At 33.1% G+C, this 57671-nt stretch carries 57 protein-coding genes, 1 tRNA gene, 3 pseudogenes and 2 other annotated features (2 of these 63 cut by a window edge); of the genes and pseudogenes, 53 read left to right on the forward strand and 8 right to left on the reverse strand.

Annotated features, from left to right (window positions below; genetic code table 11):
- The 22 genes from glgB to STRUR_RS04445 all read left to right on the forward strand — a co-directional run.
- A protein-coding gene (glgB, locus tag STRUR_RS04345) for a 1,4-alpha-glucan branching protein GlgB (RefSeq protein WP_006739814.1) crosses the window boundary here: on the forward strand, positions 1–764 show its 3' end. 1129 nt of this gene lie to the left of the window's left edge; 764 of the gene's 1893 nt are visible here — the last part of the coding sequence; the start codon falls outside the window, past its left edge; it ends in the stop codon at positions 762–764.
- 49 nt (positions 765–813) lie between these two features.
- Positions 814–1953 (forward strand): glucose-1-phosphate adenylyltransferase, encoded by a 1140-nt coding sequence (locus tag STRUR_RS04350; RefSeq protein ID WP_006739014.1) that lies wholly within the window; start codon positions 814–816, stop codon positions 1951–1953.
- Positions 1943–3076, forward strand: coding sequence for a glucose-1-phosphate adenylyltransferase subunit GlgD (gene glgD, locus STRUR_RS04355; protein ID WP_006738555.1), 1134 nt, complete (start codon positions 1943–1945; stop codon positions 3074–3076). The genes STRUR_RS04350 and glgD overlap by 11 nt, the downstream gene beginning before the upstream one ends.
- Positions 3073–4500: a glycogen synthase GlgA gene (gene glgA / locus STRUR_RS04360; RefSeq protein WP_006739986.1), complete on the forward strand. Its 1428-nt coding sequence runs from the start codon at positions 3073–3075 to the stop codon at positions 4498–4500. Before glgD ends, glgA begins: the two co-directional genes overlap by 4 nt.
- Positions 4501–4712: 212 nt before the next feature.
- Positions 4713–4916: a F0F1 ATP synthase subunit C gene (locus STRUR_RS04365; RefSeq protein ID WP_196792569.1), complete on the forward strand. Its 204-nt coding sequence runs from the start codon at positions 4713–4715 to the stop codon at positions 4914–4916.
- Positions 4917–4949: 33 nt separating this feature from the next.
- Entirely contained in the window at positions 4950–5663 is a 714-nt protein-coding gene (gene atpB, locus STRUR_RS04370) for a F0F1 ATP synthase subunit A (RefSeq protein WP_006738774.1), read from the forward strand.
- Positions 5664–5681: 18 nt separating this feature from the next.
- Positions 5682–6179 (forward strand): F0F1 ATP synthase subunit B, encoded by a 498-nt coding sequence (gene atpF, locus STRUR_RS04375; protein WP_006740431.1) that lies wholly within the window; start codon positions 5682–5684, stop codon positions 6177–6179.
- Positions 6179–6715 carry a F0F1 ATP synthase subunit delta gene (locus STRUR_RS04380; RefSeq protein WP_006739810.1) on the forward strand — a complete coding sequence of 179 codons (537 nt, stop codon included), beginning with the start codon at positions 6179–6181 and terminating at the stop codon, positions 6713–6715. The genes atpF and STRUR_RS04380 overlap by 1 nt, the downstream gene beginning before the upstream one ends.
- 15 nt (positions 6716–6730) lie before the next feature.
- Positions 6731–8236 (forward strand): F0F1 ATP synthase subunit alpha, encoded by a 1506-nt coding sequence (gene atpA, locus STRUR_RS04385; protein WP_006740256.1) that lies wholly within the window; start codon positions 6731–6733, stop codon positions 8234–8236.
- A gap of 17 nt (positions 8237–8253) precedes the next feature.
- Positions 8254–9129, forward strand: a complete 876-nt coding sequence (locus tag STRUR_RS04390; RefSeq protein WP_006738825.1) for a F0F1 ATP synthase subunit gamma — start codon at positions 8254–8256, stop codon at positions 9127–9129.
- 44 nt (positions 9130–9173) lie between these two features.
- Complete coding sequence (atpD, locus tag STRUR_RS04395) at positions 9174–10580, forward strand: F0F1 ATP synthase subunit beta (RefSeq protein WP_006739325.1); 1407 nt, start codon at positions 9174–9176, stop codon at positions 10578–10580.
- A 12-nt stretch (positions 10581–10592) separates the two neighbouring features.
- Positions 10593–11009: a F0F1 ATP synthase subunit epsilon gene (locus STRUR_RS04400; RefSeq protein WP_006739343.1), complete on the forward strand. Its 417-nt coding sequence runs from the start codon at positions 10593–10595 to the stop codon at positions 11007–11009.
- Positions 11010–11076: 67 nt separating this feature from the next.
- The gene (locus tag STRUR_RS11260) at positions 11077–11301 is read left to right on the forward strand and encodes a DUF1146 family protein (RefSeq protein WP_006739940.1); all 225 of its coding nucleotides are present in this window, start codon (positions 11077–11079) and stop codon (positions 11299–11301) included.
- Positions 11302–11372: 71 nt separating this feature from the next.
- Positions 11373–12644 (forward strand): UDP-N-acetylglucosamine 1-carboxyvinyltransferase, encoded by a 1272-nt coding sequence (gene murA / locus STRUR_RS04405; protein ID WP_006738429.1) that lies wholly within the window; start codon positions 11373–11375, stop codon positions 12642–12644.
- Between the two features lies 1 nt (position 12645).
- Positions 12646–12834 (forward strand): DNA-directed RNA polymerase subunit beta, encoded by a 189-nt coding sequence (locus tag STRUR_RS04410; RefSeq protein ID WP_006739007.1) that lies wholly within the window; start codon positions 12646–12648, stop codon positions 12832–12834.
- Between the two features lie 38 nt (positions 12835–12872).
- Complete coding sequence (locus STRUR_RS04415; RefSeq protein ID WP_006739187.1) at positions 12873–13745, forward strand: DNA/RNA non-specific endonuclease; 873 nt, start codon at positions 12873–12875, stop codon at positions 13743–13745.
- Positions 13746–14077: 332 nt separating this feature from the next.
- Complete coding sequence (gene pheS / locus STRUR_RS04420; protein WP_006739473.1) at positions 14078–15124, forward strand: phenylalanine--tRNA ligase subunit alpha; 1047 nt, start codon at positions 14078–14080, stop codon at positions 15122–15124.
- Between the two features lie 87 nt (positions 15125–15211).
- On the forward strand, positions 15212–15736 hold the full coding sequence (locus tag STRUR_RS04425) for a GNAT family N-acetyltransferase (protein WP_006738735.1): 525 nt from the start codon (positions 15212–15214) through the stop codon (positions 15734–15736).
- Between the two features lie 14 nt (positions 15737–15750).
- Positions 15751–18156: a phenylalanine--tRNA ligase subunit beta gene (pheT, locus tag STRUR_RS04430; protein WP_006739045.1), complete on the forward strand. Its 2406-nt coding sequence runs from the start codon at positions 15751–15753 to the stop codon at positions 18154–18156.
- A gap of 57 nt (positions 18157–18213) precedes the next feature.
- Positions 18214–18576, forward strand: a complete 363-nt coding sequence (locus tag STRUR_RS04435) for an OsmC family protein (RefSeq protein ID WP_006739685.1) — start codon at positions 18214–18216, stop codon at positions 18574–18576.
- Positions 18577–18659: 83 nt separating this feature from the next.
- Positions 18660–19736, forward strand: coding sequence for an ABC transporter permease (locus tag STRUR_RS04440; protein ID WP_006739524.1), 1077 nt, complete (start codon positions 18660–18662; stop codon positions 19734–19736).
- Positions 19737–19745: 9 nt separating this feature from the next.
- Positions 19746–20432, forward strand: coding sequence for an ABC transporter ATP-binding protein (locus STRUR_RS04445; RefSeq protein WP_006740115.1), 687 nt, complete (start codon positions 19746–19748; stop codon positions 20430–20432).
- 15 nt (positions 20433–20447) lie between these two features.
- On the opposite strand, the gene ypfJ is transcribed toward STRUR_RS04445, so the two are convergent.
- Positions 20448–21362, reverse strand: a complete 915-nt coding sequence (ypfJ, locus tag STRUR_RS04450; RefSeq protein WP_006739344.1) for a KPN_02809 family neutral zinc metallopeptidase — start codon at positions 21360–21362, stop codon at positions 20448–20450.
- Between the two features lie 155 nt (positions 21363–21517).
- On the opposite strand from ypfJ, the gene rexB reads away from it, so the two are divergent.
- Complete coding sequence (gene rexB / locus STRUR_RS04455; RefSeq protein ID WP_006739990.1) at positions 21518–24757, forward strand: ATP-dependent nuclease subunit B; 3240 nt, start codon at positions 21518–21520, stop codon at positions 24755–24757.
- Positions 24747–28388 carry a helicase-exonuclease AddAB subunit AddA gene (addA, locus tag STRUR_RS04460; RefSeq protein ID WP_006739369.1) on the forward strand — a complete coding sequence of 1214 codons (3642 nt, stop codon included), beginning with the start codon at positions 24747–24749 and terminating at the stop codon, positions 28386–28388. The genes rexB and addA overlap by 11 nt, the downstream gene beginning before the upstream one ends.
- A 26-nt stretch (positions 28389–28414) precedes the next feature.
- On the opposite strand, the pseudogene STRUR_RS11865 reads toward addA, so the two are convergent.
- Together STRUR_RS11865 and STRUR_RS11870 are read right to left on the reverse strand one after the other, a co-directional pair.
- Positions 28415–29563, reverse strand: a pseudogene (locus STRUR_RS11865) (cobalamin-independent methionine synthase II family protein).
- A 127-nt stretch (positions 29564–29690) separates the two neighbouring features.
- Positions 29691–29993, reverse strand: a pseudogene (locus tag STRUR_RS11870) (hypothetical protein).
- A 162-nt stretch (positions 29994–30155) separates the two neighbouring features.
- Here STRUR_RS11870 and trhO point away from each other — a divergent pair.
- The gene (gene trhO / locus STRUR_RS04475) at positions 30156–31142 is read left to right on the forward strand and encodes an oxygen-dependent tRNA uridine(34) hydroxylase TrhO (RefSeq protein WP_006739059.1); all 987 of its coding nucleotides are present in this window, start codon (positions 30156–30158) and stop codon (positions 31140–31142) included.
- A gap of 44 nt (positions 31143–31186) precedes the next feature.
- On the opposite strand, the gene STRUR_RS11265 is transcribed toward trhO, so the two are convergent.
- On the reverse strand, positions 31187–31363 hold the full coding sequence (locus STRUR_RS11265) for a DUF3042 family protein (RefSeq protein WP_006739672.1): 177 nt from the start codon (positions 31361–31363) through the stop codon (positions 31187–31189).
- A 165-nt stretch (positions 31364–31528) separates the two neighbouring features.
- Between STRUR_RS11265 and miaA the strand changes: the two genes are divergently transcribed.
- The 3 genes from miaA (at position 31529) to STRUR_RS04490 (ending at position 34212) form a co-directional block, all read left to right on the forward strand.
- Positions 31529–32410: a tRNA (adenosine(37)-N6)-dimethylallyltransferase MiaA gene (miaA, locus tag STRUR_RS04480; RefSeq protein ID WP_006739781.1), complete on the forward strand. Its 882-nt coding sequence runs from the start codon at positions 31529–31531 to the stop codon at positions 32408–32410.
- A gap of 73 nt (positions 32411–32483) precedes the next feature.
- The gene (gene pepT / locus STRUR_RS04485) at positions 32484–33710 is read left to right on the forward strand and encodes a peptidase T (RefSeq protein WP_006740345.1); all 1227 of its coding nucleotides are present in this window, start codon (positions 32484–32486) and stop codon (positions 33708–33710) included.
- A 25-nt stretch (positions 33711–33735) separates the two neighbouring features.
- On the forward strand, positions 33736–34212 hold the full coding sequence (locus STRUR_RS04490) for an EbsA family protein (RefSeq protein ID WP_006739351.1): 477 nt from the start codon (positions 33736–33738) through the stop codon (positions 34210–34212).
- Here the strand turns inward: STRUR_RS04490 and STRUR_RS04495 are convergent.
- On the reverse strand, positions 34209–34406 hold the full coding sequence (locus tag STRUR_RS04495) for a ferredoxin (protein WP_006738699.1): 198 nt from the start codon (positions 34404–34406) through the stop codon (positions 34209–34211). The genes STRUR_RS04490 and STRUR_RS04495 overlap by 4 nt on opposite strands.
- A gap of 47 nt (positions 34407–34453) precedes the next feature.
- Here STRUR_RS04495 and STRUR_RS04500 point away from each other — a divergent pair, with 47 nt between their 5' ends.
- The 5 genes from STRUR_RS04500 to rplT all read left to right on the forward strand — a co-directional run bounded on the left by STRUR_RS04500 (position 34454) and on the right by rplT (position 37013).
- Entirely contained in the window at positions 34454–34969 is a 516-nt protein-coding gene (locus STRUR_RS04500; RefSeq protein ID WP_006738858.1) for an SAG1386/EF1546 family surface-associated protein, read from the forward strand.
- 15 nt (positions 34970–34984) lie between these two features.
- Entirely contained in the window at positions 34985–35671 is a 687-nt protein-coding gene (gene cmk / locus STRUR_RS04505; RefSeq protein ID WP_006739346.1) for a (d)CMP kinase, read from the forward strand.
- Positions 35672–35688: 17 nt separating this feature from the next.
- Positions 35689–35815 (forward strand) — a sequence feature (ribosomal protein L20 leader region).
- A gap of 12 nt (positions 35816–35827) precedes the next feature.
- Positions 35828–36358, forward strand: coding sequence for a translation initiation factor IF-3 (gene infC, locus STRUR_RS04510; RefSeq protein ID WP_006739563.1), 531 nt, complete (start codon positions 35828–35830; stop codon positions 36356–36358).
- A gap of 39 nt (positions 36359–36397) precedes the next feature.
- Complete coding sequence (rpmI, locus tag STRUR_RS04515) at positions 36398–36598, forward strand: 50S ribosomal protein L35 (RefSeq protein ID WP_006739008.1); 201 nt, start codon at positions 36398–36400, stop codon at positions 36596–36598.
- 55 nt (positions 36599–36653) lie between these two features.
- The gene (gene rplT / locus STRUR_RS04520; protein WP_006739973.1) at positions 36654–37013 is read left to right on the forward strand and encodes a 50S ribosomal protein L20; all 360 of its coding nucleotides are present in this window, start codon (positions 36654–36656) and stop codon (positions 37011–37013) included.
- A gap of 69 nt (positions 37014–37082) precedes the next feature.
- Here rplT and STRUR_RS04525 read toward each other — a convergent pair whose 3' ends face one another.
- Positions 37083–39245, reverse strand: coding sequence for an LTA synthase family protein (locus tag STRUR_RS04525; protein ID WP_006740309.1), 2163 nt, complete (start codon positions 39243–39245; stop codon positions 37083–37085).
- 135 nt (positions 39246–39380) lie between these two features.
- Here STRUR_RS04525 and STRUR_RS04530 point away from each other — a divergent pair, with 135 nt between their 5' ends.
- The 6 genes from STRUR_RS04530 (at position 39381) to gorA (ending at position 45239) form a co-directional block, all read left to right on the forward strand.
- Positions 39381–40544 carry a class I SAM-dependent rRNA methyltransferase gene (locus STRUR_RS04530; protein ID WP_006738437.1) on the forward strand — a complete coding sequence of 388 codons (1164 nt, stop codon included), beginning with the start codon at positions 39381–39383 and terminating at the stop codon, positions 40542–40544.
- Positions 40541–41218 carry a type I 3-dehydroquinate dehydratase gene (aroD, locus tag STRUR_RS04535; RefSeq protein WP_006738998.1) on the forward strand — a complete coding sequence of 226 codons (678 nt, stop codon included), beginning with the start codon at positions 40541–40543 and terminating at the stop codon, positions 41216–41218. Before STRUR_RS04530 ends, aroD begins: the two co-directional genes overlap by 4 nt.
- A gap of 71 nt (positions 41219–41289) precedes the next feature.
- A complete protein-coding gene (aroC, locus tag STRUR_RS04540) occupies positions 41290–42456 on the forward strand; it encodes a chorismate synthase (protein WP_006739893.1) in 1167 nt (388 codons plus the stop codon).
- Between the two features lie 30 nt (positions 42457–42486).
- Positions 42487–42825, forward strand: a complete 339-nt coding sequence (locus STRUR_RS04545; RefSeq protein ID WP_006740466.1) for a YlbF/YmcA family competence regulator — start codon at positions 42487–42489, stop codon at positions 42823–42825.
- 42 nt (positions 42826–42867) lie between these two features.
- On the forward strand, positions 42868–43782 hold the full coding sequence (locus STRUR_RS04550; RefSeq protein WP_006740479.1) for an L-lactate dehydrogenase: 915 nt from the start codon (positions 42868–42870) through the stop codon (positions 43780–43782).
- A 107-nt stretch (positions 43783–43889) separates the two neighbouring features.
- A complete protein-coding gene (gene gorA / locus STRUR_RS04555) occupies positions 43890–45239 on the forward strand; it encodes a glutathione-disulfide reductase (protein ID WP_006739022.1) in 1350 nt (449 codons plus the stop codon).
- 30 nt (positions 45240–45269) lie between these two features.
- Here gorA and STRUR_RS04560 read toward each other — a convergent pair whose 3' ends face one another.
- Both STRUR_RS04560 and STRUR_RS04565 read right to left on the reverse strand, forming a co-directional pair.
- Positions 45270–46112, reverse strand: coding sequence for an aldo/keto reductase (locus STRUR_RS04560; RefSeq protein WP_006739505.1), 843 nt, complete (start codon positions 46110–46112; stop codon positions 45270–45272).
- A 99-nt stretch (positions 46113–46211) separates the two neighbouring features.
- Positions 46212–46640 carry a DUF6556 family protein gene (locus STRUR_RS04565; RefSeq protein ID WP_006740390.1) on the reverse strand — a complete coding sequence of 143 codons (429 nt, stop codon included), beginning with the start codon at positions 46638–46640 and terminating at the stop codon, positions 46212–46214.
- Between the two features lie 150 nt (positions 46641–46790).
- Here STRUR_RS04565 and STRUR_RS04570 point away from each other — a divergent pair, with 150 nt between their 5' ends.
- The 14 genes and pseudogenes from STRUR_RS04570 to STRUR_RS04635 form a co-directional block, all read left to right on the forward strand.
- A complete protein-coding gene (locus STRUR_RS04570) occupies positions 46791–47933 on the forward strand; it encodes a cysteine desulfurase family protein (protein WP_006739944.1) in 1143 nt (380 codons plus the stop codon).
- A 2-nt stretch (positions 47934–47935) separates the two neighbouring features.
- Positions 47936–49150, forward strand: coding sequence for a tRNA uracil 4-sulfurtransferase ThiI (thiI, locus tag STRUR_RS04575; protein ID WP_006739216.1), 1215 nt, complete (start codon positions 47936–47938; stop codon positions 49148–49150).
- Positions 49151–49231: 81 nt separating this feature from the next.
- Complete coding sequence (locus STRUR_RS04580) at positions 49232–50422, forward strand: CapA family protein (RefSeq protein WP_006739267.1); 1191 nt, start codon at positions 49232–49234, stop codon at positions 50420–50422.
- Positions 50423–50494: 72 nt separating this feature from the next.
- Positions 50495–50569, forward strand: a sequence feature (ribosomal protein L21 leader region).
- Between the two features lie 35 nt (positions 50570–50604).
- On the forward strand, positions 50605–50919 hold the full coding sequence (gene rplU, locus STRUR_RS04585; RefSeq protein WP_006738671.1) for a 50S ribosomal protein L21: 315 nt from the start codon (positions 50605–50607) through the stop codon (positions 50917–50919).
- A gap of 8 nt (positions 50920–50927) precedes the next feature.
- A complete protein-coding gene (locus tag STRUR_RS04590; protein WP_006740473.1) occupies positions 50928–51254 on the forward strand; it encodes a ribosomal-processing cysteine protease Prp in 327 nt (108 codons plus the stop codon).
- Between the two features lie 26 nt (positions 51255–51280).
- Positions 51281–51574, forward strand: a complete 294-nt coding sequence (gene rpmA / locus STRUR_RS04595) for a 50S ribosomal protein L27 (RefSeq protein WP_006740101.1) — start codon at positions 51281–51283, stop codon at positions 51572–51574.
- 97 nt (positions 51575–51671) lie between these two features.
- Positions 51672–51745, forward strand: a tRNA-Arg gene (locus STRUR_RS04600).
- Between the two features lie 110 nt (positions 51746–51855).
- The gene (locus STRUR_RS04605) at positions 51856–52773 is read left to right on the forward strand and encodes a LysR family transcriptional regulator (RefSeq protein ID WP_006739178.1); all 918 of its coding nucleotides are present in this window, start codon (positions 51856–51858) and stop codon (positions 52771–52773) included.
- Positions 52770–53231 (forward strand): signal peptidase II, encoded by a 462-nt coding sequence (gene lspA / locus STRUR_RS04610; protein WP_006738494.1) that lies wholly within the window; start codon positions 52770–52772, stop codon positions 53229–53231. The genes STRUR_RS04605 and lspA overlap by 4 nt, the downstream gene beginning before the upstream one ends.
- On the forward strand, positions 53215–54117 hold the full coding sequence (locus STRUR_RS04615; protein WP_006740373.1) for an RluA family pseudouridine synthase: 903 nt from the start codon (positions 53215–53217) through the stop codon (positions 54115–54117). The genes lspA and STRUR_RS04615 overlap by 17 nt, the downstream gene beginning before the upstream one ends.
- Positions 54118–54336: 219 nt before the next feature.
- Positions 54337–54858, forward strand: coding sequence for a bifunctional pyr operon transcriptional regulator/uracil phosphoribosyltransferase PyrR (gene pyrR / locus STRUR_RS04620; protein WP_006739813.1), 522 nt, complete (start codon positions 54337–54339; stop codon positions 54856–54858).
- 16 nt (positions 54859–54874) lie between these two features.
- The gene (locus tag STRUR_RS04625; RefSeq protein WP_006739475.1) at positions 54875–56134 is read left to right on the forward strand and encodes a uracil-xanthine permease family protein; all 1260 of its coding nucleotides are present in this window, start codon (positions 54875–54877) and stop codon (positions 56132–56134) included.
- Between the two features lie 28 nt (positions 56135–56162).
- Positions 56163–57089 carry an aspartate carbamoyltransferase catalytic subunit gene (locus STRUR_RS04630; RefSeq protein ID WP_006740210.1) on the forward strand — a complete coding sequence of 309 codons (927 nt, stop codon included), beginning with the start codon at positions 56163–56165 and terminating at the stop codon, positions 57087–57089.
- A gap of 111 nt (positions 57090–57200) precedes the next feature.
- Positions 57201–57671, forward strand: a pseudogene (locus STRUR_RS04635) (carbamoyl-phosphate synthase large subunit); its annotated part runs 60 nt beyond the window's last position; the annotation flags it as partial.

Raw genomic sequence — 57671 nt, forward strand, 5'->3', positions numbered from 1 at the left:
TGGGCTGGATGAATGATATTTTGAGATTTTATCAATATGACCCTTATTATAAGCAATTTGATTATTATTTGTTAACCTTTAGTTTTATGTATTGTTTCAATGAAAATTATATTTTACCTTTTTCTCATGATGAAGTGGTTCATGGGAAAAAAAGTATGATGCATAAAATGTGGGGAGATCGTTATAATCAATTTTCTGGACTTCGTAATTTATATGCTTATCAGATATGTCACCCTGGTAAAAAATTATTATTTATGGGTTCTGAGTATGGTCAATTTCTGGAATGGAAAAGTGAAGAACAGTTAGAATGGTCTAATTTAGAAGATGACTTAAATGCCAAGATGCAGTATTTTACCTCTTATATAAATCAATTTTATAAAGATAATAAGCCATTATGGCAAATTGATGATTCTTATGATGGTATTGAAATCATTGATGCTGATAATAAAGAAGAGAGTGTTCTATCTTTTACACGTAAAGATAAAAATGGAAACTTTTTATTATGTATCTTTAATATGACCCCAGTGGAACGAAACCATTTTACAATTGGTGTCCCTGAAGCTGGTATTTATGAAGAACTGATTAATACAGAAATGAAAGAATTTGGAGGTGTTTGGACACAACATAATCCAAAAACAAAAACAAGAGAACAATCATGGCGTAACTATGATCAGACCCTTAGTTTTACACTTCCAGCTATGGGAGCAAGTATTTGGAAATTAAAAAGGCGACTAAAAAAGAAAACAATAAAGTCAACAAAATAAACAAAATAAACTTTTAGTTTGTCTAGGGTTATTTGGAAAGGAATTCTAAATGAAAAATGAAATGTTAGCGCTAATCCTTGCAGGTGGACAAGGAACACGTCTTGGAAAATTGACTCAATCTATCGCAAAACCTGCTGTCCAATTTGGTGGACGTTATCGGATTATTGATTTTGCACTCTCTAATTGTACCAATTCAGGTATACACAATGTTGGCGTGATTACACAATATGAACCTCTTGCCCTAAATAGTCATATTGGAAATGGCTCATCTTGGGGTTTTGATGGTATTGATGCTGGAGCAACAGTATTGCAACCTTACTCAGCTACAGGTGGAAATAAGTGGTTTCAAGGAACAAGTCATGCTATTTATCAAAATATAGATTATATTGATTCAATTAATCCAGAATACGTGTTAATTCTTTCAGGTGATCATATATACAAAATGGATTACGATGAAATGCTTCAGACTCATAAAGATAATTTAGCCAGTTTAACAGTAGCAGTTTTAGATGTTCCACTAAAAGATGCTAGCCGTTTTGGGATTATGAATACTGACTCTAACGACCGTATTGTTGAATTTGAAGAAAAGCCAGAACATCCAAAATCAACAAAAGCTTCTATGGGAATTTATATCTTTAACTGGAGTCGCTTAAGAAGTATGTTACTTGATGCAGAAAAAAATAACATTGATATGTCTGATTTTGGTAAAAATGTGATACCAGCATATTTAGAATCAGGTGAAAGGGTTTATACTTATAATTTTGACGGCTATTGGAAAGATGTTGGTACGATTGAATCACTTTGGGAAGCCAATATGGAATATATAGGGGAGAACAATGCTCTAGATAGTCGAGATCTATCTTGGAAAATTTATTCCAAAAATCATATTGCACCACCAAACTTTATTGCAGAAAATGCGGTCGTCAAAGATTCATTGGTTGTTGATGGTTGTTTTGTTTCAGGAAATGTAGATCACTCTATATTATCAACAGATGTTCAAGTAAAAAAAGATGCTCATATTAAGGATTCCTTTATTATGAGTGGTGTAACAATTGGTGAAGGAGCAAAAATCACGCGTGCTATCATTGGCGAAGGTGCGGTCATTGGTGATAATGTTGTCATCGATGGAACAGATGAAGTACAAGTTGTTGGCTACAATGAAGTAGTGGGGGTGCCAAATGAAGATTGATAAATATACAGCAATTTTAGGAAGTTCAATTGGTTCTTCAGAAATTGAAGGTTTAACGAAAAACCGTCCATTAGCTAGCTTACCTTTTGATGGGAAATACCGCTTAATAGACTTTAATCTGTCAAACTTAGCAAATGCTGGTGTAAGAAGCATATACGGTATCTTTAGAGGTCAAAATATTCGTTCTGTTTTTGACCATATGCGTAGTGGTCGTGAATGGGGATTGAGTACAATATTGAGTCACTATTTCTTAGGCTTTTATAACACAAGTGATGACACAACAGAAGCAGATCAAGATTACTATGAACAAATTCTTACTTATCTACGTCGTTCTAATTCAGATCAAACCATTTACATGAGTTGTGATATTTTATGTAATATTGATTTAGAGCAAGTTATCCATTTACATAATGCAAATAACCGACGGATGACAGTTGTTTATAAAAAGATGTTGCCACACTCTGTTTCAAAATCAAATGATATTTTAGATTTAGATGAGTCAGATACTGTTGTTGGACGTAGACAAGCAAAACCTGAAGATGGCATTGAAAAAATGTCAGCAGGTATTTATATAGTCAACACTCCTTGGTTGATCAAAGAAATGGAAAAAGAAGCACAGATGGAAAAGCCACGTAAGCTTCGTTATCTATTAAGAGACTTATGTGTTGAAGAAGGTGCACTTGGCTTTGAATACACTGGTTATCTAGCCAACATCCATTCTGTAAAAACCTATTTTGATGCAAATATGGACATGTTGGACCACCAAAAATTCTATTCTTTATTGTATTCTAATCAAAAAATATATACAAAAGTCAAAAATGAAGAAGCCACTTATTTTTCTAATGATTCCACTGTAACAAATTCACAATTTGCGTCTGGTAGTATCATAAAAGGTCAAGTAGATTATTCTATTATTTCTCGGAATTCAATAATTAATCAAGGTGCAAAAGTCAATCATAGTATTTTGTTTCCAAAATCAAAAATTGGTGAAAATGCCACTGTTGAATATGCAATTATTGATAAAAGTGTAGAAATTGCTCCAGGTGTCACAGTAAAAGGAACCAAAGAAAATCCAATAGTCATTCAAAAAGGCTCAAAAATTACAGAGGATGTGATTAAATGAAAATACTCTTTGTCGCTGCAGAAGGAGCACCATTTGCAAAAACTGGAGGTTTAGGCGATGTCATTGGTGCACTTCCAAAAAATTTAGTAAAACATGGTCATGATGTTTCAGTTATACTACCTTATTATGATATGATTGAAGCCAAATTTGGTTCACAAGTAGAGGATCTTTTCTATTTTTATACTAATGTGGGTTGGCGTCATCAATATGTCGGTATAAAAAAAATAAAAAAAGATGGTGTCAATTTCTATTTTATTGATAATCAATATTACTTTTTTAGAGGTCATTTATATGGTGATTTTGATGACGGTGAAAGATTTGCCTTCTTTCAATTAGCAGCACTAGAAGCCATGGAAAAAATTGACTTTATTCCCGATGTACTACATGTACATGATTATCATACTGCAATGATTCCATTCTTGTTAAAGGAAAAATACCATTGGGTTCAAGCTTATCAAAATATAAAAACTGTTTTTACAATTCATAATATCGAATTTCAAGGTCAATTTGACCCTTCGATGTTGGGGGACTTGTTTGGTGTCGGTTTTGAGAGGTATGCCGATGGAACCTTAAGATGGCATGACTGCTTAAATTGGATGAAGTCAGCAGTATTGTATGCTGATAGAGTAACAACCGTCTCTCCTAGCTATGCTGAAGAAATAAAAACGGCTGCATTTGGTAAGGGTTTAGACCAGATCATGCGAATGGAATCTGGAAAACTATCCGGTATTGTTAACGGTATTGATACTGACCTGTTTAACCCAAAAACTGATGAACAGCTTGATTATCACTTTGCCTTTAATGATATGGAAGGCAAAGTACCTAATAAAAAAGCTCTTCAAGAAAAATTAGGATTACCAGTCTCTGAAACAGTACCCATGATTGGTATTGTCTCACGATTGACAGATCAAAAAGGCTTTGATTTAGTCGTAGATGAATTAGACTATTTACTACAAAAAGATATACAGATTGTCTTATTAGGAACAGGATACCAAGACTATGAAGCTACATTTTCTTGGTTTGCTAGTCAATATCCGCATAAATTATCTGCCAATATTACATTTGATCTTAAATTAGCTCAAGAGATTTATGCATCTTCTGATTTGTTTTTAATGCCAAGTGCATTTGAACCATGTGGGTTATCTCAAATGATGGCTATGCGTTATGGTTCTTTACCTATTGTTCATGAAGTTGGTGGTTTAAAAGATACTGTCATTGCTTATAATGAGTTTGATGGATCTGGTACTGGATTTAGTTTTAATACTTTCTCTGGATTTTGGATGACAAAAACAATTGAAAAAGCTCTTGAATGTTATCAAAACAAATCCATTTGGCAATCGTTACAATTACAAGCTATGACTAAAGATTTTTCTTGGGAAACAGCAAGTAGAGCTTATGTAGCTCTATATCAAACATTAAAGTGACATCAATAGTTTATATATGAATATTTTCTTGAAATTCACAGAAAAAAGGCTCACAACTTGTGAGTCTTTTAAAATGTCAAAGCTAATTAACATGATTGGTTAGTAAAGGTTAAAAAAGGTAAAATGAAAACGTCAACAAAATTTAAAATTCGTTGACTTTCAAATAAAATAGGACTACTATAGTAAAGTAAATTTTAATAAAGGAGAATTCAATCATGAATTTAGCTATTTTAGCACTTGGTATCGCCGTTCTTGGTGTAAGTATCGGTGAAGGCATTTTAGTTGCAAATATTGCAAAATCTGCAGCACGTCAACCAGAAATGTATAGTAAATTACAAACTCTCATGATCATGGGTGTTGCGTTTATGGAAGGTACTTTCTTCGTCCTACTTGCTTCAACATTCTTTGTAAAATAATTAGCAATTGCATTGAAGTAAGGAGGGATTCAGTTGGAAACTACACAAAATCCAACGGTACAACTCTTTGGAATTCACTTTGACTTGACAATTTTAACCATGTCGTTACTGACTGTTTTAATTGTTTTTGCTTTTATTTTTTGGGCTACTCGTCAAATGACTATCAAACCTAAAGGAAAACAAAATGTTATTGAGTGGTTTTTTGAGTTTGTACAAGGTATTATAAAACCTAATTTAGGTAAATATACAAGTAACTATAGTCTTCTTGCTTTTACCCTTTTCTTTTTCGTATTAGTTGCTAATAATGTTGGTTTAATGACAAAACTTGAAGCTAATGAATATAATTTTTGGACATCACCGACTGCCAATGCTGCTGTTGACTTTGGTCTTGCATTAATGGTAGCCATCATATCACATGTTGAGGGTGTTCGGAAATCAGGCTGGAAAGAATACTTTAAAGAGTATGTTTCTCCAACACCTGCAATGTTACCAATGAATATTTTGGAAGAAATAACAAATGTTGTTTCATTGTCACTACGGTTGTTTGGTAATATTTTTGCCGGTGAAATTGTGTTGAACCTCTTGGTTCAATTTTCTCATCTTAATATTTTTGTAGCTCCTGTTGCATTTATACTTAATATGATTTGGACAGCATTTTCAATCTTTATTTCATCAATCCAAGCTTATGTTTTTGTAATGTTAACATCAACATATATAGGGAAAAAAGTTAATCATGAAGAAGAATAAGAAAGGAGTGAAGAACTAATGTCGTTACTTATTAACAGTTCAAGCTTAGGTAATATCATTATCGTAACTGGCTCTTTTATTCTTTTACTTGTTCTCATTAAAGTATTTGCATGGGAACAAATGACAGGAATTTTTGCAGCACGTGAAACAAAAATTGCGTCTGATATTGATAATGCTGAGAAAGCTAGAAAATCTGCAGAAGACTTAGAAGCTAAACGTCAAGTTGAATTATCATCTGCTAAAGATGAAGCAAATCAAATTATTGATAATGCTAAGCAAATTGGTCAAGCAAAAGGTGATCAAATGATTACTGATGCTAAAGATGAGATAGGACGTTTAAAAGCTAAGGCAAATCAAGATATTGAACAAAGTAAAACTGAAGCTCTTTCAAGTGTAAAAGGGGAAGTTGCTGATTTAACAGTTTTATTAGCTGAAAAAATTATGTCAACTAATCTTGATAAAGAAGCACAATCTAACTTAATTGACAATTACATTGATAAGTTAGGAGAAGCTTAATGGATAAAAAAACACAAGCTCTTGTTGAGCAATATGCAAAGAGTCTTGTTGAAGTTGCAGTTGAACATAACTGTGTATCCGAGCTTAAGTCAGAAGTAACTGAGTTAATTTCTGTTTTTGAGACAACTGAACTTGATCAACAATTATCAAGTTTAGCAATTTCACATGACAATAAAGAAAAATTAGTTAGATTACTTCAAGAGTCTTGTTCTAGATTTATGAACAATTTTCTTGAGGTTATTTTACAAAATGAGCGTGAAGCATATCTCTATCAAATTCTGAAGTTAAGTTTGACTTTATTTGCAGAAGTAACCAAATCTTTTGATGTTAAAGTGACTACAGCTGTTCCCCTTAATGAGGATCAGAAATCTCGATTATTAAAAGTTGTGGCTCAAAAGTTCAACTTTAAATCGAATTATTTGATTGAAGAAATTGATCCTTCAATAATTGGTGGATTTGTGTTGTCAGCAAATAATCAAATTATTGATACAAGCATTCGCACTCAATTACAACAATTAAAAACAAATTTAAAATAGAAAGTGGTGTGACTTTTGGCAATTAATGCACAAGAAATTAGCGCTTTAATCAAAAAGCAAATTGAAAATTTTCAGCCAAATTTTGATGTCACTGAAACTGGTGTTGTCACCTACATTGGTGATGGTATCGCGCGTGCCCGTGGTTTAGATAATGCCATGAGTGGTGAGTTACTTGAATTTTCAAATGGTGCCTTTGGTATGGCACAAAACTTAGAATCTAATGATGTGGGTATCATTATTCTTGGAGATTTTTCTACAATTCGTGAAGGTGATGTTGTTAAACGTACTGGCAAAATTATGGAAGTGCCAGTAGGAGAAGCGCTCATTGGACGTGTAGTTAATCCATTAGGACAACCAGTTGATGGACTTGGAGAAATAAAAACAACAGGATTTCGTCCAGTTGAAACACCAGCACCTGGTGTTATGGAACGTAAATCTGTTTCTGAACCATTACAAACTGGTCTTAAAGCAATTGATGCACTTGTACCAATTGGACGCGGACAACGTGAGTTAATCATTGGTGACCGCCAAACCGGTAAAACATCTGTTGCCATTGATGCTATTTTGAATCAAAAGGGACAAGATATGATTTGTATATATGTCGCTATTGGTCAAAAAGAATCAACTGTTAGAACACAAGTCGAAACCTTACGTAAATTTGGTGCACTAGATTACACTATTGTTGTGACTGCATCTGCATCACAACCTTCACCATTACTTTTCATTGCACCTTATGCTGGTGTTGCAATGGCTGAAGAATTTATGTATAACGGAAAACATGTCCTAATTGTTTATGATGATTTATCAAAACAAGCGGTGGCTTATCGTGAACTTTCATTACTATTACGTCGTCCACCGGGTCGTGAAGCATATCCAGGTGATGTTTTCTATCTACATAGTCGTTTACTAGAACGTTCTGCTAAAGTTTCCGATGCCTTAGGTGGTGGTTCAATTACAGCCTTGCCGTTTATTGAAACACAAGCTGGTGATATTTCTGCATATATTGCAACAAATGTTATCTCAATCACTGATGGTCAAATTTTCTTACAAGAAAATCTCTTTAATTCAGGTATTCGTCCAGCTATTGATGCAGGGTCTTCTGTATCACGTGTTGGTGGATCAGCTCAGATTAAAGCTATGAAAAAAGTTGCTGGAACATTGCGTCTTGACTTAGCGTCTTATAGAGAACTTGAAGCATTTACACAGTTTGGTTCTGATTTGGATGCGGCAACTCAGGCTAAATTGAACCGTGGTCGTCGTACTGTTGAAGTACTTAAACAACCACTTCATAAACCACTTCCAGTTGAAAAACAAGTTGTGATCTTATATGCATTGACACATGGATTCTTAGATGATGTTCCTGTAAATGATATTCTTGCATTTGAAGATGCTTTATACACTTATTTTGATGCTCATTACGAAAACCTTTTTGAAACGATTCGTACAAGCAAAGATCTTCCTGATGAAGCAGAATTAGATGCCGCTATTAAAGCATTTAAAGATCAATCAAACTTTAAATAACAAAGGAGGATACTAATATGGTAGGCTCCCTAAGTGAAATTAAAGGAAAAATCCTTTCAACAGAAAAAACAAGTAAAATAACAAGTGCTATGCGTATGGTTTCATCAGCAAAACTAGTGAAATCTGAGCAATCAGCACGTGACTTTCAAACTTATGCTTCTAAAATTCGTCAAATTACTACAGACTTGTTAGAATCTGAATTAACACAAGGCTCTGATAATCCAATGTTGGCTTCAAGACCAGTGAAGAAAACTGGTTATATTGTCATCACTTCTGATAAAGGATTAGTAGGAGGCTATAATTCAAAGATTTTGAAGGCTGTCATGGATATGATTGATGAATATCATAGTAGTGAGGACTACGCTATCATTTCAATAGGTGGGGTTGGTTCTGACTTTTTCAAAGCACGTCATATTAATGTTGCTTATGAATTACGTGGATTAGAAGATCAACCTAGTTTTGAGCAAGTTGGTCAAATTATTTTACAATCTGTTGAAATGTATAAAAATGAATTATTTGATGAGCTATATGTCTGTTATAACCATCATGTAAATAGCATTACAAGTCAAGTTCGTGTTCAACAAATGCTTCCAATTACTGAATTAGATGCTAATGAAGCTTCTGATGAAGGCGTGACAGGATTTGAATTAGAGCCAAATCGTGATCAAATCCTTGAACAACTTTTACCTCAGTATACAGAAAGCTTAATCTATGGAGCTATTATTGATGCAAAAACTGCTGAACACGCTGCGGGTATGACAGCAATGCAAACAGCTACTGACAATGCCAAAAATGTTATCAATGATTTAACAATCCAGTATAACCGTGCGCGTCAAGCTGCCATTACGCAAGAAATTACCGAAATTGTTGCTGGTGCCAATGCGCTAGAATAATAAAGTAACTTGATAAAAAATAAAATAACAAAGAGGAGAAACACATGAGCTCAGGCAAAATTGCTCAGGTTATTGGTCCAGTTGTAGACGTTATGTTTGCAAATGGTGAAAAATTACCTGAGATTAATAATGCATTGATTGTCTATAAAGACGGTGAGAAAAAACAAAAAGTTGTTCTTGAAGTCGCTCTTGAACTTGGTGATGGTCTTGTTCGTACAATCGCCATGGAATCAACTGATGGGCTTACTCGTGGATTAGAAGTTCTTGATACTGGTCGTGCTATTAGTGTACCAGTTGGGAAAGAAACACTAGGACGTGTCTTTAACGTTCTTGGTGATACGATTGACCTTGAAGAAGCATTTGCTGAAGATGCTGAACGTCAACCAATCCATAAAAAAGCACCTGCTTTTGATGAACTATCAACATCATCAGAAATTCTAGAAACAGGGATTAAAGTAATTGATTTACTAGCACCTTATTTAAAAGGTGGTAAAGTAGGTTTGTTTGGTGGTGCCGGAGTTGGTAAAACCGTTTTAATTCAAGAACTTATTCACAATATCGCACAAGAACATGGTGGTATTTCAGTATTTACTGGTGTAGGTGAACGTACTCGTGAAGGTAATGACTTATATTGGGAAATGAAAGAATCTGGTGTTATTGAAAAAACAGCCATGGTTTTTGGTCAAATGAATGAACCACCAGGAGCACGTATGCGTGTTGCCCTTACTGGTTTAACCATTGCTGAATATTTCCGTGATGTTGAAGGTCAAGACGTGCTATTATTTATTGATAATATTTTCCGTTTCACACAAGCTGGTTCAGAAGTGTCTGCACTTCTTGGTCGTATGCCTTCTGCTGTTGGTTATCAACCAACACTTGCTACTGAAATGGGTCAATTACAAGAACGTATTACTTCAACTAAAAAAGGTTCTGTTACTTCAATTCAAGCTATCTATGTCCCAGCTGATGACTATACTGACCCAGCGCCAGCAACTGCATTTGCTCACTTAGATTCAACAACTAACCTTGAACGTAAGTTAACACAGATGGGTATTTATCCAGCGGTTGATCCACTAGCTTCAAGTTCACGCGCATTAGCACCAGAAGTTGTTGGTCAAGAACACTATGAAGTAGCAACAGAAGTTCAACGTGTTCTTCAACGTTATCGTGAATTACAAGATATTATTGCCATCCTTGGTATGGATGAATTGTCTGACGAAGAAAAGACACTTGTAGGTCGTGCTCGTCGTATCCAATTCTTCTTATCTCAAAACTTTAACGTTGCTGAACAATTTACTGGACTTCCTGGTTCTTATGTACCAGTTGCTGAAACAGTTCGTGGCTTTAAAGAGATTCTTGAAGGGAAATATGATGAAATCCCCGAAGATGCATTCCGTTCAGTTGGACCTATTGAAGATGTCATTGAAAAAGCTAAAAAGATGGGATATTAATGAGGTGATATCATGACCTATATGACTGTTCAGGTGGTAACTCCTGATGGTATCAGATATGACCACCATGCTAATTTTATTTCAATACGGACACCAGATGGCGAAATGGGAATTTTACCAGATCATATCAATACGATAGCACCTCTTGATGTTCACGAAATGAAGATTCGACGTGTTGATGATGATAATCATGTGGATTGGGTTGCTATAAATGGTGGAATTCTTGAAGTTAAAGATAATTTGGTTACCATTGTAGCTGATTCTGCTGAAAGGGAACGTGATATTGACGTTTCTAGAGCAGAGCGCGCTAAACAACGAGCTGAAAGAGCTATTCAAGAAGCTGAAACGAAACACAATATTGATGAAGTAAAACGAGCAAAAGTTGCTTTACAAAGAGCTATTAATCGTATTAGTGTTGGAACAAAATAGATGATAAAAAAAGAGGGGAACCTCTTTTTTTATTTTATGACAAAATAGAATTTGTTATAATGGCATTATGAAAGATTTTACACCATTAGTTACCCTTCTAAGTCATTTAGGATTTATTTGGATTAGTCATAATTTATTAATTTCTCTTGTCAATTGGAATAGGATTATCAAAGAAACTCCTGATAACGCGAAGCAAATTAGACTCTTAATTGTTTTTATTAGTATTGCCATTGGTTATTCAGTTAGTCATTTCTTCCTTGAATGTTTCCAATTAACTCAGATTTTTTATTAGGATATCTGATAAGGTAATATCCTTAAAACTGTGATATAATCATAGTATTACTTAAGATATTGGAGAAAATTGTGGATAAATTTATTATTGAAGGTGGCCAAACGCGTCTTGAGGGGGACGTTGTTATTGAAGGTGCCAAAAATGCTGTTTTACCGTTATTAGCAGCAACGATTTTACCTAAAAATGGTAAAAGTGTCTTAAAAAATGTTCCAATTTTATTAGATGTTTTTACCATGAACAATGTGGTTAGAGGCTTAGATATTGAAGTTGATTTTGATCAAGATAATAATCAAGTAACAGTAGATGCTTCTAAACCAATAAAAGATATTGCACCTTATGAATATGTCAGCCAGATGAGAGCTTCGATTGTCGTGTTAGGGCCTATCTTAGCCCGTAATGGACATGCCAAAGTTTCTATGCCAGGTGGATGTACAATTGGAAGTAGACCCATTGATCTTCATCTAAAAGGGTTAGAAGCAATGGGAGCTAAAATCAGTCAAAGTGGTGGGGACATTACTGCAACTGCTGAACACTTAAAAGGTGCTAAGATTTATATGGATTTTCCATCAGTTGGAGCAACTCAAAATCTTATGATGGCTGCAACACTTGCTGATGGTATGACAACTATTGAGAACGCAGCTAGAGAACCTGAAATTGTTGATTTAGCTCAGTTTCTAAATAAGATGGGAGCTGATGTCAGAGGTGCTGGTACTGAAACATTAACTATTTATGGCGTTAGTGAACTTAAAGGTGCAGAACATGATGTCGTACAAGATAGAATTGAAGCTGGTACCTTTATGGTTGCTGCTGCAATGACATCTGGTAATGTATTAATTAAAGATGCTGTTTGGGAACATAATAGACCATTAATTTCTAAGTTACTAGAAATGGGTGTTTCAGTAACAGAAGAAGACAAGGGTATTCGTGTTCAATCTGATGTTAGTCAGTTAAAACCTGTCTTAGTTAAGACTTTACCACATCCTGGTTTTCCAACTGATATGCAAGCTCAATTTACAGCATTGATGGCAGTCGTAAATGGTGAATCAACGATGATTGAAACGGTCTTCGAAAATCGTTTCCAACATTTAGAAGAGATGAGAAGAATGGGTCTTCAAACTGAAATCTTACGTGAAACAGCTATTATCCATGGTGGTAAAGAACTTCAGGGTGCCCCAGTTATGTCTACAGATTTACGTGCAAGTGCCGCTTTAATTTTGACAGGAATGGTTGCCAATGGTGAAACTGTCGTTGGTAAATTAAGTCATCTGGATCGTGGTTATTATCATTTTCATCATAAATTAGCATCATTAGGTGCTTCGATCAAACGCTTTAGTGAGGATTAAGATGTCAAGTGGTTGGAAATATGTCACAAAACAACTATTACTTATTTTATTTATTGTGGTAATGTGTTTAATCTTTTTAGCAGTAGGTTTAGTTCTAGGTTATAGTGTAATGGGAGACGGATCGCATCCACTAGCAATCTTATCACCTGATAAGTGGCATTCTATCATTAGTAAATTTAGTGGAAAGTAGGGTAAACCTACTTTTTATTTCAACAAAAAGTGAGTAAAATGGCTTTTAATAAAAAACAACAAAAATCTATCATATCATTAATTGTTGTTATCGTTTCAGTAATTTTTATTGTCTTATCAAATGGTAACACCAATTCTAATAACTCAACTTTAACACAAATCTTATCATCTTATTTAGGTTTTAATCAGAGTCATTACAAACAAAATAATTCTTCAAGTCAAGAAGATACTCCAAGTCAAGCATTAGCTGAATCTGTCTTAACTAGCTCTGTTAAGCAATCACTTGGTAAAAACATTAAATGGAATGGCTATGGAGCATTTATTATTAATAATAATCAAACAGACTTGAATGCAAGTGTTTCAAGTCAACCTTATGCAGAAAACAAAACAAAAGTTGTTAATCATCAGATTGTCCCAACTGTTGCCAATGCATTACTTTCAAGAGCGACAAGACAATACAGAAATCGTTATGAAACAGAATCAAGACGAAGTAACTGGAAACCTGCAGGTTGGCATCAGGTTTATAACTTAAAAGGAGAATATGATCATGCTGTAGATAGAGGTCATCTCATAGGTTATGCACTTGTTGGAAATCTAAAAGGATTTGATGCTTCTATGACAAATGTTAATAATATTGCAACACAACTAGCTTGGGCAAACCAATCAAATAATCGCTATTCAACTGGTCAAAATTATTACGAAAGTATGGTTAGACGAGCACTTGATAGCAACAAACGAGTTCGTTACAGAGTGACTTTAATTTATGATGGCGATAATATATTGTCAAGTGGCTCTCATATAGAAGCTAAATCAGATGATGGTTCTTTGGAATTTAATGTGTTTGTTCCAAATGTTCAACCCGGTCTATCGGTTGATTACGCAACTGGTTACATTAAAGCTAATCATTCTTAATTGTCAGAATCGTTAGGATATTGTCAAATAGCTTTATTTTTGATAAAATAAATATAATTGAATAGACTTTTATAGAGACTAGTAACATTGTAGAAACTAGACAGGGAATGAGGATTATAACTGGAAGTCCTCTTAGCGAAAACATTGTGAATTCACTCAACTAATTAAAAGAAAGTAAATTAAGATCTGAAATATCAGATAAAAAACGGATGGTACCGCGTGTCAACGCTCCGATATTGGAGTTTTGACACGCGTTTTCTTTTTTAGTGATGAATTGCTCAAACGTTTTATAAAAGTTATCATCTTGATAGATGTTTTAAGAGAGGAAAAAAATGGATTTACAAGCAAAATTAGAAGAGTTAAAAAAAACAACTCAGCTAAAGTTAAAAGAAATGACAGGCCCACAAGCTAAAGAACTTCAAGATTTAAAAGTTTCTGTCTTAGGGAAAAAAGGATCATTGACCGAATTGTTAAAAGGCCTTAAAGACCTTTCAGCAGATATGCGTCCAGTTGTGGGGAAACAAGTAAATGAAGTAAGAGATGTTTTGACAAATGCTTTTGAAGAACAAGCAAAGATTGTAGAAGCAGCTAAAATCAAAGCACAATTAGATTCTGAAACACTAGATGTAACATTACCAGGACGTCAACAACATCTTGGTAATCGACATGTTTTAACTCAAATCAATGAAGAAATTGAAGATATCTTTTTGGGAATGGGCTTCCAAATTGTTGACGGTTACGAAGTAGAAAGAGATTACTATAACTTTGAGCGGATGAATTTACCAAAAGATCATCCAGCGCGTGATATGCAAGATACTTTTTACATTACTGAAGAAATTTTGCTGAGAACACACACTAGTCCAGTTCAGGCTAGAACTTTAGATAAGCATGACTTTTCAAAAGGTTCCTTAAAAATGATTTCACCTGGTCGTGTTTTTCGTCGTGACACAGATGATGCAACACACTCTCATCAATTCCATCAAATAGAAGGTCTAGTTGTTGGTGAAAATATTTCAATGGGTGATCTAAAAGGAACACTTGAAATGATTATCAAAAAAATGTTTGGTGAAGACCGTAAAATTCGATTAAGACCTTCTTATTTTCCATTTACAGAACCATCAGTAGAAGTCGATGTTTCTTGCTTCAAATGTGGTGGAAAAGGATGTAATGTATGTAAAGGAACTGGCTGGATAGAAATCCTTGGAGCAGGTATGGTTCACCCAAGTGTTCTCGAAATGTCTGGTGTAGATTCAGAAAAATACTCTGGTTTTGCATTTGGATTAGGTCAAGAACGTATTGCTATGCTTCGTTATGGAATCAATGACATCCGTGGTTTCTATCAAGGTGATGTCCGTTTTTCACAACAATTTAATAACTAAAACTTAAGAGTTAATAGTTAGTCAAAAAACGAATTTGTCATCAACTAAGTAAATAGGCAACTAATAGGTCTCAAAAGGAGATAAGATATGACACAAACTATTGAAATTGTACCTGTAAAGTTGGAAGAACTACCTCAATTAAGTGAACTAGCTAAAGTAACTTATACTGAAACATTTGGCGATCACATGACAAAAAAACAACTAGATGATTTTTTTGAAGAATCTTATTCATTATCTGTTTTAGAAAAAGTATTAAATGATTCTGAATCGATTGTGCGTTTTTTAAAAGTCAATGGTGACATTGCTGGGTATTTAAAACTTAATTGGGGAAAATCACAGACAGAACACGAACTAGAAGATGCATTTGAAATTCAACGAATTTACATTTTACGCCAATACCAAGGACATGGATTAGGGAATAAACTTTTTCAATATGCTATGGAAAAAGCCTATGAATCCAAAAAATCTTGGGCTTGGCTTGGTGTTTGGGAGCATAATATTAAAGCACAAGGCCTTTATCGTAAAAATGGTTTTGAGCGGTTTTCAGAGCATCATTTTATAACTGGTGATTTAGTTGAGACTGATTGGTTAATGAAAAAATCATTGAAGTAAAAAAGGAAAAAATAATGTTAGTATCATATAAATGGTTAAAAGAACTTGTAGATGTCACTGTTGATCCATCTGAATTAGCAGAAAAAATGTCAACTACAGGAATTGAAGTAGAAGGTGTTGAATCACCCTCAGAAGGATTATCTAAATTAGTAGTAGGTCATGTTGTTTCATGCCAACCTGTACCAGAAACACATCTAAATTTATGTCAGGTCGATACAGGTGATGACGATTTAAGACAAATTGTCTGTGGCGCACCCAATGTCAAAGAAGGTATCAAAGTTATTGTTGCCTTACCAGGTGCAAGAATTGCTGATAATTATAAAATCAAAAAGGGAAAAATCAGAGGCTTAGAGTCTTTAGGGATGATATGCTCTTTACAAGAACTAGGATTATCAGATTCTATCATTCCAAAAGAATTTTCTGATGGTATTCAAATTTTACCAGAAGACGCTATTCCAGGTGAGAGTATTTTTCCATATTTGGATTTGGATGACGAAATTATTGAATTAGCCATTACTCCTAATCGTGCAGATGCTTTATCAATGCGTGGTGTTGCTTATGAAGTAGCAGCAATCTATGATAAGAAAGTTCATTTTCCATCTAAAACCTTAAAAGAAGTTGATAAAAAAGCACATGATTTGATAGAAGTCACAATTGAAAGTGAAAAGGTGCCATTTTATGCCAGTCGCATTGTTGAAAATGTCACTGTAAAACCAAGTCCTCAATGGTTGCAAAATCTTTTGATGAATGCTGGTATAAGACCGATCAATAATGTTGTTGATGTCACCAATTATATTCTTCTTTATTTTGGTCAACCTATGCATGCTTTTGATTATGATAAATTTGAAGCTAAAGTAATCAAACCAAGAGATGCCAGAGAAGGTGAATCTTTAGTTACACTTGATGGTGAAGAAAGACAATTAACAAGTGAAGATGTTGTTATCACGATTGCTGATAAACCAGTTGCAGTGGCTGGTGTTATGGGTGGACAATCAACTGAGATTGATGAACAATCAAAAACAGTTGTCCTTGAGGCTGCTTTATTTAATGGGAAGTCAGTTCGTAAAACAAGTAGTCGACTCAATTTACGTTCTGAATCCTCTTCACGATTTGAAAAAGGGATTAACACAGATACTGTTTTAGAAGCATTAGACTACGCAGCTGCTTTATTGACTGAATTAGCAGATGGTCAAGTTTTATCTGGCATCATTTCTGATGGGAAATTGCCTGATCAAGATGTTAAAGTATCTTTAAGTTTAGATTATGTTAATGTTCGTTTAGGTACTCAGTTGACATACGCAGATATTGAAAAAGTATTCCAACAACTTGGATTTGATATTGAAGGTAATGATCAACATTTTACAGTTACAGTTCCAAAAAGACGTTGGGATATTAGTATACAAGCTGATTTAGTTGAAGAAATTGCACGTATATATGGATACGATAATTTACCAACAACACTTCCAGAAGCAGGTGGAACTGCAGGGGCATTAACAAAAGCACAGCAATTAAAACGTCAAGTGCGCCGTATTGCTGAAGGAACAGGATTAACTGAGATTATCTCTTATGCTTTAACAACACCAGAGAAAGCGACTGCATTTACAGTCAAGCCTAGTCATTTAACTGAGTTAATGTGGTCAATGTCTGTAGAACGTTCTGTTTTAAGACAAAATATGGTTTCTGGTATGTTAGATACTGTTGCTTATAATGTTGCTCGAAAACATAAAAATGTCGCTATTTATGAGATTGGAAAAGTATTTGAGCAAGAACATAATCCAAAAGAAGACTTACCAAATGAATTAACACATTTCGCTTTTGCTTTGACAGGATTAATTTCTGAAAAAGATTTCCAAACAAGTGCTATTGCAGTTGATTTCTTCTATGCTAAAGGAATTGTTGAAGCTTTATTTGATAAATTACAGTTATCAGTAACCTTCACACCATCTTCTGAATTGGCAGACATGCATCCTGGACGCACAGCTTTAATTCAACTAGACAATCAAATAATTGGTTTTATTGGACAAGTGCATCCTCAAACTGCAAAAGCTTATGATATTGCTGAAACCTATGTTGCAGAAATTGATTTGACAGCAGTTGAGAATACTTTAAGACCTGCAAAAACTTTTGAAGAAATCACAAAATACCCTTCTGTTTCAAGAGATATTGCTTTGCTAATTGATCAAGAAATTAGTCATCAAGATATCACGACAGTCATTCATGAAGTTGGGATTAACTCTTTAAATTCAATTAAATTATTTGATATTTATCAGGGTCAATCCATTGAAAATGGTAAAAAGTCAGTAGCATATAGTTTGACATTCCAAAAATCTGATAGTAATTTGACAGATGAAGAAGTTGCACGTTATATGGGAAAAATAACCAAAGCACTAAGTGAAAAACTAAATGCACAAATCAGATAAAGGTTAGAATCTAGAATTTCTAGATTCTTTTGCTCATTATCGAAAGGAAGTACAAAAATGTATCAAACAAAAATTTCAGGTGACACTTATTTTCATGCACAATCTGAAGGATATGGTAAATCTATTGAATTATTTTGGGAAACAAAAGATGGCGATACACCAATGAGTTTGATGACTATTGCATTAGGATCTTGCGTTACCATGTGTCTACAAAGCTATTTTAAAAAGAAAAAAGGACTTGATACATTAGATATCATTGTTGAAACAACTTATGAGGATAGACATTTTGATTTAAAGATAGATTTACCTGATTTGGTAAAGGATACCAATCAAGATGAATTGACTAATTTTATCAATAATTATTGTCGGGTCAAAAAAGTGTTAGCTGATGATATTACCTTTAGTCTAAAATACCTATAATAAAAAGATACCCTTGGGTATCTTTTTATTATTAATTGCCTCAACACTATGTTATAATTGTTTGATAATTAAAAGGAGATTTTATGTTTTTAGCACTTAATGAAATGCGTCATTCAAAATTACGCTACAGCTTAATCTTTGGTTTGCTCTTCTTGGTAGCTTACTTAATGTTCTTTCTAACAGGTTTAGCTTATGGCTTGATGCAAGAAAATCGATCTGCTGTTGATAAATGGGAAGCAAGTTCTGTTTTATTAACTAGGGATTCAAATAGTACTTTGACTTTATCAATGTTTGATGAGTCATTAATCAAAAAAGTTGATGCTGATAAAAAAGCACCTTTAGCTCAATTAAGTACGGTATCTTGGACTAAGAAAGATCCTAAAGACAGTGATAAAGCTAAAGTTAGTTTTTTTGGTATCGATAAATCCAGTTTCTTAGCACCACATATTGAAAAAGGGAGAATGTTTAAGTCTGAGCATGAAGCAGTTATTGATAAGACTTTAGCTGATGAATATGATTTTAAAATTGGTGATAAGATATCTTCAACAAATTCTAGCAAAACGTTTAAAATAGTAGGGTATACTTCTGGTGCTAAATTTAGTGTTTCACCAGTTATTTATACATCTCTAAAAGGTTTTGAATCTTTAAAATTTAATGCTATGTCTAAAAAACCTGGCTCTAGTATTAATGCTTTAGTGATAAAAGGTAAGCTGAAGGACTACCCAAAAGATGATTTACAAGAGTTTCCAATTAAAACCTTTATTAATAAACTACCAGGCTATAATGCACAAGTCATGACCTTTGGCTTTATGATTGTTTTCTTAATTGTCATTTCTGCAATTATTATTGGTATTTTTATGTATGTTTTAACCATTCAAAAAGCTCCTATTTTTGGTGTTATGAAAGCTCAAGGAATTGCTAATAAAACAATTGCCAGCGCTGTTTTGATGCAAACATTCATTTTGAGTGCACTTGGTAGTGCTATAGGATTACTTGGAACATGGTTAACCTCATTAGGATTGCCAAGTGCAGTTCCATTCCAAAGTAATTGGCTATATTATGGTGTTATTTTTGTAGCTATGGTTGGATTTGCTTTATTAGGAACACTTTTCTCAATTATTGCAATTATTAAAATTGATCCATTGAAATCAATAGGTTAGGGGGATATGATGACAGTATTAGAATTTAAAAATGTTGAAAAAACCTTTAAAGATGGTGATCAAGTCATTAAAGCCTTAAAACCAACTAACTTCAGTATTGAAGAAGGTGAATTTGTTGCCATCATTGGACCATCTGGTTCTGGAAAATCAACCTTTTTAACTATTGCGGGTGGGTTACAGACACCTTCTAAAGGTCAACTTTTTGTTAATGAAAAAGATTATTCAAACTTATCAGAGAAGAAAAGGTCGTCCCTTAGATTTAAAGATATTGGCTTTATTTTACAAGCATCAAATCTAATTCCATTTTTATCCGTTAAACAACAATTAGAGTTAATTGATCGTCTGAATAAACAGGAAAATAAAGAAAAACGTCATAAACTTTTTGAAGAACTAGGAATTTCGTCATTACAAAATAAATTACCTCAAGACTTATCTGGTGGAGAGAGACAAAGAGTTGCTATTGCTAGAGCGCTTTATAATGAGCCATCTCTTATATTGGCAGATGAGCCAACAGCAAGTTTGGATACAGATCGTGCCCTTGAAGTTGTTGATTTGCTAGCAAAAGAAAGTAAGGACTACAAAAAAGCTATCATTATGGTAACACATGATTTACGCATGATAAAAAAATGCGATAAGGTTTATACCATTAAAGATGGTCAATTAAACTTGGAAGAAAACCAACATAAAAAAGCATAACCATGTTATGCTTTTTTATAATTTACCATAATCAAGTGCAAATGTGTCTCCATGATTGATATCGCCATATTGGAAACCACGATCAAACCATCTTTGCCGCTGTTCAGAAGTACCATGAGTAAAACTATCAGGAACACTTTTGCCATAAGCTTCTTTTTGAAGAGTATCATCGCCAACAGCATGTGCTGCTTGCATTGCTTCGTTGATATCACCTTTTTCAAGGAGATTCTGTCCCTGTACATAATTTGCCCAAACACCAGCATAATAATCAGCCTGTAGCTCTAATTTAACATTTAATTGATTTGCTTGAGCTTCTGATTTTCTTTGACGTGCTTTAGCATAATCAGTCATTGTACCCAACTCATTTTGAACATGATGTCCTACTTCATGAGCAATGACATATGCCATAGCAAAGTCACCTTTAGCTCCGTACTTTTGAGATAATTCATCGTAAAAAGAAATGTCAAGATAAACCTTTTGATCGGCGGAACAATAAAATGGTCCTGCAGAAGCTTGTCCAATTCCACAACCAGTTTGAATACTATCAGTATATAAGACTAATTTAGGGTCATGATAGTTTAGACCTTCTTTTTTAAATTCTGATGTCCAAAAATCTTCGGTAGAAGCAAAGACCTTACTGACAAATTGTATTTGCTCATTACTTGCATCAGCATTATTGGTCTGTGTTACTTGTGTAGATTGATAAGAGCTACTGTTACTGGAAGATTGGTCTCCAGTAAAAATACCACTCAATCCACCACCTCCAAATACTAAAAGTAGTAGAAGTAAAACTAATTTTGTTTTCCAGCCACCTCTTGAAAAGAGTAATTGAAGTAATAAATTGGAGCTACCTCCACCAGTACTATAATTTGAAGATTGTCCTCTACGATCTTCAACATTTTGACTTTCTCTTAATTTATCTGTCTTCATCCAAAAACCTCATTCTTTTTCTAAATCTATTATACTCAATTATTATTAGAAATGCTTAAAAATGTAATTGAAACCGCTTGAAATTTTACTAAGAAACAAAAAGACGTAGATTTGATATAATAGGAATAAGTTACAAGGATAAGAAAAGAGATAAGATGAGATTAATTTATACCGATATTAACAATGATTTAACTCATATTTTAACTGACATTGCCTATCATAATGCAAAAGCAGGTCAGCGTGTTTTTTATATTGCACCTAACTCACTTTCTTTTGAAAAAGAAAGACAAGTTCTAGAACATTTACCTGAAAAAGCATCATTTCAAATAACGGTTACGAGATTTGCCCAATTGGCTAGGTACCTAGTTTTAAATAGACCTGTTCAAAAAACGTCATTAGATGATACGGGATTATCGATGGTATTTTATAAAGCATTGAGTCAACTAAATGACTCACATTTGAAATTGTATGGCAAACTAAAACAAGATGCTGGATTTATAAAACAATTAGTAGAACTGTATAAAGATTTACAAAGTTCCAATGCTCAAATTTCAGATTTGGAGACCTTAGAAAATAAAAGTAAATTTGAAGATTTACAACTGATATTTGCCGAAGTTAATCAGATCTTGTTAGACGGTAATTTTGATAATCAATCAGCTATTGATTATTTAATTGAGTCTTTAGAGACTCAAAAATTAAGTCTGTCTTATTCAGATGTAACTCTTGTTATTGATGGTTTTACTCGTTTTTCAGCCGAAGAAGAAAGGCTTGTTTCATATTTGCATTATCATGGGGTATCGATCATTATTGGTACTTATATGACTGAAAAAGCCTATAAATTATCATTTTATGGAGGTAATATTTTTGAAACTTCAATCTCATTTATGAGATCATTGTCAAGCCGTTTTCAAACTAAAGTTGAATACATTAATGATCATCACAAAACAGCTAATGCCTTTTTTCATTTTTCAAAGACTTTTGAAGCTTTACATGACTTCTCAGAAATAGATGTTGTCAATAACCAAAAAGATGATGCTGTTTTAATTTGGCAAACCATTAATCAAAAAGATGAAATAGAACAAGTAGCTAAAGCAATTCGTGAAAAGCTTTATCAGGGATATCGCTATAAAGATATATTAGTTCTTCTTGGTGATGTAGAAGCTTACGAATTACAAGTGAAAGTTATTTTTGATAAATATGATATTCCTTATTATATTGGCAAATCAGAAAGCATGTCACAACATTCTTTGATTCAATTCTTTGAATCCTTAGAGCGTCTTAAAAAATATAATTGGCGTCGTGAAGATATCATGACACTTTTGAAATCACAATTATCAACTCATTTTGATCAAGAATTAATTGATAAATTCAATCAGTACTTACAATATGCTGATATTAATGGTTTTACCAAATTTAACCGCACATTTAGCTATCAAAATCAAAATAAATATGATTTAGAAGAGTTAAATCGCGTTCGTCAGGCCGTTGTAGAGCCGCTTTCAAAATTATTAAAAGTTAAGGCTCAAAAAGGAAGTTCACTCCTTAAAAAATTGTTGAACTACTTAGAAACGATTCAATTTGCGGAACATTTTCAATCACTTAGTCAAGAACTAAATGAAATTGAATTAGAAAAACAAGAACAAGTTTGGAAAGTTTTTACGACCGTTATTTCAGAATTTAACCTTCTTTTCAGTGATGATACATTATCAATTGAAAAGGCATTATCATTAATAAAAAATGGTATGTTAGCAGGCAATTACAGAGTTGTACCTGCAACTATTGATGTGGTTAATGTTAAATCTTATGATTTGGTGGAGCCACATACTAATAAATTTGTATTTGCTATTGGTTTAACTGCTAGTCATTTTCCTAAACAAGTGACTCAACATTCTTTACTTAGTGATGAAGAAAGAATAAAGCTAAATGAAAATCTGATTGAGACATCAGATACACATTTTGACGTTGCAAGTATTGAGAATACAAAGAAAAGTCATTTTACAGCAGTTTCACTTTTTCATAGTGCAAGTCAAAATCTTATTTTGAGTTCACCAACAGTAGTAAATGAATCACAAGATGATATGTCGCCTTACTTGAAGGAACTTACTGACATCGGAGTCCCTGTGAGTGACAAAAAAGCTAGTCTTCAAGCTATAAATGTTGAAGATATTGGAAATGATAAAGCTTTATTATCGCGAATCATCTCCATTAATCAGGATAAGGATACTTTTTTAGGTGATCATGAAAGAACTTTTTGGGCAGCAGCCAGTCGTTATTTACGACATAAACTAGAAGAAGAAAACCTTTATATTCTAAACAGACCAAATCATTTAGCAACAAAACCCTTATCTAAAGAAGTTTTAGATATTAAATTTCCTAAAAATGAGCCCCTAAACTTATCGTCATCTGCTTTAACAACATTTCATAATAATCAATATTTGTATTACTTACAAAATGTTTTAGCATTACAGGAACAAGAAAGTATTCATCCTGATGCACGAAATCATGGTACCTATCTTCATTTTATCTTTGAAAATGTAATGAAAGACCATTCGACGTTAACTTTTGATCAAAAACTAGAAAATTCAATTGAGAAAGCTAATACTGATGTGCGATTTTTCCAACAATATCAAGAGGATGCTGCTGGTCGTTATTCATTGAGTGTTTTAGAGGATATTGCTCGTAGCACTGCTAGTATCTTAAGGCATCATCAAGGTTTAAAAGTGCTTAAGCAAGAAAAACCATTTTCTTATACCATTAAGCAAAAAGTTAAGGTTAATGGCTATATTGATAGAATTGACCAATTAGATGATGGTAGTTATGGCGTGGTAGATTATAAGTCAAGTAAAAATACATTTGATATTGGGCGTTTTTATAATGGTCTCAGTCCACAATTAGTCACCTATTTATCAGCAATTAAAAAAGATACCGAACTCAATCAGTCTAACAGACTTTTTGGTGCCATGTATCTTCATATGCTAGAACCTAGATTAGAGTTAGCAAAAATAAAAGAAGTTAGTGTTCAAATGATAGCATCACTCTATCAAGACCTAACTTATAAAGGTATTTTTCTTGAAAAAGAAAAAGAACACCTCGCAGGTGGAACCTATCAAATCAAAAATGCTTTATATAGTGATGAAGAATTAGAAATACTTCTGAATTACAATAATTTTCTTTTTGAAAAAGCTGCAAAAACCATACAAAGTGGTAAGTTTTTGATAAACCCTTATACAGAAGATGGAAAATCTGTCGCAGGCAATCAGCTGAAATCAATAACGCGGTTTGAAGCTGATTTAGACTTTGGACAGGCTAGACAATTAATCAAATTACCAAGAACACAAAAAAAAGAAAACTTTTTGAAGAAAATGCAAGAAGTTGAGGTCGATGATGAACTATGAACCTTTTTTAGATAAAGAAGCTATTGAAAAGTTAAAGATTGAGGAATTATCCTCAGATAAGCAACAAAAAAGAACATCAGAACAGATTGAAGCTATCTATAGTAGTGGCCAAAATATTTTAATTTCAGCGTCTGCAGGATCTGGAAAAACCTTTGTCATGGTTGAGAGAATAATGGATATGATTAAACGAGGTGTTTCGATAGACCGACTTTTCATATCAACTTTTACTGTAAAGGCGGCAGGTGAATTAAAAGATCGTTTAAGAACAAAACTTCAAACAGCAATTAAAGAAGAAACTTCTCCTCAAGAAAAAAATCGCTTAAATGATCAGATTAACGCGATTTCACTAGCTGATATTGGGACTATGGATGCTTTTACACAAAAGTTGGTTAATCAATATGGTTATCTTATCGGAGTTTCTCCACAATTTAGAATACTTCAGGATGTGACTGAACAGGATATTTTTAAAAATACCATTTTCACTGAATTATTTGAATCTTATTTAAATGGAAAAGATGCTAAACTATTTAGACAATTGGTTCGAAATTTTTCAGGAAATCGAAAAGACAACTATGCTTTCAAACAATTGGTTTATGCTATTTATCAATTTAGCCAATCAACAGAAAATCCAAAAGAATGGTTAGAAACAACATTTTTAAAAGCCAGTTTAGACTTACAATCTTTTGATGCCATTTCAAATCAACGTATCAATCAATTTTTAGAAATAATGCACCAAACTGCTGATTCTCTAAAAGATTTAACAGATTTAGAAGAGTATCCACGTTTTAAGAAAGATGGTAAACCCACAAAAAAATACACTCAACATTTAGCATTAATCGAGAAATTACATGAGAGTGCACTACACTTTGAAACTGATTATGGTAAAGAAAAACTGAGTCAACTAGCAAAAGAATTGGCTGCATTATTACCATCAGGAACGGATATTACTATTGCAAAGGTTTCTTATTCCGTTTTTAAGGCTATTCAAAATGAAATTCAATATTTTAGACACTTAGAGACTATTTTTCAATACCAGCCTGAAACAATTCTTTTACTTGAACTATTGCAGTCCTTTGTATTGACTTTTTCACAACAGTATTTAGCTTTGAAGAAAGAAGAAAATTGTTTTGAGTTTGGGGATATTGCACATTTTGCAATTCAGATTTTAGAAGAAAATCAAGTGATTAGACAAACTTTTCAAGAGAAATATCATGAAGTTATGGTCGATGAGTATCAGGATAATAACCATACTCAAGAAAGATTATTAGAGCTATTATCAAATGGTCATAATCGCTTTATGGTAGGTGATATTAAACAATCAATTTATAGGTTTAGACAAGCAGATCCAGCTATTTTTAATGCTAAATTTCAAGACTATTTAAACCATCCCCAACATGGCAAACTAATTATTTTAAAAGAAAATTTTAGAAGTCAAAATGAAGTGATTTCAGTAACAAATCAGGTGTTTAAACACTTAATGGATGTCCAAATAGGTGATATCGATTATGATGACAATCATTCTTTAAAAGCTGGAAGTGAAAGGCAATTAATTGCAAAACCAGAAAATAAAGCTCAGATTTTACTTTATGACAATAGTCTTCAAGATAATTCTGAATATAAAGAAGAATCAGCTAATCCTATAGATCCAGGTGAAGTTAAGATAATTGCCAAAGAAATTATCAGATTGCATAATCATGAGAATGTTGCATTTAATGAAATCACCTTGTTAGTCTCCTCTAGAACAAGAAATGATAGTATAATTAGACTGTTTAATCAGTATGGCATTCCTTTAGCTGCTGATGGAGGAGAGCAAAATTACCTTCAGTCGGTTGAAGTAATGGTCATGCTTGAAACACTAAGAACAATTGATAATCCTTTGAATGATTATGCATTAATTGCTTTACTTCGTTCGCCAATGTTCTTTTTTGATGAAGATGATTTAGCTAGAATTTCTCTTCAAGGTAAAAAGGATAAGAAAAAAGAAAATTTCTATGAAAAACTAAAAAATGCCAAGGCTCATTCAGGAGAACATCCTGAACTAATAACAGCTGACCTTTCACAAAAAATAGTTACTTTTGAAACCTATTTAGATAAATGGAGAACATTATCTAGAAATACAGCACTTTATGAATTAATTTGGACCATTTACAACGACCGATTTTATTTTGATTATGTTGGAGATAGCCCCAAAGCAGAACAAGCACAAGCTAATCTTTATGCATTAGCACTTAGGGCCAACCAATTTGAAAAGAATGGTTTTAGAGGTTTATCACGATTTATTAATATGATTGATCATATTATTGAAGCAGAAAATGATTTAGCTTCTGTTGAAGCGGTTGTTCCAAAAGATGCAGTTAGTTTAATGACAATTCATAAATCAAAAGGGCTTGAATTTCCATATGTGTTTATTTTGAATATTGACAAAAAATTTAGTTTCACTGATGTCAATGCTCAAGCAATATTAAGTCGAAAAAATGGAATTGGAATAAAGTACACTGCAGATTTTAAAGAAGCTCTACAAGAGACAATTCTTCCTAGTGTCCCTGTAGTATTAGAAACACTTCCTTATCAGGTCAATCGTGCTGAACTAAAATTAGCAACCCTATCAGAACAAATGAGATTACTCTATGTTGCGATGACAAGAGCAGAAAAGAAACTTTATCTTGTTGGTAAAGCAAATCAAGATAAATGGGAAACTAAATTTCAGATGGAGTCTGAAAACCAAAAAATCCCTCTTATCGAGAGACAATCAATGTCAAGTTTTATGGAATGGTTATTAGCGATTGATCACATATTTAAAGATACCAAAGAATATATGGAGATCACTTATATTTCTGATCATGAGTTATCAGATGACAAAATAGGCCAGCTAAAACAAACTGATAAGATTAGAGCAAATGTAGTCTTAAAAGAGAGACAGAGTCAAGAGATTGTTGATGCCCTAAAACGACTTGAAGCTGTTCAAATCTTAAACAAGCAATATGAACCAGCTATCAATCAACCAGCTGTTAGAACGCCAAGTCAAGTCAAGAAACTATACGAGCCAGTACAAGATACAGAAGGCGTTGATATTGAAAAGGACTCTTACTCAAAATCAAGACAATTTGAATTACCAAGTTTAGACAAAAGGTTAGATATCAAAGCGACACAAATCGGATCTAGTATTCATGAATTAATGCAAAGACTCCCACTAGAAGCTGAAATAACAGAATCTGTAATTGAAAAAACCATTGATGAGATGTTATTGCCAACTGAATTAAGGCGCCAAATAGATTCTAAAATGATATTTGATTTTTTCAATCATACAAAACTAGGTCAGTTGATGCTTTCTTATCCTGAAAATCTTTTTCGTGAAGCTCCTTTTGCAATGTTAAAAAAAGATGATATCAGTCATGAAGATTATGTCATTCGTGGAATTATAGATGGTTATTTTGTTTTTGAAAATCAATTGATATTATTTGATTATAAGACAGATCACTATAAAAATACTTTAGATGTGGTAAAGCGGTATAAAGGTCAAATGTCACTTTATGCAGAAAGTCTTTTGAAAGCTTATCCTAATAGAGAAATTAAGTCATTTTTGATTTTATTGGGTGGTAAGCAAGTTGAAGTAGTTGAAGTAAATAACTAAAAAAATTTAACAAATGTTAGATTTTTTTAGTTATTCCAAAATTGATTTGCAATTTTCTGACATTGTTCGATTTTTTTCCATTGTTGATGAATTGCGAGTTCGTTACCAGAATCACAAGAAGCAAATCCACATTGATGTGATAAATAAAGTCGTTCTTTAGGTAAAATTTGACTTGCTTTTTCAAGTAGTTCATAGACTCGTTCTTCATTATCTAAATCAGTTGTTTTTGATGAGAGTAGCCCTAATACAACTTCAGCATCTTTATCTTTTAAACTAGATAGAGCAGAGATATCACCAGAAGTTTCGCTATCCCATTCTAAAAAGAAACGATCATAATGTTGATCTTTTAAAAACTTTTCAGCGATAGCTTCATATGTACCACCTGCTGCAGAACGGCTTTCGTAATTTCCACGACAATTGTGTGTCCAAACTTTTAAACCAAGAGAATGTGCATAATCAACGATTTGATTATTGATAGCAATAAATTCATCTGCTAAATCTGCCAATTGGGTATTTCCTTCAGCAAAGAATGAATTTGGATTTGATTAATCAAAAAGTTCCCACAAACAATCATCAAATTGGATGATTTTACCACCTATTTCAACATAGTCATCCAAAAACTCTTGGTAAGCATTGATTAGTCCGGCTTTCAACTCTTCATTTGTTTTGTAGACTTGATTTTCTCCTGCTAACTTATCAAAAATAGCAAGCTCTGTGTAAGCATGGGCGGGTCCCCAAACCGTTAGTTTTGTTTGAAAATCACCAGCTTCTTCTTTTAGAAGTCTATAAATATCTAGAAAATGATGATTTTTTCCAGAAAGTGGTTTTACAATACGAATTCCAATGTCTTTTCTGGTTTCATAGTGACTACCATCGTGATCTTTGAAGCTATAACCATGTTCAGCAATATAACGCTCAATACCGTCAAAGCCCCAAATAAAATCAAGATGCCACATTGATTTGGAATACTCACCATCTGTTAAAACATCAATCCCATGGTCCTTTTCATCTTGAATAACTTTTTTGATATTTTTTGTTTCCGTTTCGTGATAACCATCAAAATAATCATAAAAAGGGTACTGAATATCATCACGTTGCTCAATTTTTGTTTTGTAATTTAATAAATCTGCTGGTCTAAGTAGTGATCCTACTAATTGAAATCTAGAATGTGTCATAATGTCTACCTCTTTTTCCTAATAAAACTATGGTAACGGAAAATAGGAAAAATGAAAAATAGTTATTTATTTAGTCTTGATTATAGCTATTGACTATATCAAAAAAAGATGAATCAAAAGATTCATCTTAAAGAATAAATGTTTCTATTGAAATGGAGTGATCATTGTATTTTTGAATAAGAATATCAGAAACGTCCTCATAGAGTGTTTGTATTTCCTTTCTCTTTTCAGGAAATTCAGAACCGATATAATGAAATTGACTCTCAATAGTTAAAAATAATTCGTGAAAAAGTTAGTTCATGACAGTCAACTTGTTAACTAACACCTGATCATCAGCTATAAATGACGGTGGGTTTTGATCATCAATAACATAGTCACCTATTTCTTTTAGTGGGAAAGTACCATATTCTAAACAAAGTTCGTAGTTCATATTTTCCTTCGTTTTCTCTGTTTTTATCTTAGGATACCATAAATGTGTTACATTCACTTTTAATTTGATTATTGTGAATAAATAGACAAGCCAATCATTTGAGATTATAAAACGATAGAGGATATAATAAAGTGTTAAATTATATCAATGCGAGGAGAAAATATGTCTGACAAGATTAGAGTATTACTTTACTACAAATATGTAGCTATTGAAAATGCTGAAGAATATGCAAAAAAACACCTTGAATTTTGTAAATCAATTGGCTTAAAAGGTAGAATTTTAATAGCTGATGAAGGGATTAATGGAACAGTCTCTGGTGATTATGAAACAACGCAAAAATATATGGATTGGGTTCATAGTGATGATCGTTTTGCTGATTTATGGTTCAAGATAGATGAAGAAGAAGAACAAGCTTTCAAGAAAATGTTTGTTCGTTACAAAAAAGAAATTGTTCATTTAGGTCTTGAAGATAATGACTTTGACCAAGATATCAATCCTTTGGAAACTACTGGCGAATATTTAAGTCCAAAACAGTTTAAAGAAGCATTACTTGATGACAATACTGTTGTATTAGATACACGTAATGACTACGAATATGATTTGGGACATTTTAGAGGAGCAATCAGACCAGATATTCGTAACTTCCGTGAATTACCTCAATGGGTTCGTGATAACAAAGAAAAATTTATGGAAAAACGTGTGGTTGTTTATTGTACAGGTGGTGTACGCTGTGAGAAATTTTCTGGCTGGATGGTTCGTGAAGGCTTTAAAGATGTTGGTCAATTACATGGCGGAATCGCAACTTACGGTAAAGACCCAGAAGTTCAAGGCGACTTATGGGATGGTGCTATGTATGTTTTTGATGAGAGAATCGCAGTTCCGATTAATCATGTAGAGCCAACCGTTATTGCGCGTGATTACTTTGATGGTCAACCATGCGAACGCTATGTGAATTGTGCAAATCCGTTTTGTAACAAACAAATTTTTGCATCAGAAGAAAATGAAGCAAAATACTTACGTGGTTGCTCACCTGAATGTCGCGCTCATGAAAAAAACCGTTATGTTGCTGAGCACGGTTTAACTAGACAAGAATGGTCAGATCGTTTGGAAGCCATTGGAGAATATTTACCAGAATCTGTAATGGCTTAAAAAAAGAAATCCCATTTGGGATTTCTTTTTTTTATTGATTTTTCTTAGCGAGCAACACGACGACGAGCAGCTTTTTTGCGATTTTCTTCAACAAATGCAGCTTTTTCTTCTTCTGGTTCAATAATAGTCTTTTTAACAGCAAATACTGCACCAGCCACTGTTGCTGCTGTAGCAACAACACCTGTAACTAAACCTTTTGCAAATTGAAATTTTTTACTCATATTTTGTTTCCCCACTTCATTGAAAATTGAGCATAAGTATGGTTAGAAATTCTTTGTCTTCTATACACTTATGTTATAATATATGGTAACTAAATTTAAGTTAAATAGCAAGTGAAAACGTTCTTAGTCATTTATATCATAAGGAAGGAAAGTTCATTATAAAAAATGCAAAAAATTATTGTTATTGTTGGTCCAACAGCAATAGGCAAGAGTGATTTAGGTATTAAACTAGCAAAAATCTATAATGGTGAAATTATTTCTGGTGATAGTCAGCAAGTATATCGTCAGTTAGATATTGGTACTGCCAAAGTTACAAAACAAGAACAAGAAGAGATTAAACATCATTTAATAGATGTCAGAGATGTTACTGATAGTTATTCTGCATTTGATTTTGTTCAAGAGGCCCAAAAGGCTATAAGTGAAATTGCTGAAAAATCTAAATTACCAATTATTGTTGGAGGCACGGGTCTATATATTCAAAGTCTCATTGAAGGCTATCATCTAGGCGGTCAAGTTGATCAAAAAAAAGTTTTATCATTGAGAGCAGAATTAGAACAGCTAGATAACGAGGACATAAAATCAATTTTAGAAGAAAAAAAGATTGTCATTGATCAGTACAATAAGAGACGATCTATCAGAGCAATTGAAATAGAAACTTTTGGGAAAAAGCTTGAGAATGATCACCCAAATTATGATGTCTTATTAATTGGACTTAACGATGATCGTCAGACTATTTATGATAGAATTAATAGACGCGTTGATAATATGATAAAAAATGGCATTTTAGATGAAGCTAGATACCTCTATGATTATTATCCAGAAGTTCAAGCAACACGTGCGATTGGTTATAAAGAATTTTTCCCCTATTTTTCAGGAGAAATCACTCTTTTTGATGCTAGTGAAAAATTAAAACAAAACACGAGAAGATTTGCAAAAAGACAGTTAACATGGTTCAAAAATAGAATGGATGTCACTTTTTTTGATATTTCCAAACCTGAAAGTCAATTTGAAATCAAAGAATTAATTGAAAATTTCATACAATCTTAAAATCTAAAGAAAGAATATATCTAATTAGTGGCACATATGCTATAATAATAATGAAAAATAGTAAGGGGTTAAAATGACATACGAAAATTTATTAAGTCGTTTTTTGACTTATGTCAAAATAAATACACGGAGTAATCCGGAAAGCCAAACGACACCAACGACTCAAAGTCAAGTTGATTTTGCCTTAAAAACATTGAAACCAGAATTAGAAGCCATTGGTTTAACAGATATCCACTATCTAGAAAGTAATGGTTATCTTGTTGCTACATTGCCAGCAAATGACCAAAGTTTCACCAAAAAAATTGGTTTTATCTCTCACATGGACACAGCCGATTTTAATGCAGAAAATGTTAATCCACAAGTTATCGAAAATTATGATGGAAAAGCTATTTCACTTGGTGAATCAGGTTTTGAACTATCGCCAAAAGAATTTCCAAACCTAAATCATTACTTGGGACAAACTTTGATTACAACGGATGGAACAACTTTGCTTGGTTCAGATGATAAATCAGGTATTGCTGAGATTATTACAGCGGTAGAATACCTTTCAAAACATCCTGAAATAAAACATGGTGACATTCGAGTTGGTTTTGGTCCAGATGAAGAAATTGGAATTGGTGCTGATAAATTTGATGTAACCGATTTTGACGTTGATTTTGCTTATACTGTTGACGGTGGCCCGCTTGGAGAATTACAGTACGAAACTTTCAGTGCTGCAGAACTAAAAGTTGACTTCATAGGCAGAAATGTTCACCCAGGAACAGCTAAAGATCAAATGATTAATGCCTTGCAATTGGCTATTGACTTTCATAATCAATTACCTGAAAATGATAGACCTGAAAAAACGGATGGTTATCAAGGATTTTATCACCTACACGGGATGTCTGGAACAGTAGAAACAGCTCAAAGTGTCTATATTATTCGTGATTTTGAAGATACTAATTTCCAAGAACGTAAAGATAAAGTTCAAGAAATTGCCAAAACTCTTAACCAAGCGTATGGTGAAGAACGAGTGATTGTAACTTTGAAAGATCAATATTATAATATGAAAAAAGTCATTGAAAAAGATATGACACCAATTAATATTGCTAAGTCTGTCATGGAATCTCTTGATATTAAACCTATTATCGAACCAATTCGTGGTGGTACTGATGGCTCAAAAATATCATTTATGGGGATTCCAACACCAAATATTTTTGCAGGTGGTGAAAATATGCACGGTCGATTCGAATATGTGAGCCTTGAGACAATGGAAAAAGCAGTTGATGTCATTATTGGAATCAGCTCATATCAAGCTTGAGCTATTTGTCTAAGGAGGTTATCGTTTGATAAAATTATTTGGTAAAATTAGATATCACTGGCAACCTGAATTATCATGGTTAATTGTATATTGGTCAATAACGATTGCACCTATTTTTATTGGACTTTCACTGTTATATGAAAGAACAGAAATTCCTAGTCAAGTATTTGTTCTATTTGCCATATTTATTATTTTAGTTGGAATTGGAATACATCGATACTTTATTATTGAAGAAAATGGCAAATTAAGAGTTGTTTCTCTAAAACTATTTGGTCCAAGACGGATTGAGATTTCTAAAATAAAAAAAATAGAAGTTACAAAGTCAAGTGTCATTATTATTTTACCTGAAAAAAAATACACTTACTATATGAGAAAATGGCCTAAAAAATATTTTTTAGATGCAATAGCAATTAATCCTTATTTTAAAGGTGAAGTAGAATTAACGGATAATCTTACTAAACTTGATTATTTTGAAACTTACCAACAAGAAAAAAACACTTAATCAATAATAAGTGCTTTAGTTGGGCAAGATTTTACAGCTAAAAGAGCATCTTTGTCTTGATCAGATACAATCATACTTTTTTCGTCTGACTGAGAAAATTTAACGATACCTTCATCGTCATAATCAAAGATGGATGAATAGGTCTGACAGAGACCACATGCGATACATTTTTCAGGTATAAGTGATATTTTCATATCTCTATTTTAATACTAACATCTATATTTAACAAGGGGGAAAGAGCATGGCAAAAAAACCATGGGAAGAAAAAATTGTAGACGATACAAGAGAGAGCAGAACACAAAAAAATAGAGGTCCATTAATCAGTACACCATGGTTAACTGCTTTGTTAAGTGCTTTCTTTGTTATCTTAGTTGTGGCCTTATTTGTTGTATTTTATACATCAAACAGGGGTGCTAACAAAGAAACCGAAACTTCTGGATTTTATGGTGCTTCATCAAGTAAAGTTTCAAATTCTAAAAAAGCGTCTAATTCAAAATCAAAAACAAAATCATCTGTTAAAGAATCAAGTACAAGTTCTTCATCAGTAGCTTCTTCAGCTTCATCTTCAAGTACTGAAACATCTACCAGTTCTTCATCAGGAAATGGTCAAACCATTACCGTTCAATCTGGTGAAGGTGCAGCATCAATTGCTGCTCGAGCAGGTATTTCTGTGAGTCAACTTGAGTCACTAAATCCTGACCATATGACACAAGGTTACTGGTATGCTAATCCAGGTGATCAAGTTTACATTAATTAATTTTGAAAGGTTGTCATGAGAAATATAACTATTGCAATTGACGGACCGGCTTCAAGTGGAAAAAGTACTGTAGCCAAGATTATCGCTAGAAATCTTGGCTACACTTATTTAGACACTGGAGCTATGTATCGTTCAGCCACTTATCTAGCATTAGAAAATAATATTAATCCGGAAAATATTTCTAAACTTTTAGAGTTATTAGCAGATAATCCTATAAGATTTGGAAAGACAGAAGATGGTCAGCAAAAAGTTTTTGTTGGCGATAAAGAGGTAACTGATACCATTCGACAACCTGAAATAACAAATAATGTTTCTTGGGTTTCCGCATTACCTGAAGTGAGAGAAGAATTAGTATCTCAACAAAGAAGGATTGCAAAAGAAGGTTCTATTATTATGGATGGTAGAGATATCGGAACTGTTGTATTACCAGATGCTGAATTAAAAATATTCTTAGTTGCATCTGTTGAAGAAAGGGCTCAAAGAAGATATAAAGAAAATCTTTCTAAAGGGATCACTACTGACTTTGATACATTAAAAGATGAAATTGCAACTAGAGATTACAAAGATAGTCATAGAGAAGTTTCTCCTTTGAAAGCGGCTGATGATGCTATTCTATTTGATACTACCGGAGTAGATATTGATGGTGTTGTCCAATTTATTCAAGAAAAAGCAGAAAAAAAGATTGACATGAAAAATAAGTAGTGTTATACTATTCTTAATGAGAAAAGTAGGAGTGAGAGCTCCTCGCCTTGCAACGAAAGTTGTCTGGCCCAAACATGTCAAATCTCAATGAGATACTATATGTGTATGGGCTTAGAAATTTTAAGCCCATTTTCTTTTCTCTAAAAAAATGAAGAGGTGAAGATTATAGCTAAGAAAGATCTATTTATCAATGATGAAATTCGCGTACGTGAAGTTCGTCTAGTTGGTCTTGATGGTGAACAACTAGGTATTAAACCATTATCAGAAGCGCAATCAATTGCAGATAATGCTAATGTTGATTTGGTTTTAATCCAACCACAAGCTACACCACCTGTTGCTAAAATTATGGACTATGGAAAGTTCAAATTTGAGTATCAAAAGAAACAAAAAGAACAACGCAAAAAACAAAGTGTTGTTACGGTTAAAGAAGTACGTCTAAGTCCTGTTATTGATAAAGGTGACTTTGACACAAAACTTCGTAATGGTCGTAAATTCCTTGAAAAAGGAAATAAAGTAAAAGTTTCTATTCGATTTAAAGGTCGTATGATCACTCATAAAGAAATTGGAGCAAAGGTACTAGCTGAATTTGCTGAAGCGACACAAGATATCGCAATCATTGAGCAAAGAGCAAAAATGGATGGTCGCCAAATGTTTATGCAACTTGCACCAATTCCTGACAAAAAATAATTGTCAATTGAAAATTTATTTTAAGAGGAGAATTCTAAAATGCCAAAACAAAAAACACACCGCGCATCAGCTAAACGTTTTAAACGTACAGGTTCAGGTGGATTGAAACGCTTCCGTGCCTTTACATCACACCGTTTCCACGGTAAAACTAAAAAACAACGTCGTCATCTTCGTAAAGCAGGAATGGTACATTCTGGAGATTACAAACGTATTAAAGCAATGCTTACTCGTCTTAAATAATAAGACAAGGTAAACATTTACTAGACATTATTAGAATTATTTGGAGGAAATATAAATGGCTCGTGTTAAAGGTGGAGTTGTTTCACGTAAACGTCGTAAACGTGTACTTAAATTAGCAAAAGGTTACTATGGTGCAAAACATATCTTGTTCCGTACTGCAAAAGAACAAGTAATGAATTCTTACTACTATGCATACCGTGACCGTCGTCAGAAAAAACGTGACTTCCGTAAATTATGGATTACACGTATCAATGCGGCTGCTCGTATGAATGGTTTATCATATTCACAATTAATGCATGGTTTGAAACTTGCTGAAATTGAAGTAAACCGTAAAATACTTGCTGATTTGGCTGTTAATGATGCTGCTGCATTTACTGCATTAGCTGATGCTGCTAAAGATAAATTAGGTAAATAATAAAAAAGCTCAATGAGCTTTTTTTATTATACATCTTCTTATATATAAAAAAGAATAGACATGATTAGTCTATTCTTTTTTTGATGACGAAGTACTTGAAGAAGATTCTTTGTCTTTATCAGGGTTTAATTCTAAATAGCTAGGTGCTTTAAATAAATCTTGTGTTGACTTATGGCCGTTTTGGTCATATAGACTTGTTGAAGCAGAACCTTTCTTATTTTCAATTTCTTTAAGTTGTTTCATTTCTTTATTGTAATTATATTTGGTTGGATCAACTGCTTTTAGACCACTGTCAGTATCAAAACGAAGCAAATCACCAGTTTGTATGGAATCACTCACAGACAGCTGTTTAGCAACGCTGTTTTTGATTTCTTTGATTTTAGCTTTTGTTGCTTCATCAGGATTTGTAATTTCTTCACCTGTTTTAGTGTTATAAAGTCTTCCACCGTAGTTAGTATACTCAGGTGTAATGTAGGTTCCTGAAGTTCTTTGAGCAACGATTTGTTTATTTTGAGGTGATAATAAATCTTGACCTAGTTGAACATAATTTTTAGTATCAATTCCTAATAAATGTAAAATCGTAGGTAAAGCATCTACTTCGCCACCATAAGTCTGACTAATATGTCCTTGGGTGTTACCAGGTATATGAATCATAAAAGGTACGCGTTGTAACATAGCATTATCATACTCTGACCAAGTTTGAGAGTTTTTACCAAGCAATGAAGCAAGGCTAGGATTTCTAGAATTAGAAATACCGTAGTGATCTCCATATAATACAAAAATGGATTTATCGTATAAACCGGTAGCTTTCAAATAATTAAAGAAAGCTTGTAGTGAGGCATCTAAATAGTTTGCCGTTGCAAAGTAACCATTAATTGTCTCATCATCCGTTTTTGCGAGGGGAAATCCTTCTTCTGATTTTTCACCTTTAAGACTGGTATAAGGGTAATGATTAGAAACAGTAATAAATTTTGTGTAGAAGGGTTGTTGCAGTCTTTCTAAATATTTTATAGAATCTGCAAACATGTATTTATCATTCAAACCATATTGGAAGGAATTTGATTCATCTTGTTTGGAGAAATAATGGGAATCAAAGAAGTAATTGTAACCCCATTGTTTATAAGCATTATTTCGATTCCAAAAGCTTCCGACATTCCCGTGGAATACGGCACTTGTATAGCCACCATTCTGTGCAAGAATATTTGGTGTCGCAAATTGGGAGTTATCCCCACCGTAGTTTACCATGAAGGAACCACTGTTTAAACCAAAGAGTGAATTTTCCATTAGAGTCTCAGCATCAGATGTTTTACCAGCTTTAACTTGATGGAAAAAGTTTGCAAAAGCAAATGTTTGATTTGAGTGATAGAGTGAATTTAAGAAAGGGGTAACTTCGTGTTCTGTTCCATCAACATTTAGCTTATAATCAATTAAAAATTGTTGGAAACTTTCTAAATGAATGACAAAAACATTTTTTCCTTTTGCCATCCCATAATATTGTGGATTTGGAGTCGCATAATGTTTTGAAACATATTTTTTAACATCTTTTAGCTCATCAGCTGTTGCATTATTTCTTTCTTTTTGAGCTTGATAGGTTTGATTTGCACTGTAAGTTGTAAAGGCTGGTAACCCAAGAGCTCTAACAACGTAAGTATTTGAAAAACCACGAGAGAGTAATTCAGGTCTGTCAATTTCTGCTAAAAAGAGATTGATTGAGAATAAAAGTCCTGAAAGTGCTGTAACTGCAAAACTTGCACGTTTATTAAAAGGTCGTTCATCTTTCCTAAAGGATTTGTTTAAACAAAGGACTATCATAATGATATAGTCTAAAATAAAGATCAAATCCCAAACTCTAAGTAAGTTAAGTGCTGAATCACCTAAACCTGCAGAAACTTTAGTACTTGCCAGCATTGCACTAACAGTAATAAAATCAGAGAACTCACGAAAGTAGATGGAATTTGAAATTAGTAATACATTTAAAATGGTATACAAAATCCAAGTTGTTACATAGAATGCTCTGGTATTTTTGATGTATAATGCAAGACCAATAAATAATAAAGCAATCGGAATGGGATTGATAATGGTCAAAAAGAGTTGGTATAGATTTTCTAAATCTAGAGAGAAATCAATGTGATATGTCCATATGGTCTTTAGCCAATATAGAAATAGTAATGTAAATATGAAACCTAATCTAGTGTTAATAACACTAAATATAAATTTTTTTATTTTTTTCACTGAAGGAACTTCCTTAACTATTTTTTCCTAAAGATAAAATCTCAAAGTAAATTATAACATAAAAATTAAATTAAGTTATGAAAGAACAATTAAATTTAGTGGGATTTTTTATGAAACTTTGGTATAATAAAGCTTATGAAAAAACTGCAAGTTGATTCTCTTGCTGAAAAAAAAATAAAGCAAGGGATACAATTACTATATTCAAGGGATATCAAAGTTGATTTTGAGTTAAATCAATTAGTATCGCTTTTTAATAAAAATAATCAATTTCTTGGTACAGCCTACTTATCTGAGCAAAATAAAGGAATTGGTTGGGTTTTGTCTAAAAATGAAGTGGTACTTGATTTGAATTACTTCATTGCACTTTTTAAAGTTGCAAAGTCAAAAAGACATGATTATATTTTATCAACACAAACAAATGCTTTTAGAGTCTTTAATCAAGATGGAGATCATTTTGGTGGACTAACAATAGATATTTATGATGACTTTGCTTTGTTTTCTTGGTACAATGAATTTGTAGTTTCTCAAAAGGCTATTATTTTAGAAGCATTTAATCTTGTTTTCCCAGAAATAAATGGGATATATGAAAAACTAAGAATTAAGAATGCTAGTTATCAATCGGCTCACTTATACGGTAAAGAAGCACCAGAAAAATTTTTAATTAAAGAAAATGATATCAACTATCAAATTTTTTTAAATGATGGTTTAATGACTGGTATTTTTTTAGATCAACATGATGTTAGAAATCATTTAACAAAAGGATTGGCTAATCAAAAATCAGTATTGAATCTATTTTCATATACTGCAGCTTTTTCTGTTGCATCAGTTGTTGGTGGTGCAAAGAAAACTGACTCAGTTGATTTAGCAAAACGATCTAAAGAACTTTCTATCGCACATTTTAAAGCTAATAATTTGCCTCTTGATAATCATAACTTTATCATTATGGATGTTTTTGAGTATTTTAAGTATGCCAAGCGCAAACAATTAAAATACGATCTTATTATTATAGATCCACCAAGTTTTGCTCGAAATAAAAAACAAACATTTTCTGTTCAAAAAGATTATCATAGATTAGTTAGCCAATCTCTCGACATTTTAGAACCTAATGGTAGTCTAATCCTATCAACAAATGCTGCTAATCTAACAAAAAAACAGTTTAAGAAACAAATTGAAAAAGGCTTAGGTAAGGTCAACTATGACATTACCCAATTTCAACAATTGCCAAATGATTTTACTGTCAATAATTCTGATGAAAGTAGTAATTACTTAAAAGTTTTTACAATAAAGGTTACACAATGAAATTAGTCGTACCAATAATGCCAAAAAATTTAGAAGAAACTCAAGCAATTGATATCTCAAAATTTGATCAAGTTGATCTGATTGAGTGGCGAGCTGACTACCTGACAAAAGATGATATTTTAATGGTAGCACCTGCCATATTTGAAAAATTTTCTGGTCGAGAAGTTATTTTTACCATTCGTACCAATAAAGAGGGTGGCAATTTAGAGATTTCTGATCAAGACTATGTTGCTATCTTAAAGGATATAAATACAATTTATAATCCAGATTATATTGATTTTGAATATTTTTCACATAAAGAAGCTTTTCAAGAAATGCTTGATTTTCCAAACCTAGTTTTGTCTTATCATAATTTTGAAGAGACACCGGAAAATCTAATGGAATCATTTTCTGAGATGACTAAATTAGCACCTCGAGTTGTCAAAATTGCTGTTACACCTCAAAGTGAGCAAGATGTTTTAGATTTAATGAATTACACAAGAGGTTTTAAAGCCTTAAACCCAGAACAAACTTATGCAACGATGTCTATGGGTAAATTAGGAAAACTTTCACGGTTAGCTGGAGATGTTATTGGTTCTTCTTGGACTTTTGCAGCTCTTGAAAATACTAGTGCACCAGGTCAAATTGCATTAAAAGATATGAAACTTATCAAAGATGTTCTATCTGAAGACTAATAACCAAGTCTAGACTAACCACTGTTTTGTCTAGATTTGGTTTTTTTATTTTTTAAAAAAAGGAAAAGAATATGCGTTACCTTACAGCTGGAGAATCACATGGTCCACAATTGACTGCAATCATTGAAGGCTTGCCTGCAGGAATTGACTTATCAGTCGAAACAATTAATCAAGAATTAACGAAAAGACAAGGAGGATATGGTCGTGGACAACGAATGAAAATAGAATCAGATCAAGTAACTTTTTTATCCGGTCTTCGATTTGGTAAAACGACTGGAGCTCCTTTAACGATGGTTATTGAGAATAAAGATCATAAAAAATGGACGGATATCATGTCAATTGATAAAATCAACCCAAATCAGGAAGCCAAAAGAAGAGTTCATCACCCAAGACCAGGACATGCTGATTTAGTAGGTGGGATAAAATATCATTATCAAGATCTACGGAATTCACTTGAGAGATCATCTGCTAGAGAAACTGCAATTAGAGTTGCCATCGGAGCTATATCAAAACAAATTCTTTCACAATTAGGTATTGAATTAGTTCACTATATTAAAGTTTTTGGTGGGATTACAATTGATATACCAAAACTAATGACAATCAGTGAAATGAAAGAAGCGGTAGAAAACTCAGAAGTAGGTATTTTAAATCCTGAAAAAGAGTCTGATATCAAAAATTATATTGATCAAATAAAAAAAGAAGGTGATACTATCGGTGGAATCATTGAAACAGTAGTGTTTGGATTACCAGCAGGAGTAGGTTCTTTTATGCATTGGGATCGAAAACTAGATGCTAAATTAGCGCAAGCTGTTATTTCTATTAATGCCTTTAAAGGAGTTGAATTTGGCGATGGCTTTGAATTAGGTTATCAAAAAGGGTCTCAAGTCATGGATTCAATTGTTTGGTCAGAAACTTCTGGATACTCAAGAACAAGTAATCATCTTGGGGGCTTTGAAGGTGGTGTCACAAATGGTATGCCATTAATTGTAAGAGGTGTTATGAAACCTATTCCAACTCTCTATAAGCCTTTGATGTCAGTTGATATTGATAATCATAAACCCTATAAGGCTACCGTTGAAAGATCTGATCCTACCGCATTACCTGCAGCAGGTGTTGTAATGGAGTCTGTTATTGCAACCACTCTAGTAACTGAGTTATTAGATCAATTTCATTCAGATACTATGGAAGGATTAATTGAAAACTATCAACAGTATAAAAAAGCTGTTTTAGATTTTTAATGATATAATGAAGAGAAAAAGGAGAAAATTATGGCCAATATTTATGATTTAGCAAATGAAATGGAAAGAGAAATCCGTCAACTTCCTGAATATAAAGCTGTAGAAGAATCAAAGAAAGCAATTTATGCTGATAATGAAGCAAAGACACTTTGGACTGAATTTTTAAAAATTCAAGAAAAAGTACAAGGTACTATGCAGTCTGGCCAAATGCCAAGTCAAGAACAACAAGAAGAAATGACAGCATTAGGTCAAAAAATTGAAGCAAATACGATTTTGAAGGAATACTTTGATCAACAACAACGATTATCTTTATATATTTCGGATATTGAAAAAATTATTTATTCACCATTACAAGATTTAACAAAATAAAAAACAGAATGTTTGTCTGGGCAATAAAGTAGGAGGTAAAAAATGGCTAGAAAAGTTGGTATTATTGGAGTTGGACACGTTGGATCAACAGTGGCACACGGATTAATAGCGCAAGGATCATTTGACGATTATGTATTAATTGATAAGAATGAAAAAAAAGTAGCAGCTGATGCTTTAGATTTTCAAGATGCGGCAGCAAATTTAAATCAACATGCTAATATTTATACAAATGACTATCAAAAGTTGTCTGATGCGGATGTTGTTATCTGTGCTTTTGGAGATATAAAGCTCCAAGATAATCCTAATGCAGATCGCTTTGCTGAATTAAGTTTAACATCTTCTCAAGTTCCAGAAATAGCAGATGCTTTAAAATCTGTTGGTTTTAATGGTATTATCATTGTTATTTCAAATCCAGTTGATGTTGTAACAAGTTTAATGCAATATCATACTGGTTTCCCTAAAGAAAAAGTTATCGGGACAGGTACTTTACTTGATACTGCGAGAATGAAGAGAGCAGTTGGTGATTATTTTGATGTGGATCCAAAGAGTGTCTTTGGTTACAACTTAGGTGAACATGGCAATTCTCAATTTACAGCATGGAGCCAAGTTCGTGTAAAAGGACAAATATTATCAAATGTTCTATCACAAGAATTACAAGATAGCATTGCTAAAGAAGCTGTTGTCGGTGGTCATACAGTTTTCTTTGGTAAAAAGTATACAAGTTATGGAATTGCTTCAGCAGCAATAAGACTTGCCTTGGCTGTTGTCAGTGATAGTCATGAAGAATTACCAGTATCAAACTTTTATGCCCCTTATGATACTTACCTAAGTTACCCCGCAATTGTTGGTAGACAAGGTATTGTTGAGCAATTAAAACTAGATTTAACTGAAGATGAAGTTAGTAAACTTGAAAAATCTGCAAATTTCATCAAAGAAAAAGTTAGAGAACATAAATAATGAAAGCCTGCAAATCAGGCTTTTTTTCGTAGCAAAAATTTGTCGGACATTTTGTTTTATGATAGTCTAAATTTAGTCATGAACAGAATGAAAGGTTAGGTTTTCAAATGGAAAATTATGATTATATTGTTATTGGTGGTGGAAGTGGTGGTATAGCTTCTGCAAATAGAGCTGCAATGCATGGGGCTAAAGTTTTGCTCATTGAAGCAAAAGAAATCGGTGGAACTTGTGTTAATTTGGGTTGTGTGCCTAAAAAAGTCATGTGGTATGGTGCTCAAGTTGCGGATACATTTTCAACTTATGCTAAAGATTATGGCTTTTCAGTTGACAATGTCGATTTCCAATTTGAAACATTGAAGAAAAATAGACAAGCTTATATTGATCGTATTCACCAATCCTACGAACGAGGTTTTGATAACAATAAAGTTGATCGTATCTACGATTATGCTACTTTTGTTGATCAACACACTGTGGAAGTTGCAGGAAAACAATACCATGCACCTCATATTTTGGTAGCTACGGGTGGGCACCCTATTGTTCCTAATCTTCCTGGTGCAGAATATGGAATCACTTCAGATGGCTTTTTTGAATTAGATAGCATTCCAAAACGAGTAGCAGTAATTGGTGCAGGCTATATTGCTGTTGAAATAGCAGGTGTGCTAAATGCATTTGGTGCAGAGACTCACTTGTTTGTTCGTAAGGATAGACCTCTTCGTAAATTTGATAAAGATGTTGTTTCTGTATTAGTAGATGAAATGGAAAAATCTGGACCACAACTCCATACTTTTTCAAATGCTAAAGAAATTGTCAAAAATGAAGATGGTTCTTTAGACTTAGTTCTAAAAGAAGGTGATACCTATACAGTTGATCAAGTTATTTGGGCAATTGGTAGAAAACCAAATACTTCAGGTTTTAATCTTGAAAAAACTGGAGTTGAACTTGATGAAAAAGGGTTTATAAAAATAGATGAATACGAAAATACATCTGTAAAAGGCATTTATGCTGTAGGTGATATCAATGGAAAACTCGAATTAACACCAGTTGCAGTTGCAGCAGGTCGTCGACTTTCTGAAAGATTATTTAATGGAAAAACACATGAAAAATTAGATTATAATAATGTAGCAACAGTTATTTTCAGTCACCCTGCTATTGGTTCTGTTGGCTTATCTGAAGAAGCAGCTATAGAACAATATGGTGAAGAAGATATTAAAGTTTATAAGTCTACATTTACTTCCATGTACACAGCCGTTACAGATCATCGTCAAGCTTGCTTTATGAAATTAGTTACTCAAGGAAAAAATGAAAAGGTTATTGGACTACACGGATTAGGCTATGGCGTTGATGAAATGATTCAAGGTTTTGCAGTTGCCATTAAAATGGGAGCAACAAAAGCTGATTTTGACAATACTGTTGCTATCCACCCAACTGGTGCTGAAGAGTTCGTAACAATGAGATAAAAAAACGACTCATAGTCGTTTTTTTTTATTTTAAAAGTCAACTTCATCTGGATCTGCTTGAGTTTTTACCCCTTCTATATGATCCAATGTTTCAATATCTTTATCGTCTAATTCAAAATCAAAGATAGCTAAATTGGATGTTATATTTTTAGGTGTTACAGATTTAGGTAATGGTAAAAATCCCTTTTGAAGATTCCACCGTAGGGCAATTTGAGCAACTGATTTTTGATATTTTTGGGCAATTTCTTTTGCAAGGTCATTTTTAAAAATACTTCCAGTTCCCAGTGGACTATAGGCTTCTAGTAGAATATTATGGTCTTGACAAAAAGCTACTAAATCATCTTGTGGGCAACCTGGAGCAAGTAAAATTTGATTAACCATAGGTTTAATTTCAGCAGTTTTAAATAATTCTTCTAAGTGATGTCTCATAAAATTGGAAACGCCAATAGCTTTTACTTTACCAGCTTTATAAAATTCTTCAAAAGCTTTCCAAGTTTCTGCATTTGCCTTTTTCCAGGCATCATCTTGTCGAAGTGGTTTTGGATTTGGCCAATGGATAAGAAGTAGGTCTAAATAGTCAACTTGTAATTTAGAAAGAGATTCTTCTATTGATGCTTTTGCTAATTCATAAGAATGTTTATCATTCCAAACTTTTGTCGTTAAGAAAATATCTTGACGATTAATATTACTATCTTTAATTGCTTGACCAACACTGCCTTCATTTTTATACGCTTGAGCTGTATCGATGTGTCGGTAACCTTCATTTAAGGCAAAAGAAACACTGTCATAGGCTTCTTTGCCATCAGCAACATTCCAAGTCCCAAAACCAATTTTAGGAATGGCATTACCATTTGATAATTGATAAGTTTCCATAATTTAGACTCCTTTTCTTTGATAATATTATTTTACTATGATTTAGTTAAGATTGCAGACTTTAAAATTTAAAAAGAATCTGACTTATTTCAGATTCTTTTATTGGTTACTATCAATTTCCCCACTATTTGCAGTAGCATCACTAGCATTAGTTGCTTGAGTATCTGAACTACTACTAGATGTATTACTTTGACTGGATGAAGTTGTTGTATTTGTTGAATTTTGTGTATTTTCCGAACCTTGATAACTTGATGACGCTTGACTTGATGCTTGACTTTGGTCTCGGTCTTGATTTTGGCTTTGATAGTGTTGCGTTGTAGTGGTACTTTGTGATGTATTTGTATCTTTTTGTTCGTTGTTTCCAAAAGCTTTACTGATTGTAATGGATGCGACAATAATACTTAAAATACTACCTATTAGTGCAATAGTTTTTTGTAATGCTGAAAGTCCATGTTTGATATGTTCTTTTGGTTTTGGGCCATTCTTACTTTCATTTTGTTGACTTCGTCTTGAGTATTTTTCTGACATGATATATGGTCCTTTCTGTAATCTTATCATTATAATTATCTATTATATGATTTTATAGCAAAAAATGCTAAAAAAAATCAATAGAATTTTTAGAAGTCCAATAAAGTCTGTGATATAATAGGAAAGACTGATGTTTAAGAGGAGTTATGTATGATTTATTTTGACAATGCTGCAACGACAATACCATATCAAGATGTCTTAAAAACTTATCAAGATGTGGCAATGAAAATCTTTGGCAACCCTTCAAGCTTACATGTTTTGGGAACTCAAGCAAGTCGTATTTTAGAGGCTTCTCGTAAACAGATAGCAGAATTACTAAACTGTGACAGTGAAGAAATTTTTTTTACATCCGGTGGAACTGAAAGCGATAACTGGGCAATTAAAGGCATTGCATTTGAGAAAAAGGCTTATGGAAATCATATTCTAATCTCTGCAATAGAGCATCCAGCGGTCATGGAATCTGCAAAATGGCTAAGTCAACAAGGTTTTGAAATTGAAACTATTCCTGTTGATGACCATGGTATTGTTCAAGTTGAAGCTTTAAAGAACTTAATCAGACCTGAAACAATACTTATTTCTGTTATGGCTGTTAATAATGAAATTGGTTCTGTTCAACCCATAAAAGAAATCTCTGAAGTCATATCAAATAGACCAACTATTACTTTTCATGTTGATGCTGTTCAAGCTATTGGAAAAATTCCTAAAGAAGAGTTTTTAACTAGTCGCGTTGACTTGGCTTCGTTTTCAGGTCATAAATTTCATGCTCCAAGAGGAGTAGGCATCCTATATAAAAAACAAGGTAAGTCAATCACACCCTATTTAACAGGTGGTGGGCAAGAACAACACTTGCGGTCGACAACTGAAAATGTAGCTGGAATTGCAAGTTTAGCTAAGGCAATGAGATTGATTTTGGAAAAGCAAGACCAATCAATAACTAGAATTTCCGCCATGAAATCTATTTTATTAGAAGAATTGTCTCAACACCATGATGTGATGATTTTCTCTAAAAAAGACAATTTTGCTCCTAATATCTTAACCTTTGGAATCAAAGGGATAAGAGGAGAAGTGTTAGTTCATGCATTTGAAGAACATGATATCTATATTTCGACAACCAGTGCCTGTTCTTCAAAAGCTGGAAAACCTGCTGGAACATTAATTGCAATGGGAATACCTGTGAAAGATGCACAAACTGCTGTTAGAATTAGTCTTGATGATGATAATGACATGAGTCAAATAGAGCAATTTTTGACCATTTTTAAACAAATTTACAACAAAACGAAGAAAGTAAGATAAAAATGCAATACTCAGAAATAATGGTAAGACATGGTGAATTGTCTACAAAAGGTAAGAATCGCATGCGGTTCATCAACAAACTGAAACATAATATCGAAGATGTTTTGTCTGTTTTTCCAGAAGTTAAAGTGTCTTCGGATCGCGACAGAACACATGTTTATTTGAATGGGACAGATTATGAACCAGTTGCAGATGCATTAAAAAAAATTTTTGGTATTCAAGGTTTTTCACCGGTCTATAAACTTGAAAAAGATATGAATTTGATAAAAAGTTTTGTACAGACTTTGATGACGGACCTTTATAGGGAAGGTTTGACTTTTAAGATTTCAAGTAAACGTAGTGACCATCACTTTGAACTAGATAGTAGAGAGTTGAATCATGTTTTAGGTGATGCTGTTTTTGAAGCAGTACCAAATATTAAGGCACAAATGAAACATCCTGATATCAATCTCAAAGTTGAAATTAGAGATGAAGCAGTTTATATTTCCTATGAAGATATAAAAGGTGCTGGTGGGTTACCTGTTGGTACTTCTGGAAAAGGGATGCTGATGATATCTGGAGGAATTGATTCTCCGGTTGCAGGCTATCTTTCACTAAAACGTGGTGTTGACATTGAAGCGGTTCACTTTGCAAGTCCACCTTATACTAGTCCGGGGGCCTTAAAAAAAGCACAAGATTTAACCCGGAAATTGACTAAATTTGGTGGCAATATTCAGTTTATTGAGGTTCCTTTTACAGAAATTCAAGAAGAAATTAAAGCAAAAGCACCAGAAGCTTATTTAATGACATTAACGAGACGCTTTATGATGCGCATTACAGACAGAATTCGAGAAGTGAGACAAGGCCTAGTCATTATAAATGGTGAAAGTTTAGGGCAAGTTGCTAGTCAGACTTTAGAGAGTATGGTTGCTATTAACGCAGTAACAGCTACACCTATTGTCAGGCCAGTTGTGACAATGGATAAATTAGAAATTATTGATTTAGCTCAAAAAATAGATACCTTTGATATTTCCATTCAACCTTTTGAAGATTGTTGTACGGTTTTTGCTCCAGATAGACCTAAAACAAATCCTAAATTACATAATGCTGAAAATTATGAAAAACGCATGGATGTTGAGGGTTTGATTGAAAGAGCAGTAAATGGCATTAAAATTACCATTATTACCCCTCATGAAGAAAAAGATGAGATTGAACATTTAATAAATAATCTTCTTTAAAGAGTCTGTTTGACTCTTTTTAATTTGTAAGCGCTCTGACTTTTTAACTAAGTCATGCTATAATAAATCGGGAGGTTTTAAATGAATAAAGACATTGATTATAGTAAACTCAAAAAAATTTGTTTAGGAATTATCGTTTTAACCTTAGTTATAGGGTTAGGAATGGATATTTTTTCAGGTACTAAAAAGGTTAATCAAAAAGCATCAAAAGATAAATCTATTAAAACTGCCCGCATTATGGCCAATGGAGATATTTTAATTCATAATGTTTTGTATGCTAGTGCACAAAAATCTGATGGAACTTATGATTTTAATCCTTACTTTGAATACGTCAAAGATCGTATTTCATCTGCTGATTTGGCTATAGGTGATTATGAAGGAACAATCAGTTCAGACTATCCCCTTGCAGGTTACCCTTTATTTAATGCACCCAGTCAAATTGCTGATGCAATTAAAAATACGGGATATGACGTTATTGATTTAGCACATAATCATATTTTGGACTCAGGACTTGATGGAGCAATCAACACCGTAAATACATTCAAAAAAATTGGTATTGATAGTATAGGTGTATACACTAATAAAAGATCAAGCAAAAATATTCTAATAAAAAATGTAAATGGGATTAAAATAGCTATTTTGGGTTATTCATATGGTTATAATGGAATGGAAGCTAACTTGTCTAAATCTGAATACAATAACCATATGTCAGATTTAAAAGAATCAAAAATTAGAGCTGATTTGAAAGAAGCAGAAAAGAAAGCTGACATCACTGTCGTTATGCCACAAATGGGCACTGAATATGCCTTACAACCAACTTCAGAACAAAAGACACTTTATCATAAAATGATCAATTGGGGTGCCGATATTATTTTTGGTGGACATCCACATGTTGTTGAACCTGCAGAGACATTACGAAAAAATGGTCAAAAGAAATTTATCATATACTCTATGGGTAATTTTATTTCTAATCAAAGAGAAGAAACTGTTGATAATATTTGGACAGAGAGAGGTCTTTTGATGGATGCGGTTATTCAAAAAAAAGGTAATAAAACAAGCATAAAATCTATTAAAGCTCACCCTACAATGGTACTTGCTAAAGGTAAAGGCATTAATGGAAGTGAAGGTTATGAATTGTTTAGCTATAGAACTCTTATATTAGAAGATTTTATTAAAGGTGGTAAATATAGAGATAAAATTGATGATGCTACCAAAGCTAGAGTAGATACAGCATACAAAGAAACGAACGAACATGTCAACTTAGTATGGTAATCAATTAACAAATGGTAAAATACTTGAAAAAAAAATAAAAGTATGTTAAACTGTCAGAGTTGACTAAATGCACATCCTGTGCAACCGCACGAAAATCGTTATAAAGTAGATAATTTCTCACGATTATAGGCGAGTCTTCACAAGAGGGTTACCCTCAAGAAAAAAATTATAGGAGGTGCATTATGAGCACATACGCAATCATCAAAACTGGTGGAAAACAAGTTAAAGTTGAAGTTGGACAAGCAATCTATGTTGAAAAATTAGATGTTGAAGCTGGTTCAGATGTTACATTTAACGAAGTTGTTCTTGTCGGTGGTGACAAAACTGTTGTTGGGACTCCAGTTGTTGAAGGAGCTACTGTTGTCGGTACTGTTGAAAAACAAGGTAAACAAAAGAAAGTTGTATCTTACAAGTACAAACCTAAAAAAGGTAGTCACCGTAAACAAGGTCACCGTCAACCTTATACAAAAGTTGTCATCAACGCTATTAACGCATAATTTCAAGTATGATTAAAGCAACTTTTACCCGTGATGATAACAATCATCTGACTAGCGTAAATATTACTGGACATGCTGGAAGTGGTGAATATGGCTTTGATATCGTTTGTGCATCTGTTAGTACACTAGCGATTAATTTTGTTAATTCATTAGAAGTACTTCTTGATTGTCCCTACGATTTAGATATCAATGAAATTGAAGGTGGGTATATGAATATATCTATCTTACAAGGCAACAATGGAGAAAAAGTTCAACTATTGTTTGAATCATTTCTTCTAGGTATGACAAATTTAGCTCAAAACTCTTCGGAGTTTGTTAAGACTAAAGTCATCTAAAATTTATCATGAGAGGAAACAACATTATGTTAAAATTGAATCTTGAAAACTTACAACTTTTCGCCCACAAAAAAGGTGGAGGTTCTACATCAAATGGTCGTGATTCACAAGCAAAACGTCTTGGCGCTAAAGCAGCTGATGGACAAACTGTTTCAGGTGGATCAATTCTTTACCGTCAACGCGGAACACATATCTATCCAGGAGCTAATGTAGGTCGTGGTGGTGATGACACACTTTTTGCAAAAGTTGAAGGTGTTGTTCGTTTCGAACGTAAAGGTCGCGATAAAAAACAAGTTTCTGTTTACCCAATCGCAAAATAATAAAAGTAAGCCTTCTTGAATGGAAGGCTTTTTACATTGAATTTCAAATAGGATATTGACAAATTAAAATAATAGAGTAGAATAGAAATATAAATAAGCACCCTTAGCTCAATTGGATAGAGTACCTGACTACGAATCAGGCGGTTAGAGGTTCGACTCCTCTAGGGTGCAAATCTGCTACCTAAAGTATATTAGGTAGCTTTTTTAATGATTCTGAAGTGAAGTCGTCAATAATGTAAAATGTGATGTGATATAATAATAGAAATAAGAAGGAGATCATAATGAACATTCAACAGTTAAGATATGTTGTCGCTATAGCCAATTCAGGGACTTTCAGAGAAGCAGCTACTAAATTATTTGTAAGTCAACCAAGTCTTTCTGTTGCAATCCGTGATTTAGAGGCAGAACTAGGCTTTCAAATTTTTAAACGAAGTACGACTGGTGCGGTACTAACTACAGAAGGAATGGTTTTTTATGAAAAATCTATGGAAGTCGTAAAAAGCTTTGATTCTTTTGAAAAACGCTTTTCTCAACATAGTTCTGAAAAGGATGTTTTTTCAGTTGCTAGTCAGCATTATGATTTTCTTGCACCCATTATGACATTATTTTCTTCTAAAATGAGTGATTTTAAACATTTTAGATTATTTGAATCTACGACCATTCAAATACTTGATGAAGTTTCTCAAGGAAATAGTGAGATTGGTATTATTTATTTGAATCATAATAATAGTAATGGTTTAATGCAAAGATTGGATAAACTTGGACTTGAATTTTTTGAACTTATTCCCTTTAAAACCCATATTTATGTCAGAAAAGACCATCCATTAACAATGAAAGAAGAAGTTGTACCCAAAGACCTTGTTGGTTTACCAACAGTTCGTTTTACCCAAGAAAAAGATGAATACCTTTATTATTCTGAAAACTTTATGGACACATCAGAAAGTTCCCACTTTTACCATGTTTCAGATAGGGCGACACTAAATGGTATTCTTGAGAGAACTGATGCTTATGCTACTGGATCTGGATTTCTGGATGATCGCAGTGTCAATGGGATAACTGTTATTCCATTGAATGACAATTTAGGTAATCGGATGGTTTACGTAAAACGGCGTGATAAAAATCTTTCATCATATGCCACTCAATTTATTACAATTATGTCTGATTATTTTAAACAATATAGCCCTAAGGAGAATGAATGAAATATTTAAAATGGTTTGTTTTAGTTAGTTTATTAATTATTTTGGACCAAATCAGTAAATTATGGATTGTCGAACATATAGCACTAAATAAAATAAAAACAGTTATTCCAAATATAGTAAGTTTAACTTACCTTAGAAATTATGGAGCTGCTTTTTCGATACTACAGAATCAACAATGGCTTTTTAGTCTCATTACTATTGTTGTTATCACAGCAGCTATTTATTACCTTATTAAACAAAAAAATGCAAGTCTTTGGATGAAATTAGCACTAATTTTAATTATTTCTGGAGGAATTGGGAACTTTATTGACCGACTACGATTAGGTTATGTTGTTGATATGGTTCATCTGGATTTTATTAACTTTGCCATTTTTAATGTGGCTGATTCCTATTTGTCAATTGGTGTTTTTTTACTAGTTTTAGCATTATGGAGAGAAGAAGATGAAACTAAAAATTAGTCAAGGTGGTCAGAGATTAGATAAGACATTAGCTGATGAAAGCCCCTTATCACGAGCTCAAGCAAATGAGATGATAAAAAAAGGTCAGGTGCTTGTTGATGGGCAATTAAAAAAAGCAAAGTACATTACTAGTAAAAATCAAATTGTTGAATTTGAATTACCTGAAGAAGAAAGTCTTGATTATGAAGCTGAAGAGATGCCTTTAGAACTCATATATGAAGATTCTGACGTTGCTGTTATTAATAAACCACAAGGAATGGTTGTTCATCCTTCAGCTGGATATTCTTCAGGGACACTGGTTAATGCATTGCTTTTTCATATAAAAGATCTTTCCAGTATTAATGGTGTTATTAGACCAGGGATTGTTCACAGAATTGACAAAGACACATCAGGTTTATTAATGATAGCAAAAAATAACGAAGCGCATCACGCTTTAGCTCAAGAACTAAAGGCTAAAAAGTCTTTAAGAAAGTATATTGCAATTGTTCATGGTAATCTTCCAAATGACTTGGGTGTTATCGAAGCTCCAATTGGTAGAAGTGAAAAAGATCGAAAAAAACAAGCAGTGACATCAAAGGGTAAAGATGCTCTGACACGCTTTAAAGTATTAGAGCGTTTCGGTGACTATACATTAGTAGAATTAAGTTTAGAAACTGGTCGTACACACCAAATAAGAGTTCACATGGCATATATTGGTCATCCTATAGCTGGGGATCCATTGTATGGGCCAAGAAAAACGTTAAAAGGAAATGGTCAATTTTTACATGCTGAAACACTAGGTTTTACACACCCTATTAGTCAAGAGTTAATGACTTTTTCAGTTGAACCGCCTCAAATTTTTAAAGATACTTTAGAAAAATTAAGATCTAAAAGAGACATGAAATAAATTTTGATATTATTCTACGAAAAGTATTTGATTTTATTTAAAAAAATGTTTGCTTAATGACTTTGTTTTTGGTATTATAATAGAAATTAAAAAGTTCCTTTAAAACTGTCCAGAGAGACAGGCAAGGAGAAGAACAGGTCAAGCCCTTTATAAGGGTATATTTTGTGAGGTCTCCTTGTAGGTAAGGAGACCTTTTTTCTATGCTTATGGAGGATAAAGATGAAAAGTAAGGAAATCGTTGATCAAGTGACGATGAAACGAGCAATCACGCGAATTACTTATGAGATTATTGAGCGTAATAAAAATCTCAATAATATTGTATTAGGTGGGATTAAAACACGAGGTGTTTATTTAGCGCAACGGATTCAAGACCGATTAAAACAATTGGAAAATCTAGATATTCCTGTTGCTGAATTAGATATAAAACCATATCGCGATGATACAAAGTCGACTGAAGATACGACAGTAATACCCCTAAATATTACTGGAAAAGATATGATTTTGATTGATGATGTGCTTTATACAGGTCGAACGATTAGAGCTGCTATTGATAATGTGTTTAGTCATGGCAGACCTTCTAGGATTAGTCTAGCTGTTCTTGTTGACCGTGGTCATAGAGAATTGCCAATTCGTCCAGACTATGTTGGTAAAAACATACCAACTAGTAGTAGTGAAGAAATTATTGTCAATGTTCTTGAAGTTGATGGTAAAGATAGCGTAAGCATCGTTGAAAAAGCATAGAAAGAAGAGAAATAACATGAGTCAAGTATCTTATGACGTTAATGAAATGCCAAAACCAGGTTTATTATTAGGATTGTCATTTCAACATTTATTTGCTATGTTTGGATCCACTGTACTCGTACCGATCTTGGTAGGTATTGATCCATCAGTAGCTCTTTTATCAAGTGGCCTTGGAACATTAGCGCATTTATCTGTTACTAAGTATAAAATTCCTGCTTATATGGGTTCAAGTTTTGCTTATATTGCTGCAATGCAATTATTAATGAAAACAGATGGAATTGCAGCAGTTGCTCAAGGGGCTATTACAGGAGGTTTAGTATATCTCATTGTAGCCTTAATTGTAAGGTCAATTGGTAATGCTTGGATTGACAAAATATTACCACCTATTGTTGTTGGACCTATTGTAATGGTTATTGGTCTTAGCTTAGCATCAACAGCTGTTAGTGATGTTATGAACAAAAATGGTCACTATAATCTGCTTTATTTAATCATAGGACTTGTTACTTTACTAAGTGTTATTTTCTTTAATATTTATGGTAAAGGGATAATTGGTATCATTCCAATTCTACTTGGTTTAATTGTGGGTTATGTATTTGCCATAATTGCTGGCGCTGTCACTGGACAAGAAATCGTAAATTTTTCTCAAGTTGCTAGTGCAAATTGGTTAAGTATTCCTTCTATCTCTCTACCTTTTATCTCATATGGATTTAAATTATATCCAAGTGCCATCTTAACAATGGCTCCCATTGCCTTTGTAACAATGACAGAACATTTTGGTCACATTATGGTACTTAATAGTTTAACGGACCGCGATTATTTTAAAGACCCAGGATTAGATCATACACTTACTGGAGATGGTTTAGCACAAATTATTGCTGGATTTATTGGGGCTCCTCCTGTGACATCATATGGGGAAAATATTGGTGTAATGGCTTTGAATAAGATTTTCTCTGTCTACGTGATTGCTGGTGCTGCTGTGGTAGCTGTATTACTTAGTTTTATAGGTAAAATTTCTGCACTGATTCAATCCATACCAACACCAGTTATTGGTGGTATCTCAGTTGCTTTATTTGGTGTTATTGCTTCAAGTGGATTAAAAATATTAATTGAAGCAAAAGTAGATATGGACAAAAAGAAAAATTTATTGATTGCTAGTGTCATTCTAGTATCAGGAATAGGTGGTTTAATGCTTGAAGTTGCAGGTTTGCAAATCTCAGGTGTTGCGTTCTCAACATTACTCGGCATTATCTTATATCAAATTTTACCTGACAGATAGTTAAGCTTTTAAAAAAAGGAGAATAACAATGGCAATGACTGGAAACAAAGTATCTTTGAAACATTTAGTGACAATGGAAACTCTTTCTAATGAAGAAGTTATGGGTTTAATCAAAAGGGGTATTGAATATAAACAATTACCTGAAGCCGAACAGTTATCAAGACAATATTTTGCAGCAAATCTTTTCTTTGAAAATTCGACAAGAACTCATAAATCATTTGAAGTTGCAGAGAAAAAATTAGGACTTGAAGTGATTGACTTTGAAGCTAGTACAAGTTCTGTAAATAAGGGAGAAACCTTATATGATACGATCTTAACAATGAGTGCTATTGGAGTGGATATCTGTGTCGTTAGACATCCAGATGTTGATTATTATAAGGCATTAATTGATAGTCCAACGATACAAACTGCTATTGTTAATGGTGGTGATGGTTCAGGACAACATCCAAGTCAAAGCCTACTTGATTTAATGACCATATATGAAGAGTTTGGTCATTTTGAAAATTTAAATATTGTTATCTCAGGTGATATAATACATTCACGTGTAGCCAAGTCAAATATGCAGATACTGAAACGTTTGGGAGCTAATATCTTTTTTACTGGACCAGAAGAATGGTATGATTCATCATTTGATATTTATGGTAAACATGTACATATCGATGATGTCATTGATCAATTAGATGTCTTAATGTTATTAAGAGTTCAGCATGAAAGACATGACGGTTCAGAATCCTTTTCAAAAGAAGCTTATCATGAACAATATGGTCTAACTGTTGAACGTTATAAACAATTACCAGACCGTTCAATTGTCATGCATCCTGCTCCAGTAAATCGAGACGTTGAAATAGCAGATAGTTTAGTGGAAGCACCTAAAGCTAGAATTGTAAGACAAATGCAAAATGGCGTTTATGTTCGTATGGCTATTTTAGAAGCTATTTTAAATGGAAAAGCGTAAAAATAAATGAAGGCAAAATACAGAAAGATTTCGTAGCAGAATAGAAAATGCTTCCTATCTTTCTGTTTTTTTAGGAGAAAAAATGGGAAATAGACTATTAGTTTTAGAGGTGTGAAAGCACCAGTTTTTTCTTATGAAAAACTACATAAAGTAGATAGTCTTCTTGGCCCAGAAATGAAATCAACTGGTGAAGTAATGGGAAGTGATAAAAGTATTGAAAAAGCTTTATATAAAGCTTTTGAAGCAAGCTATCTTCATTTACCAGAATTTGGAACTATTGTTTTCACAGTTGCAAATGAAGATAAAAAAGAAGCAGTCATTTTAGCGAAACGATTTTATGACTTAGGCTATCAACTTTCTGCTACCATTGGGACTGCTAAATTCTTTGAAAGTAAAGGAATTTTGACAACGGTAGTTGAAAAAATAGAAAGCCATCAAAATACGATACCTGAGCTTATTAGACAACAACAAGTTCAAGCAATCATTAATACTGTAGGAGCAAATCGTCAAAGTGATAAAGATGGACGAATAATTAGACGAACTGCCATTGAGAATGGTATTCCTTTATTTACCTCTTTAGAT

It is taken from the genome of Streptococcus urinalis 2285-97, assembly GCF_000188055.2.
In the GTDB taxonomy this organism is placed as follows: domain Bacteria; phylum Bacillota; class Bacilli; order Lactobacillales; family Streptococcaceae; genus Streptococcus; species Streptococcus urinalis.

Coding starts and splice junctions, on each gene's coding strand:
- STRUR_RS04350 (WP_006739014.1), top strand. CDS start 814: ATGAAAAATGAAATGTTAGCGCTAATCCTTGCAGGTGGACAAGGAACA.
- glgD (WP_006738555.1), top strand. CDS start 1,943: ATGAAGATTGATAAATATACAGCAATTTTAGGAAGTTCAATTGGTTCT.
- glgA (WP_006739986.1), top strand. CDS start 3,073: ATGAAAATACTCTTTGTCGCTGCAGAAGGAGCACCATTTGCAAAAACT.
- atpF (WP_006740431.1), top strand. CDS start 5,682: ATGTCGTTACTTATTAACAGTTCAAGCTTAGGTAATATCATTATCGTA.
- STRUR_RS04380 (WP_006739810.1), top strand. CDS start 6,179: ATGGATAAAAAAACACAAGCTCTTGTTGAGCAATATGCAAAGAGTCTT.
- STRUR_RS04390 (WP_006738825.1), top strand. CDS start 8,254: ATGGTAGGCTCCCTAAGTGAAATTAAAGGAAAAATCCTTTCAACAGAA.
- atpD (WP_006739325.1), top strand. CDS start 9,174: ATGAGCTCAGGCAAAATTGCTCAGGTTATTGGTCCAGTTGTAGACGTT.
- STRUR_RS04400 (WP_006739343.1), top strand. CDS start 10,593: ATGACCTATATGACTGTTCAGGTGGTAACTCCTGATGGTATCAGATAT.
- STRUR_RS11260 (WP_006739940.1), top strand. CDS start 11,077: ATGAAAGATTTTACACCATTAGTTACCCTTCTAAGTCATTTAGGATTT.
- STRUR_RS04410 (WP_006739007.1), top strand. CDS start 12,646: ATGTCAAGTGGTTGGAAATATGTCACAAAACAACTATTACTTATTTTA.
- STRUR_RS04415 (WP_006739187.1), top strand. CDS start 12,873: ATGGCTTTTAATAAAAAACAACAAAAATCTATCATATCATTAATTGTT.
- pheS (WP_006739473.1), top strand. CDS start 14,078: ATGGATTTACAAGCAAAATTAGAAGAGTTAAAAAAAACAACTCAGCTA.
- STRUR_RS04425 (WP_006738735.1), top strand. CDS start 15,212: ATGACACAAACTATTGAAATTGTACCTGTAAAGTTGGAAGAACTACCT.
- pheT (WP_006739045.1), top strand. CDS start 15,751: ATGTTAGTATCATATAAATGGTTAAAAGAACTTGTAGATGTCACTGTT.
- STRUR_RS04435 (WP_006739685.1), top strand. CDS start 18,214: ATGTATCAAACAAAAATTTCAGGTGACACTTATTTTCATGCACAATCT.
- STRUR_RS04440 (WP_006739524.1), top strand. CDS start 18,660: ATGTTTTTAGCACTTAATGAAATGCGTCATTCAAAATTACGCTACAGC.
- STRUR_RS04445 (WP_006740115.1), top strand. CDS start 19,746: ATGACAGTATTAGAATTTAAAAATGTTGAAAAAACCTTTAAAGATGGT.
- ypfJ (WP_006739344.1), bottom strand. CDS start 21,362: ATGAAGACAGATAAATTAAGAGAAAGTCAAAATGTTGAAGATCGTAGA.
- rexB (WP_006739990.1), top strand. CDS start 21,518: ATGAGATTAATTTATACCGATATTAACAATGATTTAACTCATATTTTA.
- addA (WP_006739369.1), top strand. CDS start 24,747: ATGAACTATGAACCTTTTTTAGATAAAGAAGCTATTGAAAAGTTAAAG.
- trhO (WP_006739059.1), top strand. CDS start 30,156: ATGTCTGACAAGATTAGAGTATTACTTTACTACAAATATGTAGCTATT.
- STRUR_RS11265 (WP_006739672.1), bottom strand. CDS start 31,363: ATGAGTAAAAAATTTCAATTTGCAAAAGGTTTAGTTACAGGTGTTGTT.
- miaA (WP_006739781.1), top strand. CDS start 31,529: ATGCAAAAAATTATTGTTATTGTTGGTCCAACAGCAATAGGCAAGAGT.
- pepT (WP_006740345.1), top strand. CDS start 32,484: ATGACATACGAAAATTTATTAAGTCGTTTTTTGACTTATGTCAAAATA.
- STRUR_RS04495 (WP_006738699.1), bottom strand. CDS start 34,406: ATGAAAATATCACTTATACCTGAAAAATGTATCGCATGTGGTCTCTGT.
- STRUR_RS04500 (WP_006738858.1), top strand. CDS start 34,454: ATGGCAAAAAAACCATGGGAAGAAAAAATTGTAGACGATACAAGAGAG.
- cmk (WP_006739346.1), top strand. CDS start 34,985: ATGAGAAATATAACTATTGCAATTGACGGACCGGCTTCAAGTGGAAAA.
- rpmI (WP_006739008.1), top strand. CDS start 36,398: ATGCCAAAACAAAAAACACACCGCGCATCAGCTAAACGTTTTAAACGT.
- rplT (WP_006739973.1), top strand. CDS start 36,654: ATGGCTCGTGTTAAAGGTGGAGTTGTTTCACGTAAACGTCGTAAACGT.
- STRUR_RS04530 (WP_006738437.1), top strand. CDS start 39,381: ATGAAAAAACTGCAAGTTGATTCTCTTGCTGAAAAAAAAATAAAGCAA.
- aroD (WP_006738998.1), top strand. CDS start 40,541: ATGAAATTAGTCGTACCAATAATGCCAAAAAATTTAGAAGAAACTCAA.
- aroC (WP_006739893.1), top strand. CDS start 41,290: ATGCGTTACCTTACAGCTGGAGAATCACATGGTCCACAATTGACTGCA.
- STRUR_RS04545 (WP_006740466.1), top strand. CDS start 42,487: ATGGCCAATATTTATGATTTAGCAAATGAAATGGAAAGAGAAATCCGT.
- STRUR_RS04550 (WP_006740479.1), top strand. CDS start 42,868: ATGGCTAGAAAAGTTGGTATTATTGGAGTTGGACACGTTGGATCAACA.
- gorA (WP_006739022.1), top strand. CDS start 43,890: ATGGAAAATTATGATTATATTGTTATTGGTGGTGGAAGTGGTGGTATA.
- STRUR_RS04560 (WP_006739505.1), bottom strand. CDS start 46,112: ATGGAAACTTATCAATTATCAAATGGTAATGCCATTCCTAAAATTGGT.
- STRUR_RS04565 (WP_006740390.1), bottom strand. CDS start 46,640: ATGTCAGAAAAATACTCAAGACGAAGTCAACAAAATGAAAGTAAGAAT.
- STRUR_RS04570 (WP_006739944.1), top strand. CDS start 46,791: ATGATTTATTTTGACAATGCTGCAACGACAATACCATATCAAGATGTC.
- thiI (WP_006739216.1), top strand. CDS start 47,936: ATGCAATACTCAGAAATAATGGTAAGACATGGTGAATTGTCTACAAAA.
- STRUR_RS04580 (WP_006739267.1), top strand. CDS start 49,232: ATGAATAAAGACATTGATTATAGTAAACTCAAAAAAATTTGTTTAGGA.
- rplU (WP_006738671.1), top strand. CDS start 50,605: ATGAGCACATACGCAATCATCAAAACTGGTGGAAAACAAGTTAAAGTT.
- STRUR_RS04590 (WP_006740473.1), top strand. CDS start 50,928: ATGATTAAAGCAACTTTTACCCGTGATGATAACAATCATCTGACTAGC.
- rpmA (WP_006740101.1), top strand. CDS start 51,281: ATGTTAAAATTGAATCTTGAAAACTTACAACTTTTCGCCCACAAAAAA.
- STRUR_RS04605 (WP_006739178.1), top strand. CDS start 51,856: ATGAACATTCAACAGTTAAGATATGTTGTCGCTATAGCCAATTCAGGG.
- lspA (WP_006738494.1), top strand. CDS start 52,770: ATGAAATATTTAAAATGGTTTGTTTTAGTTAGTTTATTAATTATTTTG.
- STRUR_RS04615 (WP_006740373.1), top strand. CDS start 53,215: ATGAAACTAAAAATTAGTCAAGGTGGTCAGAGATTAGATAAGACATTA.
- pyrR (WP_006739813.1), top strand. CDS start 54,337: ATGAAAAGTAAGGAAATCGTTGATCAAGTGACGATGAAACGAGCAATC.
- STRUR_RS04625 (WP_006739475.1), top strand. CDS start 54,875: ATGAGTCAAGTATCTTATGACGTTAATGAAATGCCAAAACCAGGTTTA.
- STRUR_RS04630 (WP_006740210.1), top strand. CDS start 56,163: ATGGCAATGACTGGAAACAAAGTATCTTTGAAACATTTAGTGACAATG.